Raw genomic sequence first — 54,561 nt, forward strand, 5'->3', positions numbered from 1 at the left:
GCATCGCCCGCCTGCACAACCTCGCCCTGGCCGGGTAACGGAGAGACGGGCTGATCAACCAGCACACCGTAGATCATTTACGGGACAGCCCTTAGCCACGGTGTTCCGGCGCGCCTGGAACCCCTTCCGAACCCACAGCCTTCTTGCGAATGGAGATAGCTACTACAAGCTCTCCTGATGACCATCCCAACGGTGCTCTAGAGTTACGGGCTCTCCTGTTAAGGAGCATCCCCGGAATGGCAGACCCATTTCGGCGTCACTCCAGCCGAATGCTGGTCGCATCGGCAGCGCCTGCTTCCCCTACCGGGACACCACCTGGTCCATGAACAGCTCGTAGGTTGTTCGGTTGTGTTTGCGTGCTGCCACTACCTGCGAGCGGAAGTTGCGAAGCGCCGCGTCCACCGCCTGCCGGTTACGCAGAGTCGACGTCACCAGGGGGTCCCGAAGTTGACCCGGGGCGAAGGCCAACAGGGACTCCACGATGGGCTCCCACGCTGCGGCTGCCTCGGACATGGTCACGTTCTTCTTGAACCGCATGACGTAGGCGTCGCTGACAGCTTCTCCGACGAGCGTCTCTCTCGTGGCTCCGATGGCCTCCGCAGCAAGCATGATCGACCCCCGCAGGCCGAACCACTCAAACAGCTCGATCTCGTCCTCAGTCCGTGCCCCTGCCTCGATGCGCCCGAGTCTCGCCTTCTCTAGCTCAACAGCGCGCAGCAGGCTCGCGACGAACACGATGTGTTCGGCGGTGACGCGTTCCGGGAAGACCCGGCTGTAGATGGCATCCTGCTCCCAGATCTTGCTCTTCTCGTGGTAGGCCACGCCAGATTCGCCGTGAAAGGCGGCGAGGGCCTGTGCCGCGACCTCTGCGGAGAGATGGTTTTCTCCCGGGCGGCGGATGACATCCTCCGCACCCCCGCGCCGACCGCCGTTGTAGCCGACGACCCCCAACTTCTGAAACTCTCGGACAAGCCGCCTCTGCACACCGTCGTTGCTACGGAAGTCCGATGCTTGCGTGGGGTTCTGCCGGTTGTTGTAGCGGACGATGCTCTTGACGGTCTCGGGGTCGTTGCAGCGGATGAACCGAGTAAGGACATGGCTCTTCTTACCAATATCCCCCGCCGGGACCGAGCCGATCGCTCCGGTCGTCTGGGCGCCGTTGACGATACCCAGCCCCGTGATCTCAACCGTGCCGTCGATGAAGCTGAAGTCGTGCACGAGAGCGGTGATGCCGTTGTTGTAGGCCCACAGGTTCGCCGGCTCGTTCAGGACCGTTTCCTGGATGCCGTTGTTGATGTTGCTCTGCGACCGACGGCTCCCCAGGTAGTCACGAACGTTCGAAGAGAAGAGACCTGCACCGTGCTGCTCGAACCGCTCATGCAGCCAGCTCACCGGCACGCTCGTACACAAAGCAGTCCACTTGTCACCGCGTTCCTCGAACGCCCCCGGAACCTCAATCGTGAACGTGTCTGACACCAGGATCGGGGTTTGCGAGTTTTCATAGTGCTCAGACAGCCTTTTGCGCCCCAACTCTTCGCAAGAGACCTCAATTTCATTGCCCGGGTAGCCGTGCCTCAACTGGGCGTAGGCGGCGTCGCGAGCCGCTTCGAGCTCTCCGACGACCTGCCGTGATTCTGGAAGGTTGTGGACGTACCAGATCGCTACATGCCCGATGACGTCGTCTGCCAGTGCATCGTGAAGCTCGCGCCAAGCAACGCGAAGGGTATCCGGCACCCCGTCGGGCTCGCTCTTACTGAACAACCAGTTGACCGCCTGGTGAAGGGAAGCGGCCTTCCTGGCAGGCGCTTGCAACTTCGCGGTGTTCTCGGACTCGTAGCCCTGGGCGAGAACAACGCGGCCAGCACCACGGTCAATGTAGAGCAGATCGCACGACTTATCGTTGGGATGATCAGTCAGCGACGAGGCGGCGACCGTGCCGATGTCCTCGATGTCGAGCATGAGTTGCAGCGCGAGCAGCAACCGCTTGTTGGAGCCGTACCGATCAAGATCAGCACGCTTCTGAAGGGCTGTTTCGAGGCCATCTGTCACCGCACCAGACTACATGTTCACTCATTTTCTGTTGATGTTTCTAGCTGCGCGGCAGAGGCTCCCGGCCCCAGGAGCGCCCCCGACTCAGCTCGATGATCAACTGAGTTCGTCAGGCGTAGCCAGTGCCGCACATCTGCTGTTGGGGCTCACGAGAGCCGGGCACCTCAACCTTCCCAAAATGCAAGGTTGATCTGCACAACTAAGCAGCCCCCTGTGCAGATAACTCTTCATCCTGCAGGTCACGACCACTGTCTGGTGCAGCCTTCGGCCGCACCAGACACGCGCACTCCGAGGAGGTGGCGCCGTGGCTCACCGAGGGGTGGACGATCCCCGACGATCCCGGCTTCATGATGGTCAAGCGGCTGGATCCCGGCGTCCGCCCCGCGCCCCCGAGGGGTACGCCCGGACCGTCGAGGCCCGGGACGGCGTCGTCCGGGTCCGGGTCCACGCCCCGGACGGCACCCTCGCCGCCCGGGGGCAGATCGCCCCGACCGGGGCCACCGCCGTCGCCGACCAGATCGAGACGGACGCGGCGCACCGGCGCCGGGGCCTCGGCGCGAACGTCGTGCGCACCCTGGAGGCCGCCGCCGCCCGGGCGGGCGCCGTGACCGGCGTCCTCTCCGCGACCAGGGACGGCCGACAGCTCTACGGCGCGCTGGGCTGGGAGCACCAGGGGGCCGCTGACCGGGATCGTGCGGGGCGGGGTCTGAGCCCCGGGCACACCGGGCGGTGGCGGAATCCGGTCGTCCGGCTGCGCCGGGGCGCCCCGGCGGGCATGCTCCTCCCATGAGGAGAGGCGCGTGGGGAAAGCGATGCGGGGCCGTGCTGCTCGCGGCGGCCCTGGCCGGCGGTACGGCCGGCTGCGGGGCGGACGCGGAGACCGGGGCCCCTCCGGCACCGGGCGCGCCGGGGACCACGGCCGGGCCGGACTCCCCCGGCGCCACGACCGGGACGGTCACGCCGGGCACCCCCGGCCCCACCGCCACCCCGGGCATCCCCGGCTCCCCCACCGCGCCCGACGCTCCCCGGCAGGACCCCCGGCCGGGCGAGGTCCTCGTCCAGGTGGTCGTCACCGGTGGCTTCGCCGGGGTGCGGAACCGGCTCGTCGTGCACCGGGACGGGGAGTGGACGGTCCATACGGGCGACAAGCCGCCCCGGACCGGCCGGCAGACCGCCGCCGAGGCCGCCGAGCTGCGCGCGGCCCTGGAGGACCCCGCCTTCGCCCTCGTCCCGGCGCGGCCCACCGGACGGCCGATCGCCGACGGGTTCCAGTACGAGGTGACCCACCGCCACCGCGTGGTCGTCGCGGGCGACGGCGACCGCCCGCCCGCACTCCAGCGCGTCTTCGACGCCCTCCCCGAGGGCGGCCCGCCGACGAGCCCCTGAGACCGCCCCGGCCGGCGGTTTCCCCGGGGCCTGTCCGGCAGAGGTGGGCCCGGTCTGCGACCCCGATCCGCCGGACGGATCCCAGCCGTGAACCGGACCGGGGCCCGGCCGGCCGGCGGAGTTCGGCGCGTCGGCGGCCGTCCGGAACACCCTCGGCCCGGTGGGCCTCGCGGCGGCCTCCGCCGTCCTCCTCGGCGCCCGCCCGAGCCGGCTCCCGCCCGCCCTCTACGCGGGCGCGGTCCCCCTCCCGCCGGGACGGGCGGCGCGGCGGACCGGTGGGCCCGGGTGACGCGGCCGGGTCCGCAGGGCGGGGCGTGGGCGACGGCGGTGGGCGTCTTCGCGGCGGGTACGGCCCTGTACGCGTGGCGGGGCGCCCGGGGCGGGTCCGGCGGGCGCCGAAAGGCCGGAACGGGGTGCCGGGCGGGCCCGTGGGCGGTGCCTCCCGGGCGCCCGGCGCGTGACCTCCCGGGGTCGGGGCGGGGTCGGGGTGGGCCGGGGTGGGGGGTGCGGGAGGGGGCCTCCCGGGAGAGGGGGTGGGCCACGACTGCCCGTTCCCGTAACGCGTTTGTCGTCGTCACCGCCGTTCGACGAGGATGGCGGGCACCATCCGACGAGACGACGAGAGCGGAGCGACCGACGATGTCAGGACCCGTGACCCTCGACCGACGCGAAGGACCCCACGGAGAGGTCGTCCTGCGGCGCCGCGACGAGCACTACGAGATCATCGCCAACGGCACCTTCCTGATGGACACCTCCGACGGGCGCTCCGAACGGCTCCTGATCGACGCGGCCCTCGCCGCGCTCCCCGAGGAGCGCCGGGCCGGCGCCTCCGTCCTCGTCGGCGGGCTCGGCGTCGGCTTCTCCCTCGCCCACGCCGCCGCCGACCCCCGCTGGGGCCGGATCGTGGTCGTCGAGCGCGAGGGGGCGATCATCGACTGGCACCGGCAGGGTCCGCTCGCCGCGATCTCCGGGGCCGCGCTCGCCGATCCCCGGACCGTGATCCTGCACACGGACCTCGTCGAGCACGTCCACACCTCCGCCGACACCTACGACGCCCTCTGCCTCGACATCGACAACGGCCCCGACTGGACCGTCACCGAGGACAACGAATCCCTTTACTCCGCCCGGGGGTTGGCGGCCTGCGCCGCCCGTCTGAACCCCGGCGGGATCCTCGCCGTGTGGTCCGCGCGGCCCTCCGCGGATTTCGAAGCAACCTTGCGGAATGCCGGATTCAGCGGGGTACGGACGGAAGAGGTGCCCGTTGCCCGGGGCGTCCCGGACGCGGTCCACCTCGCGGTCCGTCCCGGCTGACTCCTGGATAGCCGGGACACCACCGGTACCTCTAGGCTGCTGCACCGACATCGGCGACGCGAGGCGGGGCAATGGAGCAGACACACACCACTCACCACGGTGCGGCGGCCACTCCGGGGGCCCAGCGGCGCGTCCTGGTGGTCGAGGACGACGCCACGATCGTCGAGGCGATCTCCGCCCGGCTGCGCGCCGAGGGCTTCCTCGTGCAGACCGCGACCGACGGCCCCGCCGCCGTGGACGCGGCCGAGGCCTGGCAGCCCGACCTGATGGTCCTGGACATCATGCTGCCCGGTTTCGACGGCCTGGAGGTGTGCCGCAGGGTCCAGGCCCAGCGGCCCGTCCCGGTCCTCATGCTGACCGCCCGCGACGACGAGACCGACATGCTGGTCGGCCTCGGCGTCGGCGCCGACGACTACATGACGAAGCCGTTCTCGATGCGCGAGCTGGCCGCCCGGGTGCACGTGCTGCTCCGCCGGGTCGAGCGGGCCGCGCTCGCGGCGGTCACCCCGCGCAGCGGCATCCTGCGCCTGGGCGAGCTGGAGATCGACCACGCCCAGCGGCGGGTCCGGGTCCGCACCGAGGACGTGCACCTGACCCCGACCGAGTTCGACCTGCTCGTCTGCCTGGCGAGCACCCCCCGCGCGGTCCTCTCCCGCGAGCAGCTCCTCGCCGAGGTGTGGGACTGGGCGGACGCCTCGGGCACCCGGACCGTGGACAGCCACATCAAGGCGCTGCGCCGGAAGATCGGGGCCGAGCGGATCCGCACGGTCCACGGCGTCGGCTACGCGCTGGAGACCCCGGCGCCATGAGCCCCCGCGGGCCCGGAGGGCCGGAGGAGCCGGGAGGGGCGCGGGAGACGGACGGGTCCGGCACGTTCCGTGGCGGGCAGCGGCGCCGCCGGATCGTGATCTCCATCAAGACCAAGCTGGGCGCCCTCGTCGTCGGGGCGGTCCTGCTGACCTCCTGCCTCGCCCTGGTGGCGATCCGCACGTCCACCGAGTTCCGGTACATCACGATCTTCGCGATGATCGCGACCCTGCTCATCACCCAGTTCGTGGCGCAGTCCCTGACCGCCCCGCTGGACGAGATGACCACGGTGGCCGGGACGATCTCGCGCGGCGACTTCAGCCGCCGGGTGCGGGGCGCGGACCGGCGGGACGAGCTGGGCGACCTCGCCTCGACGATCAACCGCATGGCGGACGACCTGGAGGCCGTGGACCGGCACCGCAAGGAGCTGGTGGCGAACGTCTCGCACGAGCTGCGGACCCCGATCGCCGCGCTGCGGGCCGTCCTGGAGAACGTCGTGGACGGGGTGTCCGAGGCCGATCCCGAGACCATGCGGTCGGCCCTGAAGCAGACCGAGCGCCTGGGCCGGCTCGTGGAGACGCTCCTCGACCTGTCACGCCTCGACAACGGTGTCGTGGCCCTGCGGGGGAGCCGCTTCGAGGTCTGGCCGTACCTCTCGGGGGTCCTGCGGGAGGCGAACCTCGCCGCGTCCCAGCGCGGCCTGTCGTCCACCTCGGGCCTGCACAACCGTACGGACGTGCACCTGCACCTGGACGTGTCGCCGCCCGAGTTGGCCGCCCACGCGGACGCGGAGCGGCTGCACCAGGTGATGGCGAACCTGATCGACAACGCGGTGAAGCACTCCCCGCCGCACGGCCGGGTCACCGTGCGGGCCCGGCGCGGCCCGTATCCGGACTCCCTGGAGCTGGAGGTCGAGGACGAGGGCCCCGGCATCCCGGAGTCGGAACGGCACAAGGTCTTCCAGCGGTTCAACCGGGGCTCGGCCTCGCGCCGGCAGGGTCCGGGCAGCGACGGCGGGACGGGTCTCGGGCTCGCGATCGCCCGCTGGGCGGTCGATCTGCACGGCGGCGAGATCGGTGTGGCCGAATCATCACGCGGCTGCCGCATCAGAGTCACTCTTCCGGGCAGTCGTCCACCGACGGATTGACGTAGGGTTCGAACCGGAAGAACACGTTCTGCGTGTACGTGGGCAGGACCTGCGCGCACGTGAACGGGGTGCGATCAGGGGTGCGGCCGAAGAGGGCCGTGCCGATGCTTTTCCGTACCCTCACACCAGCGGAACCACGCTTGTTTCCCGCCATTCACGGCTCCGAAACACCCCGTCAAGTGTGACTTGCGCGACGTTGGAGTGCCCGGCCTGCACCTCCCGGCCGGACAGGCGTAGCCTTTATTTCCGCTGTCCATCACCTTGTGAAGCGGAAGAGGGCGGTTGCCGCCGTGTCGTCTCAGTCCCCCAGTACCCCGAGCTCCCCGACCGACCAAGACGGGCAGGGCCAGAACCCTGCGACCGCCTTCGGTGCCAATGAGTGGCTCGTCGACGAGATCTACCAGCAGTACCTCCAGGACCCGAATTCGGTCGATCGTGCCTGGTGGGACTTCTTCGCCGACTACAAGCCCGGAGCGTCGGAGACCCCGGCCGCCCAGGCGCCCACCCAGAGCCCGCAGGGCACGCCGAGCGCTCCCGCCGCGCCGCAGACGGGCCCCGCACAGGCCGCGTCTGCCGCTCCGGCCTCCGTGCCCGCCCCTGCTCCGGCTCCCGCCGCCCAGAAGCCGGCTCCGGCCGCCGCCGCCCCGGCCGCGGTGAAGGCGGCCCCCGCGGCCGCTCCGGCCGCCGAGCCGGCCGCCGCCCAGGCCGCGCCGGCCGCCGCGAAGCCCGCCGCCGCGAAGGCCGCTCCGGCCTCCGAGGCCCCGGCCGGTCCCGAGCTGATCACGCTGCGCGGCCCCGCCGCCGCGGTCGCGAAGAACATGAACGCCTCCCTGGAGGTGCCGACGGCCACGTCCGTCCGCGCCGTCCCGGTGAAGCTGCTCTTCGACAACCGGATCGTGATCAACAACCACCTGAAGCGCGCCCGGGGCGGGAAGATCTCCTTCACCCACCTCATCGGCTACGCGATGGTGCAGGCCATCAAGGCCATGCCGGCCATGAACCACTCCTTCGCGGAGAAGGACGGCAAGCCGACCCTGGTCAAGCCGGAGCACGTGAACTTCGGCCTCGCGATCGACCTGGTGAAGCCCAACGGCGACCGCCAGCTCGTCGTCGCGGGCATCAAGAAGGCCGAGACGCTCAACTTCTTCGAGTTCTGGCAGGCGTACGAGGACATCGTCAAGCGCGCCCGCGTGGGCAAGCTGACGATGGAGGACTTCTCCGGCGTCACCGTCTCCCTGACCAACCCCGGCGGCCTCGGCACGGTCCACTCCGTGCCGCGTCTGATGCCCGGTCAGTCGGTCATCATGGGCGTCGGTTCGATGGACTACCCGGCCGAGTTCCAGGGCACCTCCCAGGACACCCTGAACAAGCTGGGCATCTCGAAGGTCATGACCCTGACCTCGACGTACGACCACCGGGTCATCCAGGGCGCCGCCTCCGGCGAGTTCCTGCGGATCGTCGCGAACCTGCTCCTCGGCGAGGAGGGCTTCTACGACGAGATCTTCAAGGCCCTGCGCATCCCCTACGAGCCGGTCCGCTGGCTCCGCGACATCGACGCCTCCCACGACGACGACGTCACCAAGGCCGCGCGCGTCTTCGAGCTGATCCACTCCTACCGGGTCCGCGGCCACGTCATGGCCGACACCGACCCGCTGGAGTACAAGCAGCGCAAGCACCCCGACCTGGACATCACCGAGCACGGCCTCACCCTGTGGGACCTGGAGCGCGAGTTCGCGGTCGGCGGCTTCGCCGGCAAGTCGATGATGAAGCTCCGCGACATCCTCGGCGTGCTCCGCGACTCGTACTGCCGCACCACCGGCGTCGAGTTCATGCACATCCAGGACCCGAAGCAGCGCAAGTGGATCCAGGACCGCGTCGAGCGCCCGCACTCCCGCGTGGAGCGCGAGGAGCAGCTGCGGATCCTGCGCCGGCTGAACGCCGCCGAGGCCTTCGAGACCTTCCTGCAGACGAAGTACGTCGGCCAGAAGCGCTTCTCCCTGGAGGGCGGCGAGTCCGTCATCCCGCTGCTCGACGCGGTCATCGACTCGGCCGCCGAGTCGCGCCTGGACGAGGTCGTCATCGGCATGGCCCACCGCGGCCGGCTGAACGTCCTGGCGAACATCGTCGGCAAGTCGTACGCCCAGATCTTCCGCGAGTTCGAGGGCAACCTCGACCCGAAGTCGATGCACGGCTCCGGCGACGTCAAGTACCACCTGGGCGCCGAGGGCACCTTCACGGGCCTGGACGGCGAGCAGATCAAGGTCTCGCTCACCGCCAACCCCTCGCACCTGGAGGCGGTCGACCCGGTCCTGGAGGGTGTCGTCCGCGCCAAGCAGGACGTCATCAACAAGGGCGGCACGGACTTCACCGTCCTGCCGATCGCCCTCCACGGTGACGCGGCCTTCGCCGGCCAGGGCGTCGTCGCCGAGACGCTGAACATGTCGCAGCTGCGGGGCTACCGCACCGGCGGCACGGTCCACATCGTCATCAACAACCAGGTCGGCTTCACCGCCGCCCCGGAGTCCTCGCGTTCCTCGATGTACGCGACCGACGTGGCCCGCATGATCGAGGCGCCGATCTTCCACGTGAACGGCGACGACCCGGAGGCCGTGGTCCGCGTCGCGCGGCTCGCCTTCGAGTTCCGCCAGACGTTCAACAAGGACGTCGTGATCGACCTCATCTGCTACCGCCGCCGCGGCCACAACGAGGGTGACAACCCCTCGTTCACCAACCCGCAGATGTACAACCTGATCGACAAGAAGCGCTCGGTGCGCAAGCTGTACACCGAGTCGCTCATCGGTCGCGGGGACATCACCCTGGAGGAGGCGGAGCAGTCGCTCCAGGACTTCCAGGGCCAGCTGGAGAAGGTGTTCGCGGAGGTCCGCGAGGCCACCACCGCCGCGCCGTCCTCGGTGCACGTCCCGGACGCCCAGGCCGAGTTCCCGGTCGCCGTCACCACCGCGGTCTCCCAGGAGGTCGTGAAGCGGATCGCCGAGTCCCAGGTCAACGTCCCGGAGCGGATCACGGTCCACCCGCGTCTGCTGCCGCAGATGCAGCGCCGCGCCGCGTCCATCGACGACGGCACCATCGACTGGGGCTTCGGCGAGACCCTCGCCATCGGCTCCCTGCTGATGGAGGGCACCCCTGTCCGGCTCTCCGGCCAGGACTCCCGCCGCGGCACCTTCGGCCAGCGCCACGCGGTCCTGGTGGACCAGGAGACCGGCGAGGACTACACCCCGCTGCTCTACCTGACCGAGGACCAGGCCCACTACAACGTCTACGACTCGCTGCTCAGCGAGTACGCGGCGATGGGCTTCGAGTACGGCTACTCGCTGGCCCGCCCGGACTCCCTGGTCGTCTGGGAGGCCCAGTTCGGCGACTTCGTCAACGGCGCGCAGACCGTCGTCGACGAGTTCATCTCCTCGGCCGAGCAGAAGTGGGGCCAGACCTCCGGCGTCACGCTGCTCCTGCCGCACGGCTACGAGGGCCAGGGCCCGGACCACTCGTCCGCGCGCCCGGAGCGCTTCCTCCAGATGTGCGCCCAGGACAACATGACGGTCGCCATGCCGACGCTGCCGTCGAACTACTTCCACCTCCTGCGCTGGCAGGTGCACAACCCGCACCACAAGCCGCTCATCGTCTTCACCCCGAAGTCGATGCTGCGCCTGAAGGCCGCGGCGTCCAAGGTGGAGGAGTTCACCACCGGCGGCTTCCGCCCCGTGATCGGCGACGAGACGGTCAGCCCGGCCGACGTCCGCAAGGTCGTCTTCTGCGCGGGCAAGGTCTACTACGACCTGGAGGCCGAGCGCCAGAAGCGCGGCGTCACGGACACGGCGATCATCCGTGTGGAGCGCCTGTACCCGCTGCCGGGTGCCGAGCTCCAGGCCGAGATCGCCAAGTACCCGAACGCCGAGAAGTACCTGTGGGCCCAGGAGGAGCCGGCGAACCAGGGTGCCTGGCCGTTCATCGCGCTCAACCTGATCGACCACCTCGACCTGGCGGTCGGCGCGGACATCCCGGCGGGCGAGCGCCTGCGCCGGATCTCGCGTCCGCACTCCTCCTCCCCGGCGGTCGGCTCGGCCAAGCGCCACCAGGCGGAGCAGCAGCAGCTCGTCAACGAGGTCTTCGACGCCTGATCCCGTACCGCTCGCGCGTGACGGGCGGAGGCCCGGCACCCCACCAGGGGTGCCGGGCCTCCGGCGTTCCCCGGGCCCGGGCGGGCGACAGGGGCGCGGGAGACACGGCCTATCCTGAGCGCATGTACTTCACCGACCGTGGCATCGAGGAACTGGAGAAGCGGCGCGGCGAGGAGGAGGTCACCTTCGAGTGGCTCGCCGAGCAGCTGCGGACGTTCGTCGACCTCAACCCCGACTTCGAGGTGCCGGTCGAGCGCCTCGCGACCTGGCTGGCCCGTCTGGACGACGAGGACGAGGACGAGGAGTAGGGCGCTGCCGCGCCCCCGGACGCCGTACGGTCACCGCTCCCGCAGCCGGTCGTAGGCGAGTCCGAGCGCGCCGTGCGCGACGAGCAGGGCCCCGGCCGTCGCCCAGCCGCCGCTGCGCCGGCCGGCGCCCCAGAGCAGCAGCGGCACTCCCGCGGCGAGCTGCGCCCCGCCCAGGACACGCGCGCGCGTGCCACGCAGGTACGGGCCGAGGGGCCCCTCCTCCACCACGTCGAGCTCGGCGCGGACGGCGTCCTTCCAGCCGGGCCGTTCGAGCTGTTCGGCGCCCTGCGCGAGGGCGACGGAGCGGAGCCGGTCGGCGTGGTCGCCGGGGGCGAGACCGGTGGGCAGGGCGAGGCCGGCGCGGGCGAGGACCGCGACGATCCCGACGAGCCGGCTGTGGGCGTCGGCCTCCGGGTCGGGCCCGGTGAGCGGTTCGAGGGCCTGCACGTCGAGGACGGGGTCGAGGGCGAGCCGGGCGGCGAAGGTGCGCATGGCCTCGTCCTCGCCGACGGGGGTGCCGTCCGCGAGCCAGGTGTAGCCGACCGTGCGGCGGAAGCCGGCGGCGAGGATGAGTCCGGCCCGGTCGCGGTCCCACCACAGCGCGACGACGGGCCAGGTGGCGGCCGAGACGGCGAGGGCGGTGGCCCAGCCGGTGACGACCTGTTCGACGGGCTCCCCGCCGTGGAGCCAGGGCTTCCCCTCCGGTACGAGCACGCTCCAGCCGGTGCCGGCGGGGGCGAGGAGCAGGCGCTCTCCGAGCAGCAGGGCGGGCGGCCGGACCGCCGGGGACTCGGCGCGGCAGAGCAGCAGCGCGCCGACGGGGTGCGGTCCGGATGTCGCGTTCATGCCCCTACGCTAGGCCAATTTGTCCGCGTAACGAGGTAATTGCGCCCCACCCTAAGGGAAGAGTCAGGGTTGACTTCATCGAGCCGCGATATATCGTGTTGTTCGAAGGACGCGATATGTTGCGTTGCCGATGCGGGAGGTCAGCACCATGACAGAGTGGTCCGTCGCCGAGCCGACGAAACTGGCACCGGCCGACCCCGTGACGCGCCTGCGGATCCGCGTCGTCAACGGCACGGTGAACGTGGTGGGGACGGAAGAGAGTTCCGCCCGCGTGGAGATCTCCGAGATCGACGGCCCGCCGCTGATCGTGTCGCAGGACGGCTCCACCCTGACCGTGGGCTACGAGGACCTCCAGTGGAAGCACGTCCTCAAGCTGTTCGACCGCAAGGAGTACCGGCGCCGGGCCGTCGTCTCCGTCGCCGTCCCCGCGGGGGCCGACGTCGAGGTGGGCGTGGTCGGCGCCGAGGCCGTCGTCTCCGGCATCAGGGGACGTACGGAGGTGCGCGGCGTCAGCGGCGACACCACCCTCCTGGGGCTCTCCGGCCCGGTCCGCGCCGAGAGCGTCTCGGGGAGCCTGGAGGCCCAGTCGGTCACGGGCGCCCTGCGGGTCAACTCGATGACCGGGGACGTGACGGTGATCGAGGGCGCCGGCGTCTCCGTGCAGGCCGAGACGGTCAGCGGCGACATGGTCGTCGACCTCGCCCCGGCCGGGCCCGACGGCCCGCCCGCCGACATCCGGCTCACCAGCGTCTCCGGCGAGGTCGCCATCCGGCTCCCGCACCCGGCCGACGCCCGGGTCGAGGCGAGCACCACGAGCGGCTCCGTGTCGAACGCCTTCGAGGACCTGCGGGTCGGGGGCCAGTGGGGCGCCCGGACCGTCACCGGCACCCTCGGTCCGGGCCGCGGCACCCTCAGGGCCACCACCGTCTCCGGCTCCATCGCCCTGCTCCGCCGCCCCGAGGCGGACGAGGACACCGGCGCCGGCCCCTCCTCCGCCCCCTCCGCGACCGGAAAGGTGCTCTGACATGCCGCCCGTCTTCGCCCACGGCCGCCTGCGCCTCTATCTGCTCAAACTGCTCGACGAGGCCCCGCGCCACGGCTACGAGGTGATCAGACTCCTGGAGGAGCGCTTCCAGGGCCTCTACGCGCCCTCGGCCGGCACGGTCTACCCCCGCCTGGCCAAGCTGGAGGCCGAAGGACTCGTCACCCACGCCAGCGAGGGGGGCCGGAAGGTCTACTCGATCACCGACGCGGGCCGCGCCGAGCTGGCCGGGCGCGGCGCCGAACTGGACGACCTGGAGCGGGAGATCCGCGAGTCGGTGTCGGAGCTGGCGGCGGAGATCCGCGACGACGTGCGCGGCGCGGCCGGCCGGGTCCGCAGCGAGATGCGCGCGGCGGCGGGCCGGGCCAGGACGGCGGACGCCTCCTCGTTCGCCGACGCCAAGGAGGAGCTGCGCCGGGTCGGGCAGGAGTGGAAGCAGCAGGCCCGCGAGGCCCGCGCGGAGGCCCGGTCGGCGCGCCGCCAGGCGAAGGAGTTCCAGCGGATCGCCCAGCAGGTCCAGGAGGAGGTCCAGGACCACTTCGCGCGGGGCGACTGGCCCAAGGGGGTCTGGGAGGGGATCTCCGGCATCACGGCCCAGCTCGGGGACCTGGTGACGGGCACGACCCACCCGAAGGCCGGTGCCGCCGGCCAGGAGCCGCCGTTCGCGGCGGCCCCGGCCGGCGAGGCCCCGGAGTGGGCGCGGGACGTGGAGGGTTCGGGCGATCCGGCCCGTGACCTCGACCGGCTCCTCGACCGCTTCCGCGACGAGATCCGGGACGCCGCCCGCGACCACGGGGTGACCCGGGACCAGCTGGCCGAGACCCGCCACCACCTGGCGACGGCGGCCCACCGCATCACGGGCCTGCTGCACCCCGACAGGAAGGGGTGAACGGCCGGGAACGAAGGGCCGCGGGGCGAACGGCCGGATACGGCGAACGGCCGGCGCGGGGCGAACGGTCGGCGCGGGGCGAGCGGCCGGCGCGGGGCGAACGGCCGGCGCGGCCCCGGTGTCAGCGGCGGGTGGCCGTGACCGTCACCCGGGCGTCCGGGGCCGCGAGGATCCAGGCCCTGCCCCGGTCCTTGCGGAGGGCGAGGGCCGCGCCCCGGGCCGTCACCCGCCAGTCGCCCGGCGGCAGGGAGAGCTCGGTGACCCGGGAGCCCCTGCGCCCGGCGGCGTCGTACGAGAGGCGGTAGACCCCGGTCCCGGGGTCGTACGCGGCGGAGCGGACCCGGCCCGCGACCGCCTCCGCGTACGGCTCGGCGGTCAGCTCCTTGTTGGTGCGGAAGGCGCCGGTGCCGTCGACCGCGCAGTAGCCGCCGCCGTAGCACCACACGTAACCGGCCCAGCCGGAGCCGTAGCGGCCTAGGGAGGACATCGCGTCACGGTAGAAGCGGTTCATGTTCGGCAGGGAGTTGTTGAGCGGCCCCCACTCCCCCACCACCACGGGCACGCCGTACTGCTCGGGGTAGCGGGTGACGGCCCGCTCGTAGTCCTCGATCCAGCCGGCGGCGGGGTCGTAGTCGGCGCCCGCCTCCATGCCGGTGTTGTAGAAGTGCGGGGCGTAGACGACCTTCGGGTCGTGGATCCGCCCGAGCCCGGTGGGCACCCCTTCGCCCACGACGGGGGTGGGCTCGACGAAGATCCAGGCGTCCCGGTCGACCGCGCGGACGGCGTCGGCGAGCCGGTTGTAGAGCGGGGTGAGCTGGTCCCGTTCGATGCGCCGGGCCGCCGTCGCCAGGTCCTCGCCCTCCCGGACCTCCCCCATCGGCTCGTTGATCAGGTCGTAGCCGAGGACGGCCGGGTGGTCGTCGAAGCGGTCGGCGAGCACCCGCCACATGCGGGCCTGGGCGCGCCTCAGGTCCTCGTCCTCGTACAGGTGGGTGAAGGCCCGCTGGACGGCGGGTTCGAAGTACTCGGAGAACCAGTCGTCCGGGCGCGGGGTGAAGGGCAGCCCGTCGGTCCTGGTCGCCCACGCGGGAATGCCCCGGTGACCGAAGGCGGGCCCGAAGACGTCCTGGTGGGCGTCGAGGAGGACCTTGACGTCGTACGTCTCCGCCCAGTCCAGGATCCGTTCGATCTTCCGCAGATAGGCCTGGCTGTACTGGCCGGGCCGGGGCTCCAGGTCGTCCCAGAAGACCAGGAGGCGGGCGAAATTGAAACCCTTGGCCCGCATGTCGCGGAAGTGCTTCTCGGTGACGGCGGAGAGGGCGGCGTCGCCCCGGTTCGCCTTGTCCTCGACGTTCCAGCCGCGCAGGGTGAGGACGCGGCCGTGCTCGTCGGTGAGGGCGGGGATGCCGCTGCCCGCGCCCACGGCCCCGGCGCGTGGCTCCGCGCGGGCGGCGGTCGGGGCGAGCAGCGCGGCGACGGCGGCGCTCACGAGCAGGGTGGTTCGCCAGGTGGTTCGCGGCATGGAAGACCTCCGGCACGACGGTGTGTTCGGGGTGCGCGTGCCGGAGATCCCATCAGCATTACTGACGAGTCATCAAGAGGTCGTCAGGACGACCTTTCCGAAGAGGTCGCCGGCGGCCATCTTCTCGAAGCCCTCGCGCGCCCGGTCGAGCGGCAGGACGTCGTCGATGACCGGGCGGACGCCGGTGGCCGCGCAGAAGGACAGCAGGTCCTCCAGCTCGTCCTTGGAGCCCATCGTGGAGCCGACGACCTTCAGCTCCAGGAAGAAGATCCGGGTCAGCTCGGCGTGCGAGGGGCGGTCGCCGCTGGTGGCGCCCGAGATGACGAGCGTGCCGCCCGGTCGCAGCGACTTGATCGAGTGGGACCAGGTCGCGGCGCCGACGGTCTCGATGACCGCGTCCACGCGCCCCGGGAGCCGCGCGCCCGGCTCGTACGCCTCGACGGCGCCCAGCTCGACGGCCCGCTTGCGCTTCTCCTCGTCGCGGCTGGTGGCGAAGACCCGCAGGCCGGCCGCCTTGCCGAGGGCGATCGCGGCAGTGGCCACGCCGCCGCCGGCGCCCTGCACGAGGACCGAGTCCCCGGGGCGCACACCGGCGTTGGTGAAGAGCATGCGGTACGCGGTCAGCCAGGCGGTGGGCAGGCAGGCGGCCTCCTCGAAGGAGAGCTCCTTCGGCTTGGGCAGCACGTTCCAGCGGGGGACGGCGACCCGCTCGGCGAAGGTGCCCTGGTAGCGCTCGGTGAGGATGGAGCGGGGCTCGTCCGGGCCGACCCCGTGACCCGTCTGGCCGATCACGGAGTGCAGGACGACCTCGTTGCCGTCCTCGTCGATCCCGGCGGCGTCGCAGCCGAGGATCATCGGCAGCTTCTCCTCGGGCAGGCCCACCCCGCGCAGCGACCACAGGTCGTGGTGGTTGAGGGAGGCGGCCTTGACGGTCACGGTGGTCCATCCGGCCCGCGCCTCGGGTTCGGGGCGTTCGCCCAACTCGAGGCCGCTCAGCGGCTGGTCACGGTCGATTCGGGCGGCGTAGGCAGCGAACATGGCCCCGACCCTAGGGCTCGCGGGCGGGCGGGGGAACCACACCCCGGTGTGACCCGTGTCGCCCGGCGGACCCCGGACACCGGGACCGCTCCGGTACGAGCGCCCGGCCATCGCTCCCGTACAGGCCCCGTCCGTACACCCGTACGCCGAAGGGCCCCGTCCCGGCGTGCGGAACGGGGCCCTTCGGGCGTACCCGTCGAGCAGGCGCGTCAGCGGCGGGCGACGCCCTCGGCGCGGGCGGCGGCGGCGACCGCGGCCGTGACGGCCGGGGCGACCCGCTCGTCGAACGGCGACGGGATCACGTAGTCGGCGGCGAGCTGGTCGCCGACCACGTCCGCGAGCGCGTTCGCCGCGGCGATCTTCATGCCCTCGGTGATCCGGGAGGCCCGGACCTGGAGCGCGCCGGCGAAGATGCCGGGGAACGCGAGGACGTTGTTGATCTGGTTCGGGTAGTCCGAACGGCCGGTCGCCACGACGGCCGCGTACTTGTGCGCGACGTCGGGGTGGACCTCGGGGTTCGGGTTGGCCATCGCGAACACGAAGGCGTTCGGGGCCATGGCGGCGACGGCCTCCTCGGGGACCGTACCGCCGGAGACGCCGATGAAGACGTCGGCGCCGGCGAGGGCGTCCTCCAGGGAGCCGGTCAGACCGGCCTTGTTCGTGATCTCGGCCAGCTCGCGCTTGACGTCCGTGAGGTCCTCGCGGTCGCGGCTGACGATGCCCTTGCGGTCGGCGACGGCGACGTCGCCGAGGCCGGCCTCCAGGAGGAACTTCGCGATCGCGACCCCGGCCGCACCGGCGCCGGAGATGACCGCGCGCAGGTTGCCGAGGTTCCGGTCGGTCAGCTTCGCCGCGTTGCGCAGGGCCGCGAGCGTGACGATCGCGGTGCCGTGCTGGTCGTCGTGGAAGACCGGGATGTCGAGGCGCTCCTGGAGCTTGCGCTCGATCTCGAAGCACCGCGGGGCCGAGATGTCCTCCAGGTTCACGCCGCCGAAGGAGGGGGCGAGCCGGACGACGGTCTCGACGATCTCGTCGGTGTCGGTGGTGGCGAGGGCGATCGGGACCGCGTCCACGCCGCCGAACTGCTTGAAGAGGATGGCCTTCCCCTCCATGACCGGGAGGGAGGCCTCCGGGCCGATGTCGCCGAGGCCGAGCACCGCGGTGCCGTCGGTCACGACCGCGACGACCTGGGACTTCCAGGTGTAGTCGTTGACCAGCTCGGGCTGCTCGGCGATCGCGGTGCACACCTTGGCGACGCCGGGCGTGTACGCGAGGGACAGGTCGTCCTTGTCCCGGACGGGGACGGTGGCCTGCACGGCCATCTTGCCGCCCCGGTGGAGGGCGAAGACAGGATCGAAGGGCTCCTCGGGAGCTTCCGTACCGCTGTCGTTGCGAGGGTTGACGATCTCCGCTGCCATTGGGTTGACCCCTTGAGTCTGTTTCATTTGAGGGTGGCCGCTCCCGGTTGGGGAGGGGTGGGAGGCACCGCGGCCGCCTTGTCTGGCAGCCGCTCGGGCGCGCCGCACAACGCGCCCTGAGCCCCGGATGAGGGGTGTAAGGATCCTTCTTACCGGACGGACGGCACCGCAGACGAGTCCATACCCGCTCGGTGACACGACTCATACCGAGAGCATCCGGGCACGTATGGGTGATGACACGTCACACGATGTCCGCATAGATGCCCAGGGCACCCGATTGGCGGCCTTCCCGTCGTCCGAATGGCGAGATCAACCGGAGATTTTTCGGTGTCGGGGAAGGGATTCCGCAGAAGGTCCGGCCTTGATGGAGCGGTCTGTCGTGATTCGGGGGTCACCCGTTACCCGATTTTGACATCCGTGGCCGTCGGTTTGAGGCAGTCCGAATGGCAAGATGCCGTAATCACACGAGGCCGCGACACTCGAAGATGCGTACGTGGCCACCTGGCATCTCCCTGATACGCCGGAGGAACCCGACCATGACCGCACGCTCCACGCGCTGTACGACCGCCGCCAAGACCCGCACCTCCCGTCTTGCCGCGGTCGCCGCCATCGCGGTCGCCGGCTCCATGCTGATGACCGCCTGCGGCGACCAGACCGAGGGCGGCTCGGCGGAGGGCACCTCGTCCTCCCAGAAGCCCGCCTCCACCGCGCCGCTCTTCTCGAAGCTCCCGGCCGACATCCAGAAGTCCGGCGTCATCAAGGTCGGCACGGACGCCTCGTACGCCCCCATGGAGTTCACCGAGGGCGGCAAGATCGTCGGCGTCGACCCCGACGTCGCGCAGGCCCTCAGCAAGCAGCTCGGCGTCAAGCTGGAGTTCGTCTCGGGCACCTTCGACGGCCTGATCACCTCGATCTACAGCGGTCGCCAGGACCTGATCATGTCCTCGATGACGGACAACAAGAAGCGCCAGGAGGGCCTGGACGACAGCGGGAAGAAGATCGGCAAGGGCATCGACTTCGTCGACTACTTCAGCTCCGGCGTCTCCCTCCTGGTCAAGAAGGGCAACCCGCAGGGCATCAACTCCCTCGACGACCTCTGCGGCAAGACCGTGGCCGTCCAGCGCGGCACGATCTACGAGGACACCTTCAAGGCGCAGGCCACCAAGTGCGGCGACAAGAAGCTGACCATCCAGGCCTTCGACACCGACGCCGAGGCCCAGACCCGCGTCAAGGCCGGCGGCGCGGTCGCCGACCTGAACGACTACCCGGTGGCCGCGTACATCGCGAAGACCTCGGGCGGCGGCAACGACTTCGAGGTCGTCGGCAGCCAGAGCGACGTCGGCCTCTTCGGCATCGGCGTCTCCAAGGACAAGCCCCAGCTCCGCGACGCCGTCAAGGAGGCGCTCGACGCCATCATCAAGGACGGCTCCTACGCCGAGGTCCTGAAGAAGTGGGACGTCGAGGACAGCGCGGTCACGTCGGCCACCGTCAACGCCGGCAAGTGACCTCGTCGCACCACTGAAGGGCAGTCGTCATGACTGACAAGATCCACAAGGACCCGGCCGCCGCTCCGGCCGGGTCCGGCCCCTCGGGGTCCGCCCCGTACGAGGCGATCAAGGCCGTCCCCGTGCGGCACTACGGCCGCTGGGTCAGCGCCGTGGTGGTCGTGGTCCTCCTCGGCTGGCTGGCCTACGCCTTCTCCCAGGGCAACATCATCTGGGACACGGTGCGGGACAAGGTGTTCGATCCGTCGATCATCAGCGGCCTGTGGAACACCATCCTCATCAGCGTCGCCTCGATGGCGCTCGGCCTCGTCCTCGGCATCCTCTTCGCCGTGATGCGGCTCTCCAAGAACCCGGTCACCGGCGCGGTGGCCTGGCTCTACATCTGGTTCTTCCGCGGCACGCCGGTCTACGTGCAGCTGCTCGTCTGGTTCAACCTGTCGCTGATCTTCCAGTACATCGACCTCGGGCCGATCTACAAGAACGAGACCGTGGACGTCATGACGCCGTTCATGGTGGCCCTGCTCGGCCTCGGCCTGAACGAGGGCGCCTACATGGCGGAGATCGTCCGGGCGGGCATCCAGTCGGTCGACGAGGGCCAGACCGAGGCGGCGCACGCGCTCGGCATGTCCCAGACGAAGACCATGGGGCGGATCGTCCTTCCGCAGGCCATGCGGGTGATCGTGCCGCCGACGGGCAACGAGTTCATCAACATGTTGAAGACCTCGTCGCTGGTCTCGGCCGTGCAGTACACCGAGCTGCTGCGGGCCTCGTCGAACATCGGCAACACGGCCGGTGCCGTGATGGAGATGCTGTTCGTCGCCTCCATCTGGTACCTGGCGCTGACCAGCGTGTTCAGCGTCGGCCAGTACTACCTGGAGCGTCGCTTCTCCCGCGGTTCGACCCGCAACCTGCCGCCCACCCCCTGGCAGCGGATCAAGGCGAACCTGAGCACGTTCAAGCGCCCGGAGGTGTCCCGATGACCGGCGAGCCCATGGTCAAGGCCGAAGGCGTCCACAAGTCCTACGGCGCCGCCCACATCCTCCGGGGCATCGACCTGGAGGTCCGCAACGGCGAGGTCTTCTGCCTGGTCGGTCCGTCCGGCTCCGGCAAGTCGACCTTCCTGCGCTGCATCAACCACCTGGAGCGCATCGACGCCGGCCGGCTCTCGGTCGACGGGCACCTGGTGGGGTACCGCCAGAAGGGCGACAAGCTCTACGAGCTGAAGGACAGCGAGGTCGCGCTCCAGCGCCGCGACATCGGCATGGTCTTCCAGCGCTTCAACCTCTTCCCGCACATGACGGCCCTGGCCAACGTCATGGAGGCGCCCGTCCAGGTGAAGGGCGAGACGAAGGCGGTGGCGCGCGAGCGCGCCGAGCGCCTGCTCGACCGGGTCGGCCTGCGGGACAAGATGGGGAACTACCCCTCGCAGCTCTCCGGCGGCCAGCAGCAGCGCGTGGCGATCGCCCGCGCGCTGGCGATGGAGCCGAAGCTGATGCTCTTCGACGAGCCGACCTCGGCGCTCGACCCGGAGCTGGTCGGTGACGTCCTCGACGTCATGCGGGACCTGGCCGAGTCGGGCATGACGATGGTCGTCGTCACGCACGAGATGGGCTTCGCCCGCGAGGTCGGCGACTCGCTGGTCTTCATGGACGGCGGCGTGGTGGTCGAGTCGGGCAACCCGCGCGACGTCCTGGGCAACCCGCAGCACGACCGGACGAAGGCGTTCCTGTCCAAGGTGCTGTAGGGCGCACGGGAAGGGGCGGTACGGGATCTCCCGTACCGCCCCTTCGTCCGTCTTCGGCCCGGCTACTTCACGGCGAGGAGCAGGGTGTCGGAGGGCGAGGCCCAGACGGTCCGGGCCTCGCCGAAGCCGGCGGCGCGCAGGGTGTCGGCGTGCCAGCGCGGGGAGGGCATGTCGCCGTCGGCGTGCTCGCCGTAGATCTCGAAGCGGCGGGCGGTGGGCCCGGCGAGGACGGGGTCCCTGCCGGCGAGGGCCCACCAGTCGGCCCAGTCGAGGACCCCGGCGGCCTTCTCGCGGTCCATGCGCGCGTGCCGCTGCGCCCGCTCGGCGGCGTTGATGCGGGGCGTGGCCCCGTCGATCATGTGGTCGGCGTTCATGAGGACGCCGCCGTCCCGGACGAGCCCGGCGAGCTGCCCGTAGAGGGCGGCGAGGGGCTCGCTGTGGAGCCAGTGCAGGGCGGTGGCGGCCAGGAACACCCTCTAAACACACACTCTAGCCACAGGGTGTGTCCAGGCACAGGGAAACCCCGCCCATGCGCACGGGGTACGGCGCACAGGCGGGGCAGTCTTGCGGGTCAGCCAGTCACGGGAACACGCTGATCGGGGGTGCCCAGCCATGCGGATTCGCCCGTTGCGGTCACGGTCAGACCGAACCGTTCCGGGCCGGGACGGTCGTGCAGCGCCCACCAGTCGTGAGCCGCTTCCGCTTCGTTCCAGAGTCGGCGCGGACCGTGCTGCCAGACCGTGAACCGGTCGTCCGACTTCCCGTCCCAGTCCACGGCCGCCCAAGACATGGCGTCGGTCGTCGCGACCCACAGTCGGGACGCGACCCCTTCCACGTCGGGGTTGTCGTGCCACGTCCACCACACGTCACGGAGCTGTAGCCCCATGGCGAACTGCGCGGCGAGATCACCACCGGCCACCCGCCACGGCGGAAGGCTGGTGGTCGACTCGTCGGGCTGGTGGTCGTCGCGCACCACGTCACGGAAGATCCGCAGGTCCGTGCGCTGGTTCCTCATGAGCATGAACGCGGAGTGCGGCGAGAAAGGGCCCGACGCGCTTCCGGTCTCGTCCACGGTCATGCGGAGCAGCCCGTAGCAGACCCACGGACTTTCCCATGGGGTGAGGATGACGCCCCCGGACTTCACCTGGTCGACCCACGGACGCGGGACGGACCTTACGGAGCACGTCGCCACGAGCCGGTCATACGGCGCGTTGTCCGGGTACCCCTCGGCCCCGTCCCCGGTCACGACGGCAGCAGTGACCCCCTCCTTCCGCAGACGCTCCCCGGCTTCCCCAGCCAACACGGGGTCGACTTCCATGGTCGTCACGTTCCCCGGGCCGGCGACATGGGCCAGGAGACCCGCGTTCCATCCGGTTCCGGTGCCGATCTCCAGGACCCTGTGCCCTTCGTGCACGTCGAGCATGTGCAGCATCCGGAACACGATGCTCGGGGCGCTCGCGGACGATGACGCCCACCGCTCGCCGTCGCCGGGGTCCTCGCCGTCGTTGATCTGCGTCACGACGGAATCGTTGGCGTAGACCACGCGAAGCCACGTTTCCGGAGCGTCCGCCCGGTTGCACGGCTCCAGGCCCTCACCCAGAAAGACGCGCTCGGGGACGAAGGCGGACCGGGGAACATTCCATGCCGCACGCTCCCACTCGGGCGTCACCGGCGCGTCCATGTCGTCGTTCACCGCGCCGAGCAGACCGCGCAGGGCGATTCGCTCGGACGCGGCGAATTTCGGTGTCGTCACCTGCGTCAGTCTTCCTTCTTGTGCTTCGGCGGATCCTTCGGCTTGGCCGTGTCCGACGACGGCTTGGACGTGCCCGGGTCCTTCCCTCCGGAGTGCTGCCCACTGCCCCCGCTGCCGCCCTTACCCGTTCCCCATCCCATGCTGTTCCCCTCTCTCGGTCACGTACGGCTTTTCGGAACCCGCCCGGCGGTCTCACGTCCCCACATGGGCCCCACCGAGCGGGCGTAATGCCCCCGAGCCCACCGGCGTGGATCGCGCAAAGTGGGCTCGGGGAGTCTTGGGGGCTACTCGTCGCCGCCGGAGAACTTCGGCAGCGTGGTGCCCGGCGGAAAGTACACAACGCCGGAACGGGGATCTTGGGCCCCGCCGTACTCGGTCCACCACCCCTCGGGAGAGCCCCTGTATGGGCTGTCAGGGCTTTCGAGGAGGCTCACCAGCTCGGGGGCCGGTAACGGCCGCACAGGGCGTCTCTGGAGCCGCACAGGGGTCACCGAACGCGCCGGAACGGCTTGGCGCACTTGCTGTGCCGGTAGACCACGGCGGGCGGTCCAGACTGCCGCTCCACCGATCCCCGACGGCAGGGCTCAAGCGTCCCGATCGGCTGGTTGCACTCGGGGCAGGTCACTCCCTCGGGCGCGTACGTTGCGTACTCGTCCCTGCGGGCGTCCGTGTCTCTGGTCGTACTCGCCATCGCTGGTGTCCCCTCACGTGGTCCGACGACGACCAAGCTAGGGAGATAGGAACCCCAACTCCCATGCAATTGCACGAGATTGCACGCGAGTTATCCGAGAGCACCCAGCGCGGATGTGATCAACGCGCGAGCGGCAGCCCCGTAGACGGCCAACGCAGCCAGTTCCGCGAACGTCTCGGCGTACATGGTCACCTCGCTGGGCTGCGTGATCGTGAGGTAGCCGGAGACCAATTCGACGTTGACTTGGGCCATGTCGTAGATCCAGAACCCCTCAGCCGGCCAGCGCTCCCGATCGGGCCGCATGGGCACAATGCCCAAGCTGACATTGGGAAGGGAGGCAACCGAAATCAGGTGCCCAAGCTGCCCGGACATGACCTCGGCGCCACCGATTCCGGCGCGCAACACCGACTCTTCGACGAGGAACGCAAACCGCCGGTCACCTTCGTACAGCACGCGCTGACGTTCCATGCGGGCGGCTACGGCTTCGGCCACATCGTCCACCAGACCGCGCCGCCGCTGGATCGCTTGGAGCGCTGCCGTGGTGTACGGCTGCGTCTGAATCATGCCGGGTACGAGCCACGACGAGTAGGACCGGAAACGACGGGTCCGTTGATACAGCGGCAAGCGCGCTTCCTGTGCCTGCTTGAGTCCCGCCCTCTCCATACGACGCCAGTTGACCCACATGCCTTCTGCGGTCCGCAGCGAGGCAATCAGGTCCTCGGTCTGGTCCTCAGCACCGCACGCCTGACACCAGGCCCGAATGTCGTCAGCGGACGGGGGCGTCTTGGCGTTCATGATCCGGGACGACTTGGACCGGCTCCACCCGCAGCGCTCGGCAAGGTCAAGACCGGTCAGCCCGGCATCCCGGCAGAGATCCGCGAGACGTTTCGCGAGAGCCTGCCGGGCTTGCTGGGCGCTGGAAGATGCAGAGACAGCCATGGGTACGTGATCAGGCGGGCCGGTACTCCGCGTGAGGAATCGCGCGCTCCCACGCTGCCTCATACGCGCTGACGTACTGCGCGGCCAATGCCGGATCGCGCGCGACTTCCATGCGCGGACCGGTCCACTGACCCTCGCCGCTGAAATGGTGGAGGATCACGGTTTCCTCATCCATGACCCACCCGTCCAGCGCGGGGAGCAGCAGGTCACGCGCCCGCGAGCGAGGTAGCCAACGGACGTCCTCGCCGGCTGCAACGTTCGTAAAGGTGCCGTCGTACTCGTACCGGACGTAGTCGCTCAGCGGCTCGGAGACAACCCGCAGACGGCGCATGACGACACCCCGGGCGGTCGTCTCGGCCACCACGTCCAGCCACGACCGCCACCACGACTCACGGTCTACGGGGTCGTACCGGTGCCCTTCCTGCCATCGGATGAACTCCGGGTCATCCCGCATGTAGCTGTCCCGCATCTCAAGGTGCATCGCCGAGCGCTGCGCCTTGGCGAGGCATTCACGTACCGCTGTTGCCACCGTTGCCCTCACTGTCCGGACGGGGAATGAACTGGAGCATGTTCGCAGGGAGCCGGATCACGGTCTCGTGGTCCGGAACGTCCGTCGAGTGCCCCGGCACCGAGCCGACTTCCTGTGCCTGCCGGATGGTCTCCTCGTCCGCCTTCCATGACTGGATGATCAGGTCTCCCGTCTCCTCCTCCACCCAGATCGTGGGCGAGCCGTCGTCGGGGGTGTTAGGCCAAATCCCCAGGAACTTTAGGGCCATTGGGCAGTCTCCTAGCGAGTCGGTTGCACGGACGTGCACGAGCCTCACCCTCGCGCGTGACCAACGTCAAGGGCGCATCGAGCCACCCGCAGCGGCAGGACTCCCAGTCACGGAACCGAACGCAGAAATGCCCCGTACGCGCCATCCCACTTGGGATAGCGAGCACGGGGCTCGTTGGTGTGCGTGCGTTAGCCGTTCAGTACGCCGGTGAGGCGAGCGGCTGCCTTACCGCCGAAGAGTGCGATGCCGCAGTAGAAATCGATACGAGTGCGGTAGACCGGCTTGTCGTGCGACTCGCCCAGATCGGTGACCTGAACACCACCGTTGGTGAGTCCGGAGACACCGGCGTCCGCCTCGGTCGCGCCGAAGCGGACGGCGTAGATGTCGCCGGTCTCCGCACCCCCGGTCCCGGTCGTCAGCGGCAGCACGTCCGTGCCGTCGAGACGCTGGCCGGCGTCCAGCAGCGGAATGCCGTTCCACATGACCGTGGGCTTACCGGCTATGTCCACGGTCAGCAGTTCACTGCCGCCGAGCCGCCGGAAACCGGAGGCGATCTTGGCACGAAGCGCGGTGTTCATATAAAGCGCGCCGTTCTTACCGTTTATGCCACGCACCTGGTTCGTCAGGGTGTCGAGCAGATCGAAGAAGTCATGGCCGTGGGCGACGGCGCCCTTGCCCTTGGCATCAATGACCTGGCGCCCGACCAGCCGCTTGCGCAGGCCGTCGAACCCCTTCGGATTGACCTCGACGTCGCCGTTGAAGAACTGGTCGGCAAAGTGGATCGAGGCGGCCTTAACCTTCATGTGCGTCTGAATCGCACGCTGATCGTTGAGGTTTCCACGCGTCTGGACGATGAACTTGTCGACGTCGGCGTCACCTCCCAGGATGGCCAGAGTCTCGACGCGCTGGTTCAGCGTGCCGGTGCTCTCCGGGTACGCCTCGTTGATCGCCCGGAAGGCCACACCGGGCAGGCTGGACTCCTCGTTGTACTTGAACGCGCTTCCCTCCACCTGAACAAGGGGAAGCCGATCGAGAATCGGCGACTCCTGAACAAAGGTCTCGATTACGCCGCGCTGAAGCTGGTCAAGGGTGAGCTTTGCCGATTCGGCAAGAGTGAGAGTCAAAGGAATACCTTCCATAGTTGGTTAGTTAATCAGCGCATGGCTCTCCACAGAAACGCTCAAATGAGCCATGCGAGGAAATCACCTCCCTGCCGTGCAATCTCGGGAGGGGTTGGGGGTCACCCCCTGGTCATTACGGCGGACGCTCCGCCTCACGCTGAGAGCGATGCTCGGCAGCGAACCCGCCGGGCTGGTGCTTCGCGGTCTCCCGCGAGTGGCACGACGTGCACAGCGGACGCAGACGCGACTTCCCGGCACCGGGCATTCACCGGGCCCTGATCTCCGGGCACGTCCGCGAACGTGTCCGTCCAGTCCGGTTCGGACAGCTCGGCGGGCGGCACCCGCACCCCCTCGGAAACGAGGCGCTTGCCGGGGTTGCCCTCGCGGATCACCGTCAACGGCGGCGTTTTACGCGTCGGGTCTGCCATTCCCTCACCCCTTCCACGGGTCGTGAGTCGGTCGTGTGGGCAGCGCGGAGCCCCGCGCAAAGGGCGGTAGCTGCGGCGCTAGCTTTTTGCCTCCCTGCCGCTCAATCTCGGGAGGAGAGGGGAGTACCCCCCTGGTCAGAACGGCGGGCGTTCGTTCGCCTCGCGCCGTGACCGTGCTTCCGCAGCGAATCCGCCCGGCTGATTGCGTGCCGTCTCGCGGTTGTGGCACGCGACGCACAAGGGGCGAAGGTGCTTCGCAGCGTCAGGGTTCAACTCGCCCCGAGCGATCAACTCTCGGCGGGGCAGCGGGAAATGGTCGGCGACGTTGGCCAGCCGACCGCAGAGCACGCACCACGGGTTCGCGTACAGATACGCCCGGCGGATGCGCTGCCACCGTGTGGTGTAGATGGCTCCACCGCGCGACGCACGGTCGGCGTTCGCTTCCCTGGTGTGCTTCGGGCAGCGACCACCACGGGCGGTCAGTTCGGGGCACCCGGGTACCGAGCACGGGGGGCGGGGTCGTCGGGGCATGAGACCTTCCTGACGAGCGAGGGGGTGTCAACGGGTCTGCCGGGTTCGCTAGGGCACGCGACTATTCGCCAGGGTTCGCCAGGGTGCGCCCGCTGTTCCGCCTCTAACGTCCGGGTGTCACTTAGTGCGAGACCTACAGGAGGAAACGTGCCCCGCAGCAAGGACCCGACCGATGCCCCGCCGCACTTCGAACTTCGATGCGGATCACTGCACTTGACCATTCAGCGCGTGCCGGGGTGGCTCATCGCCATAACGACCACGGTCGGCGGGGTGGCCGGGACGTGGTGGTCACAGCGCTAACACCCGGTGCTGTGTTGTCGGCGCATGGGAGACCGCCTCCAGCGGGGGAACATGGGAGTTGACTCGCCCTCCGGGATGCTGTGTCCTGCCACCATGTCTGAACTCACCGGTTCCGATGACGCGGAGCCCACGACCACAAGCAAGTTCGAACTCTCTTCGGGAAAGTTCAACTTGCGGATGGAGAACGTGTCCGAGCGGGTGCAACTGCTAGCTGTCCAAGGGGTGATTGCAATCGGACTTGCCCTGACTGGGGTCTACGCGCTGTCTGTAGCCAAGCGTCCATCATCGAACGATGAGAACCTCCCGGAAGACAGTTAGGCCGTCCCGAACTCCGTCGCCGTCTTGAGCCGGTGACACCCCCGGCACAGCACTTGAACGTTCCCGTCCGTGTCGGTCCCTCCCATCGAGAGGGGCCGCACGTGGTCCACGTCCACGTCCACCGTGGGGAAGTCGTTCAGGCACCAGTCACACCACGCGGTCCCCTTCCGCTCGATGACCCGGCGGAGCCGTGCAGCAGCGTCGTTGCGGGCCGCTCGACGTCGTCCCCGTGCTCGACGCTGCCGGACGGCCGGACGACCCTCGTACGCGGCGTGGTGGGTCTTGCAGCGGCCCCGATGGGTCGCGGGTTCCTGGCAGTCGATACAGCGCACGTGCGCCCCCTCGGTGTCGTCGTCCTGGCGCTCGTTGTGCCCACCCCCGGACTTGAACCGGGGAACTCTGCGGGTTTCCTCCGGGTCTCCCTCGCGGGGCCGGTACCGCGCACCTCTAGCCGTTGGGTCAGTGGGCGTGCTCGTCCTCGCCGGCTCGGGCCGGTCCGGACACGATGGGGGACCACACGGGCTTGCGACCCCGTTCGGCGACTCGCGGACGAGCCGGTTACTGGTGGGCGGTGTGGTCCCCCGCGCTCTGCCTCACGACCACTGCGGCCACCCCGTGAGGGTGCGTGCTGCACGGGCAGAGCATCGGAGAGGGCCGGGCACTCGGACCGCCCGTTCCGGGTCGGTGGGGTGCGCGGTAGTCCCGGCGTCCTCTTCTGGGAGTAGTAGGGACGGAAGGTTTCCCGCGCCCCTCGGGGTCGTCGGGTTCCGCTCGTCCTCCTGCTTCCGGAAGTAGTAGGGACGGAGAGATTCCCGGACGGTCGACCATGACGGCATGGCGTTCTGGTGGCTCTTTCGGTATCCCTCTTATTTTTCTATGTCCGTACGAAAAACACTCTGAATCGTCATACCGTCATGGCTCCGCCCGCTGGTCGGCCCGCTGCGGACAGCAAAGCCCCGGCGGTCCGCGAGGGACTACCGGGGCTTCGTGAGGTAGGAACGTCAGAGGTCAGAGTGCTTCCTCAGCATCCTCCAAGTCAGCCAATGCAGCCGTCTCGGCGTGGTCGCGCGCCGTGTTCTGTTCTGCCGCCCTCTGCTCCGGGTCGAGTCCGGTCACACGCACTCGGTGCTTGGCACCGCGCGGGTGCAGCGTCACCCGAACGTCGTACTCGTTCAGGATCTCCCTACGGGCGACGTCGTCCGGGGCGGTCTTCCAGTCATCAGCGATCGTCCGCCCCAGGGGCATCCACCGCATCCCCGCTGGCCGCTCGGGGAGCCGCTTGAGATCTTCGATTTCCCGCGTCATCCGGGCGTACTCGGTGCGGTACCACTCCGTGTCGCTATCAGACTCGTACAGACCCGCCTGGCGGTCTCCACGGAGCCGCGTACGGTCCGCTTCGATCTCGGCGATTCGAGCGGCGTAGCCGGTGCCGGGGTCGAACTCCTTGCGCATCACCTGGTGGTCGCCGTACTCGGCCAGGAACCACGTCGACACGTGCTCGTCCAGCATGGGGACAGACATGGTGGGGGCGGGCTTGCACCCGACGGACGACGGGACGCCGCGTGTGCGCGCCGTGCAGCCGTATGACGGGTTCTGGCCCGTCCGGGCCACCATGTAGAGCCGTTGGCCGCACCCGCCACAGAACGCGATACCCGAGAGCAGACGCACCCCCTTCGGCGCACGGGTCCCGGTCCACTTCGGGGCGGTCTTCTTGATCAGCGCGTCACGGGTGGCGTGGTCCCAGAGCGGATCGGCGATGCGCACCGCGTGCCCGTCCGGGCCGATCACGGGGCGCTCGTCGTGCATGAGGTACCCCAAGGACGCTTCGCTGGTGAGCATCCGCTTGAGAGCCTTGGCGTTCCACAAGGTCCCCTTGGACTTGCGTCCGTACATGACGGCGCGGTGGTCGGCAGGCGACAGCACGCCCGCGCGGTTCAGGCGAGCGGCCTCGGTGTGGACGGTCACCGTTCCGGTCTCGTCGGCGAGGATGCGTTCCGCGACGTCTCGGAGGATGAGGGAGGCCACGGGGTCCAGCTCCACCCGGTCGACGTTGCCGGTGGGGATGAGCCGTACGAACTGGTACCCGTACCGGTTCTTCTGCTTCGGTTGTCCAGCGCTGCGCGCCCGCTTCGTCTCGTCCCGGTTGCGCTTCTGGATGGCGCGTAGCTCCATCTGCGCGCCGAAGGACTCCATGGAGAGCCGCATCTCATCGGCGGGGTCTTCCAGGTTCCACGGTCCGTCGTGGCCGTAGGTGATCAGTAGGCGGCCCGATTCGTGGACCATGTACGCCGTGTTCAGTACGTCCCGCTGGTTGCGTCCGATCCGGTCGACCGCCGAGCCGGCGATCCCGTCGTACGGGCCCATCTCGTCGCGGAGCCACGGGCCGAGCTTCGGACGCGTCACGGGATCGGTCGCACCGGACACCTCCCAGTCGTCCGCCCACGCGATGACGTGCCCGCCGACCGCTTCCACGGCGCTGAGCACCTGGCCGAGCTGCTTTTCCGGGCTGTTGGTGGAGTCAGACTTGCGAGAGAGGCGACGTACCCCTACCAGGCACTTACCGCACCCGTCGTACTCCGTCGTAATCATGCGATCCATCTTGCGCGAACTCCGCTTCCGCACGCATGTGCGTTTTGCGGGCGCTCCCGGTGAGGACGGCGTCGTACGCGTCGTACGGCAGGTCCGCGGCCCACGCGGGGTCCTTGAGGTCGGCGGTCACGAAGGTGACGCGCTCGTCCCCGGCGAAGTACCCCTCGGCGATGGCGAGGAGGGCGGGGTCGAGGTCGACGCCGGTGCTGGTCGCCTCCGGGAACCTCTTGAGGAGCCGATCCGTGATACTTCCCGTACCGCACGCGAGGTCGAGGACGCGGGGCTTCGGCCCGACCAGCGCCTCGACCATGTCGAGCATCACGCGGAACCGCTCCTCGCGGTCCGGCATGTACCACTCCTGCTGACGGTCCCAGCTCTGCTGCCAGCCCGCCCAGTCGGTTCCGGTCATCGTCGCACCCTCCCCACTTCGTAATACCCTCGAAGGGGAAACAGCCGTTACCCCCTTCGACCGAGACACTAGCCCGCCGAAGTAAGGACTACAAGTGGAACTGGCCCATTACTCGGATTTCGCCGTGCGTCTGGTCAACACCGAGGAGCCGACCCGCGGCAAGGACTCCCTCGCCTCGGTCGAGGTGGTGCGGGACCTCTTCGGCTCGGCCTCCCAGATGGCCCGGCGGGTCACCGAGGCGGACGTGCCCCGCTTCCGCGCGATCCGGACCCGGCTGCGGGCGGTCTTCACGGCGGCCGACGAGGGCGACCACACGGGGGCCGTGGACCTGCTGAACTCCCTGCTCCTGGAGTTCCCGGTCAGCCCTCAGATCTCGGGCCACGACATCCTCGACGAGGAGGGCCGGCCGCGCTGGCACATGCACCTCGCCGACCACTCCTCGAACGCGACGACGGGGTACGCGGCCATCTGCGCGATGGGGCTCGCCTTCCACCTCACCGAGTTCGGCGCGGACCGGCTGGGCCTGTGCCAGGCGCCGCCCTGCCGCAACGCCTACCTCGACACCTCGACCAACCGCTCCCGCCGCTACTGCTCGGACCGCTGCGCGACCCGCGCCAACGTGGCGGCCTACCGGGCCCGCAAGCGCCTGGAGGCCGGGCGCACGGACCACACGGGCCTGACGCACGAGACGAGCCAGGAGAACACCACCCCGGCCGAGCGCTGACGCCCCGGCGTCACCGGCCGGTACCGCGCCCGCACCCGCCCGAGCACGAGTTCGGGCGGTACGGCCCCGAAGACCCGGCTGTCCCCCTCGGCGTCCGGGTTGTCGCCGAGCACCCACCAGCCGCCGTCGCGTCGCTCAACCAGCCGCTTCACGACGAGCAGGTCCTGCTGGAGCGGATGGCGCAGCACGGCCACGCTCCCGGGCCGCAGCCGCCCGCCGTAGTGCACGAGCAGCCGGTCCCCGTGCAGCAGCGTGGGCACCATCGACACGCCCGTCACCTCGGCGATCCCGAACGGAGCCCCGGCCTCCCCCGCCCGCTCCGGCCCCGACCCGCTCATCCGGCACCTCCCGATCCACTCGTCCACTCGTACACGAGTCCCATGGTGACCCTGGACTTTTGACCTAAGCCCCAGGGGGCGCCCGAGAAAACGCCCTTCTCACCGAGTAATGTCCCACCTGAGAAGACGATCACGAGGAAGGACGGCTCAATGCTCTCCCGCCTGTTTGCCCCCAAGGTGAAGGTCAGCGCCCACTGCGACCTCCCGTGCGGCGTGTACGACCCGGCCCAGGCCCGCATCGAGGCCGAGTCCGTCAAGGCTGTCCAGGAGAAGTACCAGGCCAACGAGGACCCGCACTTCCGGGCCCGCGCCACGGTCATCAAGGAGCAGCGCGCGGAGCTCGCCAAGCACCACGTCTCGGTGCTCTGGAGCGACTACTTCAAGGCCCCGCACTTCGAGAAGTACCCCGAGCTCAACCAGCTGGTCAACGACACCCTGAAGGCCCTCTCGGCCGCCAAGGCGTCGACGGACCCGAAGACGGGCGAGAAGGCGCTGGAACTCATCGCCGAGATCGACCGCATCTTCTGGGAGACGAAGAAGGCCTGATCTCTGGTCAAGTCGTCTGACCTGCGATTTCGCCGGTCAAGTCGCCTACCTGTCCGCACCCGGTCCGCAGGCCGCCGAGCACGGCGTCCATGACGGCCCGGGTGCGGTCTTCTTCCCCGGGCCACAGGTGCACGCAAAAGTGGCGCAGGTCGTGGGTGGGCCGTGTGCGGCAGCCCGACGGCCCCGCCCTCGGCAGCATCGCCCGCTCCCTGTCCACCCCGGCCGGACGAGGTGGAACGACAAGGGCAGTCGTCCACGCCTCCTCGCAGTCCCCACTCGTCGAGGCCGGAGTCGATCACCGCGATGCGGCCCCGGGAGAAGTCGAGTGACGTGGCCTCCCCGCCGTAGAGGGCCACCAGCGAGTCGGTCCCTCTCCACCAGGTGTCGGTCAGGCCCCGCACCTCGCGCACCGGCGGGAGCAGACCGCCCCACCGCTCCTGATAGGCCGCCATCCGATCGATCACCGCGGCTGGGACGTCCCGTTCCAGCCACCACTGCCTGTACCCCTCGACGGGGCGAACGTCGACCTTGACGCCGTGCGTGCCGACAAAGGATCGCGCTCGTCGAGTCAGCCCGTCGGGCACATCGTTGATGAGGTGAAGATTCGTCCGAGGGACGCCACCCAGTAGCCGTGGGGAGGGGGTGCCCGGACCAGCCGCACTCCGAAGCCCTCATGCGCAAGCCCGCCCTGTCCGCCGCCGCGGTCGTCATCGTCTTCGCGGCCGTGACGGCATGCGGGACGGGGAGCGACCAGAAGAACGACCGGCCGAAGAACACTGCTGCTGCTACTGCTACTGCAACGGCTGGCGTCCCGGCCGGGCCGGCAGCGGCCGTTACCCCTACCCTCGGGTAGGAACCCTCGCGCCGGCAACCTGCCGATCGCTCCCCTCCGGGCGGACGCTACAGGGAGCCCGAACGGCGCCGAGGTCGTCGCAGCGCATACGTGGTGAGGTAGCGGGCCACGACAACCTCCTGTCACATGCGGCCGTACCACTCCCTACGCTGGCAGGCGTGAACACGCCGTCGCCCCCACGACTGACCCTGGAAGCCGCCCGTGCCCTGCAAGGGATGCTTCGAAGCGAGATCGGTCCGGGCCTCACCGAGCGAGAGCTCGACGCGGTCGAGACACGGTTCGGCTTCACCTTCGCGGCGGATCACCGGGTCTTCCTTACCGCCGGGCTTCCGCAGGGCTCCTCGGGGTGGCCCGACTGGCGCGACGGTGACCCTCAGGACTTGGCCGGGCGGCTGGCGTGGCCGGTGGAGGGGGTCCTCTTCGACGTGGAGCACAACGGGTTCTGGCATCCTGCCTGGCCGTCGAGGCCGGCGGAGACATCCCAGGCACTGCGCGTCGCGAGGACCGAGCTGGAGAGCGTGCCGCAGCTGGTCCCGGTCTACGGGCACCGCTACCTGCCCGGCACGGCGGGCGAGCACGGTCATCCCGTGCTGTCCGTCCACCAGACCGACATCATCCTCTACGGGAACGACCTCACCGACTACGTCCACCACGAGTTCACCGGCCGGTCGAACGGTCTCCTCGCCCACGCGACCATCGACTTCTGGTCGTACTTCGTGGAGGGCGGGCCAGGTGTCGACGTCACCGCGCCCACGCCGTTCACACCGTACGCCATGACCGCGAGGGAGGCCGTCGACTGCATCCGGATGCTGGCCCTGGAACGCCTGATCGGCCGCCGGCACCGCCCGGAGCAGCTCATTGAAGCCGGCCTCACGGCCCTGGTCCTCGACGTCGAGACGGAGTCCCTTCCCCTCCTCGCCGGCCTGTCACGCTCCGAGCACGAGCAGGCCGACGCCCTTTTCGACCAGGTGCTGGACGAACTCGGCCTGCTCCGGGACCTCCCGGCCGACACCACCGGCCTCCCGTGGGAAGCGGCCCGCTGGGAGCTCGTCCGCTGGTGGCTCCGTCTGATCGTGAACGGCAGCCTGGACCCCGGCGCCGGCGGTGACCTGATCACGTACGAAGGGTGGGGCGCACTGGCCCGCCCGCAGCGGCTCACGCCACTGATCGAGAAGACCGACGCCTACAACGACCGGGCGGCGATCCGACAGGGAGACCGGGAACACCTGGCGGAACAGATCGTCGAGGAGGCGGGCCGCCTGCTGGACGGGCCCTGGCCGCCGCTGGACTGATCTCAGCAGCGGCAGACGAGGATCCCTCCGAGGCAGGTGACCTCGTACGCGCCGTAGCGGGCGATGTGGTCGGCGACGAGTGTGCAGGCGCGGTCGATGGTCGCGTCGTGCTGGTCCGCCCAGGCGTGGTACGAAGCCATGGGGGCGATGTCGAGGCCGAGCAGGGACAGGCCGAGGCGGTCCTGGCGAAGCCGTTGGACGGACCTGCCGTTGACACAGCCGATGTCGACGACGCGTCCGCGTACATCATCGAGTCGCTTGGCGACGAGACCGGCCAGGTCGTACCGAGGCGTCTGCCACTGGTAGAGCGACTGCCGGGCGGCCGGGTCTCGGTCTCCGTCGTAGGCGCTGCCGACCAGGACTTGTCCGGTCGATCACCGTGCCGTCCGTTCCGGATGAGTCGCCTCGTCCTGCCATCGCTTGCTGACCAGCGGATGGCAGGTCTTACGATCGGTCCGTGATGGACAAGCCGGCGCATTGGACCGTGCGCCACTTCTCGCAGGCCAACCCCGCCGGCCCCGGCTGCGACAGTGTTCCGGCACTCTTGCGGCGGCTGGCCGATTCCATCGAGGCTCTGGGCCCGGCCGAGATCCAGGACGTGGTCATCGCGTCGGAGATGACCGAGCACGGCCCTTGGCGGTCGGGGACCGTCTACTTCCACCTGCCTGAGGATGAGGACTGATTCCGGCCCTCACGAACGGAGCCGGGTGACGAGGGTTGCGGCAGGCGTTCCCAGGTTCCGTCGGCCGACCACAGACGGTGGCGTTCATAGACCGTCTTCCACGGGCCGAACCGTTCGGTCAGGTCACGCCACTGAACGCCGGTCCGCGCCCGGTGCGGAATCCCGTCGATCACCTGCCGATGATCCCGCCACCTGCCACACCGCCCATCGCTGACCGGAAGGAACGGCCGCAGCCGTTCCCACTCGGCATCCGTCGGATCACCCCGCCCCATGCGCACATCAGCGACACGGCTGCGTAGTAGTCACATGATCGGCCGGACAATTCCGAGGACGAAGAAGGCCTGGTCGGAGAAGGCCCGGTCTTCTTCCGGTCGGGTCGGCCCGTCCCGCACGTGTGCGGGACGGGCCGACCGGCTTTCCGCGCCCGGTTCACGCGCGCGTGGAGCAGGGTGACCCCTCAGGGGTGGTTCCACTCGTCGGCGGGCAGTGCGTGCCACAGGTCGAGCCAGTCGTGGAGCAGGAAGAGGGGCCGGGTCAGGACGGCGTCGCCGGCCCGCTGGGACCGGATCGCCAGGCCGAGGTCGGCGAAGACCGGATCGGCGGCGGGGCTGTACGTCAGGCTGCCGGGCCGCGGTGCCGTGCGGTGGACGAGCCAGTCCTCCACGCGGGAGGGCGCGCAGCCGGTCAGCGGAGCCGCGTCCAGCCGCACCTGGGGGCCGGTGAGGGCGTCTGCTGCGACGCACCCCAGGCGGCCTTCGTGGAAGAGGGCCCTGATCCCGCTCTCGGTGAAGTCGGCGTAATCGAGCTGCTGATGGTCTTCGCCGCGGTGGGAGTAGGACGAGAGAGTCGGTCCTTCGCCGAGGACGCGGGTGATCTGCTCCGAGGTCATCCCGAAGTGCAGGGGGCCGACTCCTACGTACGGCGTGAACGTCCACTCAGCGCGCTCCTCCTCCCGGGCGATCCGCCACGGGCCGCGGTACCCCGCCCCGCTCCCCGGGGCGGCCACAGGCGGCTCGGGGGCCGGCTCGTGCGGGGCGGCCGGACTGGGCGCGGTCAGGTCCTTGCGTCGGCGGCCGAGTCGTTCCGGAGCCGCGGTGTCCTCGGGTTGCTCTTCCAGCCAGCGGATCGCCTGCCCCTGCCCCTCCGCGAACGGGTCGTCCGCCAGCTCGCGTGCCTGGTCCAGGGCCGCGCGGCGCTCCTCCTCGGCGGTGACGAGACCGGTGACGTCCTCCCCCCAGGCAGCCAGCCGTTCCCGGGCGATCCACCGGTAGGACGAGTCCGCGCTCACGGCAAGGACCTGGCGAACGGCGGGCGCGTACCGGGGCGCGGACGAGGCGAGGGCGGGGTCGGCCAGGAGCAGGGCGGTGGCCGCGAGCGCGGCCTCCCTCACCAATGGGTCGTCGTCGTCGCAGAAATCCGCGACGCGGTCATGGAGTACGGGCCTTGCCGCACGAGCGGCAGCCGGATCCCGCGCCGTGCCGACACCGTCCTCGACATCCTCGACGTCCAGGCGGGCGATGTCGGCGAACGAAGCCAGCCAGTTCAGCAGTTCGGCGCGAAGCGACCGCCGACCGGCCCTGCGCTCCCACCGGTCTTCGACGAGGGTGCGCGGGTCGTCGAGGAGACGGGCGACGACCAGGGCCGCCGGGGCGGTCGCCGGAAACACCCGCTCCTGGTGGAGGAGCAACCGGTACAGGTCCCCCACCGCCCGCGCCCGCCGGCCCGGGTCGGCCGCGAGCAGGTCGCCGAGGACGTCCGGGGTGTCGGGCACCCCGTGCCGACCCATGCAGACGTGCGGCAACTCCTCCCAGGCGGTGCCGTCGAGTTGCATTCGCGCCGCGGGCGGCAGGAGGTCGAAGGGAGCGTCGGGAGCGTCCTGGGGTGCTTCGTCGTTCACGGTCGCAGTGTTCCAGCCTGCTCCGACAACGATCACCGTGTTCCGACCTGCTTCGACAACGGCCACAGCGTTCCGGCCTGCTCCGACAACAGCCACAGCGTTCCGACCTGCTCCGACGACGGCCGCACCGGGCAGCAGAGCCGCCCGATCCACCGGTCGCCCTCTCCGTCCGAGTTGGTGGAAACCCTCCAAGCCCCGCAGCCCATCGTTGTGCCGCTCAAGATCACCACGCTCGTCGGCGCGGCCGCAGACTTGCGGGGCGGGGCGGCCGAGACTCCGCCGCGTCCATGTCCGTGACGACACCGGGGGCACCCCACCATGAGCGAACGCGTCATCGCGCCCAAGAGCCGGGGCTTCCTGTTCCTCGACTCCCACCCCGGCGGCTGCCGCCGGTTGGTGGACGACATGTGGGAAGCCGTGCCCGCCCCCGTCGCCACCGGAGGCGAAGGGCCGGTGGCCCTGATCATCGGCTCGTCCGCCGGGTACGGCCTGGCCGCCACGGTCGCGGGCCTGGCCCGCGTCGGCATCCGCGGCATCGGCGTCTGCTTCGAGAAGGCGCCCGCGCGGCGCACCGGCACGGCCGGCTGGTACCGCACCGCCGCCACCGCCCGGCTCGCCCGGCAGCACGGGCGGGACATGGTCTTCGTCAACGGCGACGCGTTCGGCGACACGGTGAAGGAACAGGTCGCCGACCTCCTCGTCGAGCGGTTCGGGGGACGGCTCGACTTCCTGGTCTACTCGGTGGCCGCGCCCCGCCGCACCGATCCGGACACCGGCGAGGTGTACGCCTCGGCCCTCAAGCCGATCGGCTCGCCGTACACCACCAAGACGCTCGTCTTCGACGAGCACGGCGGCCCGGAGGTGAAGGAGGTCACCACCGCGCCGGCCGAGGGCGACGACGTCGAGCAGACCGTGGCGGTGATGGGCGGCGACGACTGGGAACGGTGGGTCGGCTTCCTGGCCGACCGGTCCCTGCTCGCCGACGGCTTCACCACCGCCGCCCTGTCCTACATCGGCTCGCCGCTCACCGCGGCGATCTACCGGCAGGGCACCATCGGCGCCGCGAAGACCCATCTGGAGGCCACCGCGCGCACGCTGGACGAGCGCCTCGGCAAGACCGTGGGCGGCCGGGCCGTGACCTCGGTCAACGCCGCCGCCGTCACCCAGTCCTCCACCGCCATCCCCGGCATCGCCCTGTACGTCGGGTTGCTGCGCGGCGTCCTCGGCGACGCCATGGTGGCCCCGGTCGGTCAACTGGTGGAGCTGTGGGACCGGCTGACCGGCGCGCGCCCCCTCGACCTCGACGACGAGGGCCGGGTCCGCCTCGACACCTGGGAACTCGACCCCGCCGTGCAGCACGCCGTCGCCGAGCGCTGGAACACCGCGACCGGCGACACCGTCACCGAACTCGCCGACCTGGACTGGTTCGGCGACGAGGTCCGCCGCCTCTACGGCTTCTCCGTCCCCGGCGTCGACTACACCGCCGCCGTCGAGACGGACGTCCCCTGGCCCACTCCCACCGGCTGGTCCGGGACGTCGACGAGTCGGCGGTGACCACCCGTCGGACACGCCCCTCCGGGCGTTCCGGAAGGGGTGGGGAGATCAGCCGGAGCGCCGGGCAACCGTCCGCAGGTACTCGTGGATCGAAGGATCGTCGAGACGCGTGTCGGTGACGCGGTCGCGCACTTCGGTGAGGAGCCAGCCCAGCAGTTCGGGGGCGGCGGCGTATTCGTCGTAGAAGCCCATGCGCAGGTCGGTCACGTCGGCCTCGGACATCACGTCGTCGACGAGGTCTGCCAAGTGCGCGTCGGCGGACGAGGTGCGGGTCGCGGCCCAGGTGTCCAGCCAGGGACGCAGGCTGTCGGTGGCCACGGTGACGGAACCGAGGGTCGCCCGGATGTGTACGGGGGCGGGGTGGGTGTGGAGCGTGCTCTGCCACCAGGCGGACCAGACGTCACGCAGGGCCTCGGTCAAGGATGCGTCCCAGGTGGTCCAGCCCGCCTGGACCAGGCGCGAGGCGATGAGCTCCTCGTCGACGTGGAGCCGGCCGGTGACGAGCGGGCGGACGATGCGCGGGACCAGGCGGCGGTAGAGCCGGGGAAAGGCGTCCCAGTGGTCGGGTACCTCCCCGGCGACCGAGGACACCAGGTCGTCGGGGACGAGGTCCAGCGGCCCGGAAAGAAGGGCGAAGTGCTGGTCGCCGTAACAGTACGTGCAGCCCGTGACGGGGAAGGGCTCTTCCCGGGCGAAGGCGCGATCCAGGGTTTCGAGGGCTGCCGTGAGCCGTTCGGAACGAGACATGAAGACCTGCCGGATACTCCGTCCGGGCGACCGGCGAAGAGCGCAGGCTATCAGGCCGTGTCCGGTCGGCGTTCTTCCTTTCGATGCGGCCTCTTCTTCGCCACGGGTTTCCGACGCACGGCGCCGGGCGGCCCGTCGTCCGACCCACTGCCCGTGCTTCACCGCACGCCGAGCGAGCCGGCATCACGTCACGGTGACGCCGGCCCGACGCGGTCACCGGTGGACGACCGTACGCCCGGTGCACCTTCCCCATCTGGACCCCGGGTGTCCTCTCCCCCACGGGCGCCCCTGAGGACCCGTGCCATACGGCCTCCGGCTCCGCCGGGGGATCAGCCGCGGTCGGGCAGGCCAAGGGTGCGAGCAAGGGCCTCCCGGAGCCGGGGCGCGTGGGCGGGCAGGTGGTCGGTCGTCCAGGTGGTGGTCAGGTGCAGGAAGGCCGTCAGGTCGCGTTCCGCGGTGGTGAGGAGGTCGCGGAGGTCGGTGAGGGGGAGGTCGATCACCGGGCTGTCCTCGCGGTCCGCGTCGACGGTGAGGCGGGCCCGGTCGCCGATCCGTTCGGCGAGCGGGGAGGGGTCGTGGCCGAAAGAGGCCCAGCCGTCGCCGTCGACGACCTCCGACCAGTCGCCGCGTTCCTCCAGGCCGTTGCAGCAGCCCGGTGACAGGACGGTGCCGGTCGCCGGGTCGGTCACCCGGAGGCCGCCGGGGACGAAGAGGTCGTCCAGGGTGAGCAGGCCGTGGAGGAGGGACCCCAGAGGGCCCGACGGCCTTCGCCGCCCGTCCTCCGGCTCGACGTCGTTGGCCTGCGCGATGCTCAGGACGGCGGTGCCGATCTCGGCCGGGGTCAGGGTGCCGTTCAGGGGCACGAAGCCGTACGGGGCGAGGGGCGCCACCGGCCACAGGTCGAAGCCGGCGGTGGAGCGGACCTCCAGGACGGGGTGCAGGGTGATCACCCGGAGAGTGTGCGTCGGCGTGCGGCGGTCGTGCCAGGGGCTTCCGGTCCCGTCGCTCACGCCGGTGTCAGGCACGGGCCCACCGACACCTCCGCCGCCGCCCCCTGGCCCCGTAACCACTCGCGGTACGGGGCCGCGCGCAGGGCCGCCTCGCGGTAGGCGGCGGCGAGTTCCGCGTACAGGGCGTCCAGCGGGGCGCCCGGGCGGGCGTACAGCAGGAGGCGGACCGCCAGGGGGTCGCCGCGCAGGGGGCGGACGGCCATGTCCTCGCGCGGGCCCGAGGTCGGCTGGCAGGGGGCGACGGCCTCGCCGAGGGCGATGAGCGAGGCGGCCGTGTGGTAGTCGCCGTGCAGCAGCGGCGGGTCGATGCCGGCGGCGTGCAGGACCCGGCGCAGCCCGTCCCACTCGCCGTCGACGGTCGGGTCGACCATCCAGTGGTCGTCGGCGAGGTCGGCGAGGTCCACGACGGGCCGGGCGGCGGCCGGGTGGTCGCGGGCCATGGAGACGAACTGCGGTTCGCGGGCGACCAGGACCCGCCCCGTGAGGCCCTCGGGGACCCGTAACGGACAGCCCTCCACCTCGTGCACGAAGGCCACGTCGAGCTGGCCGGCGGCGACCATGCGGAGCAGCGCGTGGGCGGAGACGTCCACCCGCAGGCCGACCTCGGTGCCGGGCAGCCGCTGGCGGAGCCGGCGCAGCCAGCCCGGGAGCGCCCGGCTCGCGGTGGAGCCGACGCGGAGCCCGGGGCCGCCGGCGCGGGCGGCCGCGGCCCGGGTCTCGGTGACGAGCGCGGCCATGTCCGCGACCAGGGGGCGGGCCCGGCTGAGCAGCGAGCGGCCGAGCGGGGTGGGGCGGCAGCCGGTGCGGCCGCGCGAGAAGAGCTCGGCGCCCAGGGAGTTCTCGATCCGGCGCAACTGGGTGGTCAACGAGGGTTGGCTCATGCCCAGTTGACGCGCCGCCTTGTGCAGGCTGCCCGCGTCCGCGATGGCGCAGAGCGCGCGCAGATGTCTCACCTCCAGCTCCATGCCCCGAGGGTAGGGCGGCTCCCTGGGACACACCAGATACCCGGAACCCCTCAATCACCTTTCATTCCAAGGCGGTTGACGGGACGAGGCGGGGTGATGCGGTGGGGCTATCGGGGGTTGGCATCATCCCCGTACGCCCCGGCTACCTCCAGACTCTCCCCAACCCCACACAGGAGGAGCCCCCCATGCGTCATCCCAAGGTCCTCACCGCCGCGTTGACCTCCGTCCTCGGCCTCGGTCTCGCCGCCTCCCTCGGCGCGGCCCCGGCCGCCGCCGCGCCCGACGACCGGGCCGTGTCCGCCGGCAACGCCACCGTGGCGTACGCCGGTTCGGCCGAGGAGGCCAAGGCCAACCAGGCCTTCTTCGAGGCCGTCGTGAAGTCGGTGGCGAAGAAGCGGGCCGCCGCTCCCGGCGCGGCCGCCGTCACCGTCGTCTACAGCGCCGCCAACGCGCCGAGCTTCCGCACCCAGATCGCCCGCTCGGCCCAGATATGGAACAGCTCGGTGGCGAACGTCCGTCTCGTCGAGGGCGGCAGCCCCGACTTCTCGTACTACGAGGGCAACGACTCCCGCGGCTCGTACGCCAGCACCAACGGCCACGGCAGCGGTTACATCTTCCTCGACTACCGGCAGAACCAGCAGTACGACTCGACCCGGGTGACCGCCCACGAGACCGGGCACGTCCTCGGCCTTCCGGACCACTACAGCGGTCCGTGCAGCGAGCTGATGTCGGGCGGCGGCCCCGGCACGTCCTGCCGGAACTCCCAGCCGAACGCGCAGGAGCGTTCGCGCGTCGACCAGTTGTGGCGCTACGGCCTCGCCTCGGCCCTCAAGAACTGACGGGACAGGAGTACGAGTACGGCGGCGGCGTCCCTCCCCGGGCGCCGCCGTCCCCGTTCCCCGGGGTCCCGCCCCCGGACCCTTCGTTCCGGGGCCTTCGTTCCGTCAGGCCGACTGGAGGAGGCCGCGGCCGAAGTCCGTCCCGGGCGGCAGCTGGCGCCGGACCCGGTCGAGCGCCCCCTCGAAGTCGCCGCCCGCGACGCACGCCTCGAAGGCGGCGCCGCCGTAGTGCAGCGTCAGGCTGAGGTCGGACCGCTCGCCGAGCGTCAACAGGCAGCTCAGCGTGGCCCGCTGGGAGGCGCCGTCCGCGACGACGGGGAGCGGGAGGTCCCACTCCAGGACGCAGCCGGTGAGGGCCCGCCCGTCGGCGGCGGTGAGCGCGGCGAAGCCCTCGCCCGCGTACTCGGTCCCCCTGATCCGGACGGCGACGTGCCGCCCGTCGGCCGTGATGACGATCGCTTCCGCGCCGCTGCGGTCCCGGTACCAGCCGGTCCAGACTTCCGTCGACTCCGATGACATGCGCGGACTGTAGCGGTATGACCGGCTCCACCGCGCGTCCGGTCACCCCGGGGCCGGACTTCTCCCGATCTCGTCGTCCTTGCCGGTCACGTGCGGTGTCGCGGCTTCCGCGCCTTCACCGCCCTCGCGCCCGTGCTCCTCGGAGCCCTCGCGCTCCTCGTGGAGCGGACACTCCGGGTTGCGGCAGGGCTGCACCTCCCACTCCGGCACCCAGGCCCCGAGGACCTTGTGCCGGGCGGCCAGTACGGTGCGCGGTCCGCCGCAGGCCGGGCAGGGGTGCTCGGCCAGCGGGTCCCGCGTCGTGCGAGACGTCTCGTCGCCCATGTCTTCAGGGTAGGACGCCCCGCCCGCACACGCCTCCGTACGCGAGTACGACTCCGCACAGGGGCGCACGGGCGCACTCGCGGGCGCTACCGCTTCCTGGAGTACCGGCGGACGAGCACGCCGTTGTCGAAGGCGCGGACGTCGTCCAGCTCGAAGTCCCGGGGCTCGAAGCCGGCGCCGAACATCGGCATGCCGGTGCCGTACACCTGCGGATAGGTCTTGATGATCAGCTCGTCGATCTCGTCGACGAGTTCGCCGGCGACGGTGGAGCCGCCGCAGAGCCAGATGTCCAGCGGGCCGTCCTCGGCCTTGAGTTCGCGGACGCGGCCGACGAGGTCGTCGCGGATCAGCTCGACGTTCGGGTGGGGCGACTCGGCCGGGGAGCGGGTGGCGACGAGTTCGCGCAGGTGGTTGTAGGGGCTGGTGACGCCGATGTCCAGGGCGAGCCGGTACGACCCCATCCCCTGGATCACGGTGTCGAAGCGCTCGTGGGGGCCGTCGATGCCGAGGGTCTCCCGGGCCTGGGTGGGGACCGTCTCCGGGTACGAGGCGTTCATCCACCGGAGGTACGCCTCGTCCACGTACTTGTACATGGAGGTGGCGTCACCCTCGGGGTCACCGATGAAGCCGTCGATGGTGCAGGCGATGTAGTAGGTCAGCTTGCGCAAACCGGTCCTCTTCTTTCGGGGGCTCGGACGTGGCCACTTCCGCAACCACGACAGTTATAGTGCTTCACTTGTAGTGGTTGCGCAAGCCCTATCGTCGGGGCGAACACGCTCAGCACGGATGGAGCCCCACATGGCGAGAAACCCGGAACGCCGTACGGCCCTGCTCGACGCGGCGATCGAGGTCCTGGCGGACGAAGGCGCCCGCGGGCTGACCTTCCGGGCGGTCGACGCCCGGGCCGGGGTCCCCACGGGCACCTCGTCCAACTACTTCACCGACCGGGACCAGCTGCTCTCCCAGGTCGGCGACCGGATCTTCGTACGGCTCACCCCGGAGCCCGGCGCCATCGACACCGCCATGCGGCCCGCGCCCGGCAGGGAGCTGATGGTCGAGCTGATGCGCTGGCTCGCCCGGCGCATGGCGGCCGAGCGCACCTGCTACCTGGGGCTCTTCGAACTGCGCCTGGAGGCCGTGCGCCGCCCGGAGCTGCGGACGCAGCTCACCAAGGTGCTCCGCTCCGACCTGGACGAGAACGTCCGGCTGCACCTGGACTCCGGGATGCCCGGGGACGCGGACACGGTCCGGCTGCTCTACTTCGCCCTCACCGGGCTGCTGCTCGACCACTTCACCGTCCCCGGCCTCCACGACGAGCGGGACCTGGACGACCTGATCGAGACCGTGGTCAACCGCGTCGTCCCCGAGACCTGACCGCCTCCGGGCCCGGAGCGGGGCCCGGCGCGAGTACGGGACTCGGCGCGAGTACGGGGCTCAGCGCGGTTACGGGGCTCAGCGCGTGCGCCGGGTGACGAACTCCGCCAGGGCGAGCAGGTCCCCCGCGGCCACCACGTCCGGGACCGCCTGCGCCAGGTGCTCGACGGCGCGCCCCATGCGCTCGGCCGCCTGGGCCTGCGCCCAGTCGCGCCCGCCGGCCCGCTCCACCGCGTCCGCCGCCGCCCGTACCCCCGCCACGTCGAGGGTCGGGCGGGAGTACAGCTCGGCCAGCTCCTCCCCCGCCGGGGTCCCGGAGGTGAGCGCCGCCACCACGGGCAGCGACTTCTTGCGGGCGGCCAGGTCGGCCCCGGCCGGCTTGCCCGTGCGCTCCGGATCCCCCCAGATGCCGATGAGGTCGTCGATCAGCTGGAAGGCGAGGCCCGCCTCCCGGCCGAAGGCGTCCATCGCCGCGACCTCCTCCTCGCCCGCGCCCGCGTAGAGCGCGCCGAGGGCGCAGGCGCAGCCGAGCAGCGCGCCGGTCTTGGCGGTGGCCATCGCCGTGCACTCGTCGAGGGAGACCTCGCGCGGACCGCGCTGCTCGAAGGCGCAGTCCGCCTGCTGTCCCGCGCAGAGCTCGATGATGCAGGCGGCGAGGCGCGCGGAGGCGGCCGCCGAGGCGGGGTGCGGGTCCTCGGCGAGCAGCCGCAGGGCGAGCGCGCTCATCGCGTCGCCCGCGATCAGCGCGTCCGGGATGCCGAAGACCGTCCAGGCGGTGGGCCGGTGGCGCCGGGTCGGGTCCCCGTCGACGATGTCGTCGTGGAGCAGGGTGAAGTTGTGCGCGAGCTCCACCGCGGCCGCCGCCTTCACGGCGCGGGCCTCCTCGGCGCCGAGCGCGCGGGCCGCGGCGAGGACGAGGGCGGGCCGGATGGCCTTGCCCGCCTGCTCGGCGGCCGGGGAGCCGTCGGCGTGCTCCCAGCCGAAGTGGTACATCGCCACCCGCCGTATGGAACCGGGCAGGGTCTCGACGGTCGAGCGGAGCTGGGGCTGGACGGCCGTCCGCGTCCGGTCCAGGAGCGCCGCGGCCCCCTGGCCGCCGGTGGCGGCGTCCGCGCTGGTCATGGTCACGGTCACTTCCTTCGCGTCCTTCGCGGCGGTCGTCCGCCGCGGCGGGCCGGGGGCGCCCGGGGGCGGGAGGGTCCACTCCCCCGCCCCCGGGCGCCGCGGGCTCAGCGCCAGCGGCTGACCTCGACGTTCTCCAGGACGCCGAGCGCGTCCGGGACGAGGACCGCCGCCGAGTAGTAGGCGGTGACCAGGTAGGAGATGATCGCCTGCTCGTCGATGCCCATGAAGCGGACGGAGAGGCTGGGCTCGATCTCGTCGGGGATGCCGGTCTGGTGCAGGCCGATCACGCCCTGGTCGGCCTCGCCGGTGCGCATGCAGATGATCGAGGTGGTGCGGGCGTCCGAGACCGGGATCTTGTTGCACGGGTAGATCGGCACGCCGCGCCAGGTCGGGATGCGGTTGCCGTTGACGTCGATGGTCTCGGGCACCAGACCGCGCTTGTTGAGCTCGCGGCCGAAGGCGGCGATGGCGCGCGGGTGGGCGAGGAACATCTTCGAGCCCCGGCGGCGGGAGAGCAGCTCGTCCATGTCGTCCGGACCGGGGGCGCCGTCGTGGGGCTGGATCCGCTGCTCGTAGTCGCAGTTGGAGAGGAGGCCGAACTCCTTGTTGTTGACGAGCTCGTACTCCTGGCGCTCGCGGAGCGCCTCGACCGTGAGCCGCAACTGCTGCTCGGTCTGGTTCATCGGCTGGTTGTAGAGGTCGGCGACGCGGCTGTGGACCTTCAGGACGGTCTGGGCGACGCTCAGTTCGTACTCGCGGGGCGAGGCGTCGTAGTCGACGTACGTGTGCGGGACGACGGCCTCGCCGACGTGGCCGGCGGAGAGGTCGATGGCGGCCTCGCCGTACTTGTTGGTGCGCTGCTCGGGCAGGGCGGCGACGGTCGCGAGGTGGGTGGCGAGGGAGCCGGCCCGGTCCGCGAGGTTGCGCACGTCGGCCCGGGTGAGCTCCAGGACCGTGCAGGCGGTGGCGGCCCGGGCGGTCCACTCCCAGGTGGCGTCCTCGCGGATCAGGGCGGTCTCGCCGAGGTAGGCGCCGTCGGCGAGGACGCCGAGGACGGCCTCGTCGCCGTACGGCCCCTCGCCGATCTGCTCGATCCGGCCGTGGGCGAGGAGGTACACCCGGTCGGTGGGGGTGCCCGCGACGGCGAGGGTCTCGCCCGCCGCGTACTCCCGCTGGGTGCAGCGGGAGGCGAGCTCGGACAGCGCGTCCTCGTCCTCGTAACCGCGCAGGGCGGGGAGTTCGCCGAGTTCGGCGGGGATCACCGCGACGTGCTCGCCCGTCTGGACGAAGGTGACGCGCCCGTCCCCCACGGAGTAGCTGAGCCTCCGGTTCACCCGGTACGTGCCGCCCTGCACCTGGACCCACGGCAGCGTCCGCAGCAGCCACCGGGAGGTGATCTCCTGCATCTGCGGGGCCGACTTGGTGGTCGTGGCGAGGTTCCGCGCGGCGGCGGTGCCGAGACTCTGCTGCGGCGCCTGCTGCTCCGCGAGGACCTCGTCGCCAACCGAACCTACGGACATGGAACTCCCTCTCGTATGACTGAGTTGCGGGAGAAGCCTTTCAGTACGCAGCGTGTCGGCGCCATTACACGATCGAGTGGGACTGTTCGAAGATCTTCGGGGCATGTCACCGGTTTTCCCGTCGGACGGTCGATCCCCGGCCGCCCCTTCGGCCCCGTGTCCGGATCGGCTCGCACACCGTCCGAACGGATGGCGGCGGAGCGGCGCGCTCCGGTACTCCGGAGGTCCGATCCGTCCCCCGGAAGGAGTCGTCATGGCTGCCCCCATGTCCGCGAACAGGTTCCTCACCGCGCTGCGCGACGAGGGCCTCACGGTCGTCCAGGTCGGCGACTGGGCCACCCACAACCGCAACCACAAGGGCCCCTGGGGCCCGGTGCACGGCGTGATGATCCACCACACCGTGACCCGAGGCACCGCCGGCACCGTCCGGATCTGCCGGGACGGCTACGCGGGCCTGCCGGGGCCGCTCTGCCACGGCGTGATCGCCAAGGACGGCACGGTCCACCTCGTCGGCTACGGGCGCGCCAACCACGCCGGGCTCGGCGACGACGAGGTGCTCCGGGCGGTCATCGCCGAACGGGGTCTGCCGCCCGACAACGAGGCCACCACGGACGGCAACCGGCACTTCTACGGCTTCGAGTGCGAGAACCTCGGGGACGGCGTGGACCCGTGGCCGAAGGTCCAGCTGGAGGCCATCGCGAAGGCGGCCGCGGCCGTGTGCCGGGTGCACGGCTGGACGCACCGGTCGGTCATCGGCCACCTGGAGTGGCAGCCGGGGAAATCGGACCCGAGAGGCTTCACGATGGCCTCCATGCGGGAACGGATCGCCGAGCGGATGCGGTAGCCGGGGCGGCGGAGACCGGGAGGGAACGGGCTTCCCGGCTCCCGGGCTTCCCAGCTCCCGGGCTCCCGAGCCCCCGGGCGACACAATGGTCCCGTGAACGCGTTCGACCTCTCCCGGCTGCGGCCCCGGCTCCCCTCTCCCCTGGCCCCGGTGGAGGACGAACGTTTCGCCCGGCGCGGCCTCACGCTGCTCCTGAAGCGCGAGGACCTCATCCACCCCGACCTGCCGGGCAACAAGTGGCGCAAGCTCGCGCTCAACCTGGAGGCGGCGGCCGGGCGGCCCGTGCTCACCTTCGGCGGGGCGTACTCCAACCACCTGCGGGCGACGGCGGCGGCCGGCCGCCTGCTCGGCTTCCCCACGGTCGGAGTGGTCCGGGGCGACGAGCTGGCCGGGCGCCCGCTCAACCCGTCCCTGGCGCGGTGCGCGGCGGACGGGATGCGCCTGGAGTTCGTGGACCGGACCACGTACCGCGCGAAGAGCGACCCCGCCGTCCTCGCGGCGCTCCTGGAGCGCGCCCCCGCGGGCGCGTACGTCGTCCCGGAGGGCGGCAGCAACGCGCTCGCCGTGCACGGCTGCGTGGAGCTGGGCCGGGAGCTCGCGGGGGCGGCGGACGCGGTCGCCGTCGCCTGCGGCACGGGCGGCACCCTGGCGGGCCTCGCGGCCGGTCTGGCCCCCGGGCAGCGGGCCCTCGGCTTCCCGGTCCTCAAGGGGGGCTTCCTGGGCGGGGAGGTCCGCGCCCTCCAGGAGGCGGCGTTCGGCGGCCCGCGCGGCGACTGGTCCCTGGACGAGCGCTTCCACGGCGGGGGCTACGCGCGCGTGTCCCCGGCTCTGGAGGCGTTCACACAGGATTTCGAAGAACGGCATGAACTCGCCATCGAGCGACTGTATGTGGCCAAAATGCTCCATGGGCTCGTGACCCTGGCGGAGGAGGGCGCGTTCCCCCCGGGCACCCGGATCGCGGCGGTGGTCACGGGCGCCCCGGACGGGGTTCAGCCGTCGGTCTCCTCGCGGTAGGCGGCCGCCTCCTCCAGGTCGAGGCGGCGGAGCAGGACGCGCATCATCTCGTCGTCGATCCGGCGCGCGTCGCGGAGGCTCACGAAGACCTCCCGTTCGGCGTCGATCATCTCGCGCGAGAGGCGGCGATAGGTGTCGTCGGCGGTCTCCCCGGTGACCTCGTTGACCGAGCCGAGCCGCTCCCAGACCGCGTTGCGGCGCCGTTCGAGCACGGTCCGCAGCCGGTCGGCGAGGGGCGGCGGCAGGGCGTTGCGCTCGTCCGCGAGGAGTTCGTCGAGGCGCTCCTCGGCGGCCCGCGAGGCCTCGCTCTGGGCCTGCGCCTCGGCGAGCGTCTCGGCGTACCGGTCGCGCCCGGGGAGCTTCAGGAGCCGGATGAGGGGCGGCAGGGTGAGGCCCTGCACCACCAGGGTGCCGATCACGGTGGTGAAGGTGAGGAAGAGGACGAGGTTGCGGGACGGGAACTCCTCGCCGTCGGCGACGACGGGGATGGAGAAGGCGATGGCGAGCGAGACCACTCCGCGCATGCCGGCCCAGCCGACGACGAGCGGCGCCTTCCAGTCCACCCCCGGCTCCCGCTCCCGGACGCGGGCGGAGAGCCACCGGGGCAGGAAGGTCGCCGGGTAGACCCAGAGGAAGCGGACGAGGACCACGGCGACGAAGACGCCGACCGCGTACCCGGCCGCCTCGCCGACGCCGTACCGGCCGAGGCCCTGGACGACATAAGGGAGTTGGAGGCCGATCAGGGCGAAGACGGCGGATTCCAGGACGAAGGCGACCATCTTCCAGACGGCCTCCTCCTGGAGCCGCGTCGCGAAGTCGACCTGCCAGGCGCGGTGGCCGAGGAAGAGGCCGACCACGACGACGGCGAGGACCCCGGAGGCGCCGACCTCCTCGGCGGCGGCGTAGGCGACGAAGGGGATGAGGAGGGAGAGGGTGTTCTGGAGCAGGGAGTCCCGCAGGTGGAGGCGGAGCCAGTGGATGGGGACCATCAGGACCAGGCCGACGCCGACGCCGCCGACGGCCGCGAGCGCGAACTCCCCCACCCCGCCGGCCCAGCTGACGCCCTCGCCGACGGCCGCCGCGAGGGCGACCTTGTAGGCGGTGATCGCGGTCGCGTCGTTCACCAGGGACTCGCCCTGGAGGATCGTGGTGATCCGGTTCGGCAGGCCCAGCTTGCGGGCGATGGCGGTGGCCGCGACCGCGTCCGGCGGGGCGATCACCGCGCCGAGCACGAGGGCGGCGGTGAGCGGCAGGTCGGGCACGAGGACGTACGCGAGCCAGCCGACGGCGACGGTGGCGAAGAGGACGTACCCGACGGAGAGCAGGGCGACGGGCCGGACGTTGGCCCGCAGGTCGAGGTAGGAGGAGTCGACGGCGGCCGTGTAGAGGAGCGGGGGCAGGATCAGCGGCAGCACGATGTGCGGGTCGAGCGTGTAGTCGGGGACGCCCGGGACGTACGAGGCGGCGAGGCCGGCGGCGACCAGGAGCAGGGGGGCGGGCACCGGGGTCCGGCGGGCCGCGCCCGCGATCGCGGCGCTCGCCGCCACCAGCCCCACCAGTTGCAGTGCGTCCATGCCGCCGCCCGCCCTCTCGTCCCGTACCGCAACGTAACCTGGCCATCATGAGCGAGTGCCTCCACCTTGCCGAACTGCCGCGCCCCGAACCGGCGCCGCTGGCCGACACCTGTCCCGACTGCCTGGCGGACGGCACGCATCCGGTCCAGCTGCGACTCTGCCTGACCTGCGGGCACGTGGGCTGCTGCGACTCCTCGGTGGGGCGCCACGCGACCGCGCACTTCTCCTCGACCGGGCACCCGGTGATGCGGACCTTCGAGCCGGGCGAACGGTGGCGCTGGTGCTTCGTGGACGGCGCGATCGTCTGACGGTTGCGCGGCGGGCGGTTCGACGGGCTCCCGCTTGGGTACGTCACCCCTCCGCCGGTCGCTCGGTTCCGTTGTCCACAGGCCTCCGTCCACCGTCCGCATCCATGGGCCTACCATGGGTGACGGGCCGTGACGGGGGCGGGGAACGCACGGCGACACGGCGGGAAGGATCGCGATAGCGTCACGGCGGACTGCGCAGTTCCCTGCGTACCGCCCGGTTCGGGGGCCTCTCCCCCGGGCCCCGAATGAGTTTGTGCCACCTTGGAGGTGAGGGTGTCCCAGATCGCAGGCGAGCCCGGGACCCAGGACTTCGTGGAAGTCCGGCTGCCCGCTGCGGGTGCCTATCTGTCCGTGCTGCGTACGGCCACGGCCGGCCTCGCGGCGCGCTTGGACTTCACCCTCGACGAGATCGAGGACTTGCGGATCGCGGTCGACGAGGCCTGCGCCATCCTGCTCCAGCAGGCCGTACCGGGATCCGTCCTCAGTTGCGTCTTCCGGCTGGTCGACGACTCGCTGGACGTGACGGTCTCCGCCCCGACGACGGACGGCCGCGCTCCCGAGCGGGACACCTTCGCCTGGACCGTGCTGTCGGCGCTGGCCGGGAAGGTGGAGTCGTCGGTGGCCGACGACCGTACGGTCTCGATCAGCCTGTACAAACAGCGCGGCGCGGGGCCAGGCCCGGCGTGAGGAGCGGGGACGCAACGGCCGGCATCCCCGGGCAGAAGGCGCGGCCGCATGAGGTCGCTACGGAGCGGGCGGACCAGATGAGCGAGCACGAGCAGCAGCACGAGGGTGCCGGGGCGCCGGGCGTCCCCGAGGACCCCGCGAAGGCTCCTGGGGCCCGGGAGCCCGGTGCCGGCGGGGTCAACGGGGTCAACGGGGCGGGCAAGGCCGACGGGTCCGGGGCCGCCGGGACGGCGACGGAGGCCGGTGCCGGTGCCGGGACCGGGGACGAGGCCGGGTCCGAGGACGAGAACAAGGGCGGGGCCGACGAGGCTCCGGAGATCCACCCCGTCCCGGTCCCGCACGACCGGAACGGCGCCCGCGCCCTCTTCGTCGAGCTGCGCGAGCTGCCGGAGGGCTCCCCCGAGAAGGCGGAGCTGCGCAACCGGCTGGTGCGGATGCACCTGCCGCTGGTGGAGCACCTGGCCCGGCGCTTCCGCAACCGCGGCGAGCCGCTGGACGACCTGACGCAGGTGGCGACGATCGGCCTGATCAAGTCGGTGGACCGGTTCGACCCGGAGCGCGGGGTCGAGTTCTCGACGTACGCGACCCCCACGGTGGTCGGCGAGATCAAGCGCCACTTCCGGGACAAGGGCTGGGCGGTACGGGTGCCCCGCCGGCTCCAGGAGCTGCGGCTCTCGCTGACCACGGCGACGGCGGAGCTCTCCCAGCAGCACGGCCGCTCCCCGACCGTGCACGAGCTGGCCGAGCGGCTCGGGATCTCGGAGGAGGAGGTCCTGGAGGGCCTGGAGTCGGCGAACGCCTACTCGACGCTCTCCCTGGACGTCCCGGACACCGACGACGAGTCGCCGGCGGTGGCGGACACGCTGGGCGCGGAGGACGAGGCCCTGGAGGGGGTCGAGTACCGCGAGTCGCTCAAGCCGCTCCTGGAGGACCTGCCGCCCCGGGAGAAGCGGATCCTGCTGCTCCGCTTCTTCGGGAACATGACCCAGTCGCAGATCGCGCAGGAGGTGGGCATCTCGCAGATGCACGTCTCCCGGCTGCTCGCCCGGACGCTGGCGCAGTTGCGGGAGAAGCTCCTGGTGGAGGAGTAGGGCCCGGCCCTATCTGTTCACAGGACGCCGTTCACGTGATGCCGCCCACGGGGCGCCGTTCACGGGGTGTCCTGGCCGGGGCGCCGGATGCCGAGCGCCTCGGTCGTGGCCGGGTTCACCAGGAGGACGAGTCCGGTGACGGCCAGGACGCCGAGGACGACGCCCGCCGGGATCAGCGCGCTGTTCGCCTGGAGCATCTGCCAGGCGACCGGCAGGGCCAGGATCTGGGTGATGACGGCCGGGCCGCGGCTCCAGGACCGGCGCAGCCACAGGCCGCGGGCGGCGGCCAGCGGGATCAGGCCGAGCACGACGAGCGTCACGGCGCCCGTCACCGCGCCGGTGAGGTCGCCGGGCGTCCCGGTCAGGGCGTTCACCAGCATGTACACACCCCCGGCGACGAGTCCGAGCGCCTCGGCGCCGGCCACGGCCGCCGCGGCGGCGAGACGGGTGGGCCGGGGGGTCTGCTCCGCACCGCTGACGGGGGTCTGCTCCGCACTGCTCATGGAAGGCAGGGTAACGGGACCGCTCCCGGGACCGCCGGGGCCGGGTGCGGTCGGACGGGCCGGAGCGACGCCGAAGTGACGCCGGGGGCGGGATCGGGGCCGGGTCCCGCGGAACGGACCGGACTGGGCCCGGTACCGCCGGGTAGGTACGCTGGCGACCATGCGCGCACTTCTCGTGGTCAACCCGGCAGCCACCACCACCAGTGCCCGCACCCGTGACGTCCTCATCCACGCCCTTGCCAGCGAGATGAAGCTGGAGGCGGTCACCACCGAGTACCGCGGACACGCGCGCGACCTGGGCCGACGGGCCGCCGAGTCCGGGAACGTCGACCTGGTCGTGGCCCTCGGCGGGGACGGCACGGTCAACGAGGTGGTCAACGGTCTGCTGCACGGCGGGCCCGATCCGGACCGGCTGCCGGACCTCGCGGTCGTCCCCGGCGGGTCGACCAACGTCTTCGCCCGCGCGCTCGGACTGCCGAACGACGCCGTGGAGGCGACCGGCGCCCTGCTCGACGCACTGCGTGAGGAGCGGACACGCACGGTGAGCCTCGGGCTCGCGTCCGGGACGCCGGGCACGGAGGACGAGTCGGTGCCGTCCCGCTGGTTCACCTTCTGCGCCGGCCTCGGTTTCGACGCGAGCGTCATCGGCCGGGTCGAACAGCAGCGGGAGCGCGGGAAGAGGTCCACGCACGCCCTCTATCTGCGCCAGGTGGTGCGCCAGTTCCTGGGCGAGACGAACCGCCGGCACGGCACGATCACCCTGGAGCGCCCCGGCGAGGAGCCGGTGGAGGACCTGGTCCTCTCCATAATCTGCAACACCTCTCCCTGGACCTACCTGGGCAGTCGTCCGGTGTACGCGTCACCGGAGGCCTCCTTCGAGACCGCCCTGGACGTGCTCGGGCTGAGGCGTCTCTCTACCCCCGCCGTCGCCCGGTATGCCACCCAGTTGCTCACTTCGTCCCCGGAGCGCGGCCCGCGCGGCAAGCACGCGGTGTCCCTGCACGATCTGACCGACTTCACCTTGCATTCCAAGGTCCCCCTCCCCCTCCAGATGGACGGAGACCACCTCGGACTGCGTACGAGCGTGACGTTCACAGGCGTTCGCCGTGCACTGCGTGTGATTGTGTGAGTGGAAGGGCCCAAAGTCCTTTCACTCGAACGTTTAGGCGCGCATCCACCCCTAAGAAGTACGGCTGTGACCTAGCCGACACCGAGGAATCAAAAAAAA

The 54,561-nt window shown here is 70.9% G+C and carries 51 protein-coding genes and 4 pseudogenes; 26 read left to right on the plus strand and 29 right to left on the minus strand.

Annotation, left to right across the window (positions count from 1 at the left end; translation table 11 throughout):
• Positions 1-300: 300 nt before the first annotated feature.
• Entirely contained in the window at positions 301-2,049 is a 1,749-nt protein-coding gene (locus ACIP5O_RS28895; protein WP_401298279.1) for an AIPR family protein, read from the minus strand.
• 304 nt (positions 2,050-2,353) lie between these two features.
• Between ACIP5O_RS28895 and ACIP5O_RS28900 the strand changes: the two genes are divergently transcribed.
• The 7 genes from ACIP5O_RS28900 (at position 2,354) to ACIP5O_RS28930 (ending at position 11,144) form a co-directional block, all read left to right on the plus strand.
• Positions 2,354-2,839: a GNAT family N-acetyltransferase gene (locus ACIP5O_RS28900; protein WP_401298281.1), complete on the plus strand. Its 486-nt coding sequence runs from the start codon at positions 2,354-2,356 to the stop codon at positions 2,837-2,839.
• On the plus strand, positions 2,836-3,435 hold the full coding sequence (locus tag ACIP5O_RS28905) for a hypothetical protein (RefSeq protein WP_401298284.1): 600 nt from the start codon (positions 2,836-2,838) through the stop codon (positions 3,433-3,435). Before ACIP5O_RS28900 ends, ACIP5O_RS28905 begins: the two co-directional genes overlap by 4 nt.
• Positions 3,436-4,074: 639 nt before the next feature.
• The gene (locus tag ACIP5O_RS28910; protein ID WP_401298286.1) at positions 4,075-4,746 is read left to right on the plus strand and encodes a spermidine synthase; all 672 of its coding nucleotides are present in this window, start codon (positions 4,075-4,077) and stop codon (positions 4,744-4,746) included.
• Between the two features lie 71 nt (positions 4,747-4,817).
• Positions 4,818-5,555, plus strand: a complete 738-nt coding sequence (locus ACIP5O_RS28915; protein WP_062752240.1) for a response regulator transcription factor — start codon at positions 4,818-4,820, stop codon at positions 5,553-5,555.
• Positions 5,552-6,700, plus strand: a complete 1,149-nt coding sequence (locus ACIP5O_RS28920; protein ID WP_401298288.1) for an ATP-binding protein — start codon at positions 5,552-5,554, stop codon at positions 6,698-6,700. Before ACIP5O_RS28915 ends, ACIP5O_RS28920 begins: the two co-directional genes overlap by 4 nt.
• A 290-nt stretch (positions 6,701-6,990) precedes the next feature.
• A complete protein-coding gene (locus tag ACIP5O_RS28925) occupies positions 6,991-10,836 on the plus strand; it encodes a multifunctional oxoglutarate decarboxylase/oxoglutarate dehydrogenase thiamine pyrophosphate-binding subunit/dihydrolipoyllysine-residue succinyltransferase subunit (RefSeq protein ID WP_401298291.1) in 3,846 nt (1,281 codons plus the stop codon).
• A gap of 122 nt (positions 10,837-10,958) precedes the next feature.
• Entirely contained in the window at positions 10,959-11,144 is a 186-nt protein-coding gene (locus tag ACIP5O_RS28930) for a DUF6104 family protein (RefSeq protein ID WP_030190019.1), read from the plus strand.
• 30 nt (positions 11,145-11,174) lie between these two features.
• Here ACIP5O_RS28930 and ACIP5O_RS28935 read toward each other — a convergent pair whose 3' ends face one another.
• Positions 11,175-11,990, minus strand: coding sequence for a hypothetical protein (locus tag ACIP5O_RS28935; protein WP_401298294.1), 816 nt, complete (start codon positions 11,988-11,990; stop codon positions 11,175-11,177).
• A gap of 148 nt (positions 11,991-12,138) precedes the next feature.
• Here ACIP5O_RS28935 and ACIP5O_RS28940 point away from each other — a divergent pair, with 148 nt between their 5' ends.
• Complete coding sequence (locus ACIP5O_RS28940; protein ID WP_401298297.1) at positions 12,139-13,014, plus strand: DUF4097 family beta strand repeat-containing protein; 876 nt, start codon at positions 12,139-12,141, stop codon at positions 13,012-13,014.
• Between the two features lies 1 nt (position 13,015).
• Positions 13,016-13,921: a PadR family transcriptional regulator gene (locus ACIP5O_RS28945; RefSeq protein ID WP_401298300.1), complete on the plus strand. Its 906-nt coding sequence runs from the start codon at positions 13,016-13,018 to the stop codon at positions 13,919-13,921.
• 121 nt (positions 13,922-14,042) lie between these two features.
• Here ACIP5O_RS28945 and ACIP5O_RS28950 read toward each other — a convergent pair whose 3' ends face one another.
• The 3 genes from ACIP5O_RS28950 to ACIP5O_RS28960 form a co-directional block, all read right to left on the minus strand.
• The gene (locus ACIP5O_RS28950) at positions 14,043-15,443 is read right to left on the minus strand and encodes a cellulase family glycosylhydrolase (protein ID WP_401298303.1); all 1,401 of its coding nucleotides are present in this window, start codon (positions 15,441-15,443) and stop codon (positions 14,043-14,045) included.
• A 72-nt stretch (positions 15,444-15,515) separates the two neighbouring features.
• On the minus strand, positions 15,516-16,481 hold the full coding sequence (locus ACIP5O_RS28955) for a zinc-binding dehydrogenase (RefSeq protein WP_401298306.1): 966 nt from the start codon (positions 16,479-16,481) through the stop codon (positions 15,516-15,518).
• 209 nt (positions 16,482-16,690) lie between these two features.
• Positions 16,691-17,899 carry an NADP-dependent malic enzyme gene (locus ACIP5O_RS28960; RefSeq protein WP_401298309.1) on the minus strand — a complete coding sequence of 403 codons (1,209 nt, stop codon included), beginning with the start codon at positions 17,897-17,899 and terminating at the stop codon, positions 16,691-16,693.
• A gap of 536 nt (positions 17,900-18,435) precedes the next feature.
• Here ACIP5O_RS28960 and ACIP5O_RS28965 point away from each other — a divergent pair.
• Genes ACIP5O_RS28965 through ACIP5O_RS28975 form a run of 3 tightly spaced genes read left to right on the plus strand, consistent with a single transcriptional unit; the run spans position 18,436 to position 21,148 of the window.
• Positions 18,436-19,404 (plus strand): ABC transporter substrate-binding protein, encoded by a 969-nt coding sequence (locus ACIP5O_RS28965; protein ID WP_401298311.1) that lies wholly within the window; start codon positions 18,436-18,438, stop codon positions 19,402-19,404.
• A 29-nt stretch (positions 19,405-19,433) separates the two neighbouring features.
• Positions 19,434-20,384, plus strand: a complete 951-nt coding sequence (locus ACIP5O_RS28970) for an amino acid ABC transporter permease (protein WP_401298314.1) — start codon at positions 19,434-19,436, stop codon at positions 20,382-20,384.
• Complete coding sequence (locus tag ACIP5O_RS28975) at positions 20,381-21,148, plus strand: amino acid ABC transporter ATP-binding protein (RefSeq protein ID WP_125662824.1); 768 nt, start codon at positions 20,381-20,383, stop codon at positions 21,146-21,148. The genes ACIP5O_RS28970 and ACIP5O_RS28975 overlap by 4 nt, the downstream gene beginning before the upstream one ends.
• A 62-nt stretch (positions 21,149-21,210) precedes the next feature.
• Here the strand turns inward: ACIP5O_RS28975 and ACIP5O_RS28980 are convergent.
• The 6 genes and pseudogenes from ACIP5O_RS28980 to ACIP5O_RS29005 form a co-directional block, all read right to left on the minus strand.
• A pseudogene (locus ACIP5O_RS28980) lies at positions 21,211-21,615 on the minus strand (SAM-dependent methyltransferase); the annotation flags it as partial.
• A gap of 104 nt (positions 21,616-21,719) precedes the next feature.
• On the minus strand, positions 21,720-22,829 hold the full coding sequence (locus tag ACIP5O_RS28985) for a methyltransferase domain-containing protein (protein ID WP_401298317.1): 1,110 nt from the start codon (positions 22,827-22,829) through the stop codon (positions 21,720-21,722).
• 853 nt (positions 22,830-23,682) lie between these two features.
• On the minus strand, positions 23,683-24,531 hold the full coding sequence (locus tag ACIP5O_RS28990) for a helix-turn-helix domain-containing protein (RefSeq protein ID WP_401298320.1): 849 nt from the start codon (positions 24,529-24,531) through the stop codon (positions 23,683-23,685).
• Between the two features lie 10 nt (positions 24,532-24,541).
• Entirely contained in the window at positions 24,542-25,060 is a 519-nt protein-coding gene (locus ACIP5O_RS28995; RefSeq protein ID WP_401298323.1) for a DUF6879 family protein, read from the minus strand.
• Positions 25,041-25,307, minus strand: coding sequence for a hypothetical protein (locus ACIP5O_RS29000; RefSeq protein WP_401298326.1), 267 nt, complete (start codon positions 25,305-25,307; stop codon positions 25,041-25,043). The genes ACIP5O_RS28995 and ACIP5O_RS29000 overlap by 20 nt, the downstream gene beginning before the upstream one ends.
• A gap of 188 nt (positions 25,308-25,495) precedes the next feature.
• Positions 25,496-26,446, minus strand: a complete 951-nt coding sequence (locus ACIP5O_RS29005) for a major capsid protein (RefSeq protein WP_401298328.1) — start codon at positions 26,444-26,446, stop codon at positions 25,496-25,498.
• Between the two features lie 1,334 nt (positions 26,447-27,780).
• Between ACIP5O_RS29005 and ACIP5O_RS29010 the strand changes: the two genes are divergently transcribed.
• Positions 27,781-28,005 carry a hypothetical protein gene (locus ACIP5O_RS29010; RefSeq protein ID WP_401298331.1) on the plus strand — a complete coding sequence of 75 codons (225 nt, stop codon included), beginning with the start codon at positions 27,781-27,783 and terminating at the stop codon, positions 28,003-28,005.
• Here the strand turns inward: ACIP5O_RS29010 and ACIP5O_RS29015 are convergent.
• The 3 genes and pseudogenes from ACIP5O_RS29015 to ACIP5O_RS29025 all read right to left on the minus strand — a co-directional run.
• Positions 28,002-28,337: an HNH endonuclease gene (locus ACIP5O_RS29015; protein ID WP_401298334.1), complete on the minus strand. Its 336-nt coding sequence runs from the start codon at positions 28,335-28,337 to the stop codon at positions 28,002-28,004. The genes ACIP5O_RS29010 and ACIP5O_RS29015 overlap by 4 nt on opposite strands.
• Positions 28,338-29,013: 676 nt before the next feature.
• Positions 29,014-30,594, minus strand: a complete 1,581-nt coding sequence (locus ACIP5O_RS29020) for a recombinase family protein (RefSeq protein WP_401298336.1) — start codon at positions 30,592-30,594, stop codon at positions 29,014-29,016.
• 49 nt (positions 30,595-30,643) lie between these two features.
• Positions 30,644-31,003: pseudogene (locus ACIP5O_RS29025) on the minus strand (class I SAM-dependent methyltransferase); the annotation flags it as partial.
• 94 nt (positions 31,004-31,097) lie between these two features.
• Between ACIP5O_RS29025 and ACIP5O_RS29030 the strand changes: the two are divergent.
• The gene (locus tag ACIP5O_RS29030) at positions 31,098-31,727 is read left to right on the plus strand and encodes a CGNR zinc finger domain-containing protein (protein WP_401298339.1); all 630 of its coding nucleotides are present in this window, start codon (positions 31,098-31,100) and stop codon (positions 31,725-31,727) included.
• Here ACIP5O_RS29030 and sodX read toward each other — a convergent pair.
• Positions 31,631-32,065 carry a nickel-type superoxide dismutase maturation protease gene (gene sodX, locus ACIP5O_RS29035; protein WP_401298341.1) on the minus strand — a complete coding sequence of 145 codons (435 nt, stop codon included), beginning with the start codon at positions 32,063-32,065 and terminating at the stop codon, positions 31,631-31,633. The genes ACIP5O_RS29030 and sodX overlap by 97 nt on opposite strands.
• 150 nt (positions 32,066-32,215) lie before the next feature.
• Between sodX and sodN the strand changes: the two genes are divergently transcribed.
• The gene (gene sodN, locus ACIP5O_RS29040) at positions 32,216-32,611 is read left to right on the plus strand and encodes a superoxide dismutase, Ni (protein ID WP_030207400.1); all 396 of its coding nucleotides are present in this window, start codon (positions 32,216-32,218) and stop codon (positions 32,609-32,611) included.
• Positions 32,612-32,618: 7 nt separating this feature from the next.
• Here the strand turns inward: sodN and ACIP5O_RS29045 are convergent.
• A pseudogene (locus ACIP5O_RS29045) lies at positions 32,619-32,741 on the minus strand (site-specific integrase); the annotation flags it as partial.
• Between the two features lie 938 nt (positions 32,742-33,679).
• Here ACIP5O_RS29045 and ACIP5O_RS29050 point away from each other — a divergent pair.
• Positions 33,680-34,756: a hypothetical protein gene (locus ACIP5O_RS29050; protein WP_401298344.1), complete on the plus strand. Its 1,077-nt coding sequence runs from the start codon at positions 33,680-33,682 to the stop codon at positions 34,754-34,756.
• A 2-nt stretch (positions 34,757-34,758) separates the two neighbouring features.
• Here the strand turns inward: ACIP5O_RS29050 and ACIP5O_RS29055 are convergent, their stop codons facing one another.
• Entirely contained in the window at positions 34,759-34,896 is a 138-nt protein-coding gene (locus ACIP5O_RS29055) for a hypothetical protein (protein WP_401298346.1), read from the minus strand.
• Between the two features lie 320 nt (positions 34,897-35,216).
• On the opposite strand from ACIP5O_RS29055, the gene ACIP5O_RS29060 reads away from it, so the two are divergent.
• The gene (locus ACIP5O_RS29060) at positions 35,217-35,438 is read left to right on the plus strand and encodes a hypothetical protein (RefSeq protein WP_401298715.1); all 222 of its coding nucleotides are present in this window, start codon (positions 35,217-35,219) and stop codon (positions 35,436-35,438) included.
• 41 nt (positions 35,439-35,479) lie between these two features.
• On the opposite strand, the pseudogene ACIP5O_RS29065 reads toward ACIP5O_RS29060, so the two are convergent.
• Positions 35,480-35,710: pseudogene (locus tag ACIP5O_RS29065) on the minus strand (transposase); the annotation flags it as partial.
• A 185-nt stretch (positions 35,711-35,895) separates the two neighbouring features.
• Entirely contained in the window at positions 35,896-37,335 is a 1,440-nt protein-coding gene (locus tag ACIP5O_RS29070) for a hypothetical protein (protein ID WP_401298349.1), read from the minus strand.
• Between the two features lie 318 nt (positions 37,336-37,653).
• Between ACIP5O_RS29070 and fabV the strand changes: the two genes are divergently transcribed.
• Complete coding sequence (gene fabV, locus ACIP5O_RS29075) at positions 37,654-38,889, plus strand: enoyl-[acyl-carrier-protein] reductase FabV (protein ID WP_401298351.1); 1,236 nt, start codon at positions 37,654-37,656, stop codon at positions 38,887-38,889.
• A 48-nt stretch (positions 38,890-38,937) separates the two neighbouring features.
• Here fabV and ACIP5O_RS29080 read toward each other — a convergent pair whose 3' ends face one another.
• The 3 genes from ACIP5O_RS29080 to ACIP5O_RS29090 form a co-directional block, all read right to left on the minus strand.
• Positions 38,938-39,636 carry a hypothetical protein gene (locus ACIP5O_RS29080; protein ID WP_401298354.1) on the minus strand — a complete coding sequence of 233 codons (699 nt, stop codon included), beginning with the start codon at positions 39,634-39,636 and terminating at the stop codon, positions 38,938-38,940.
• 329 nt (positions 39,637-39,965) lie between these two features.
• A complete protein-coding gene (locus tag ACIP5O_RS29085; RefSeq protein ID WP_401298357.1) occupies positions 39,966-40,586 on the minus strand; it encodes a hypothetical protein in 621 nt (206 codons plus the stop codon).
• Positions 40,587-40,642: 56 nt separating this feature from the next.
• Positions 40,643-41,611: a LysR family transcriptional regulator gene (locus ACIP5O_RS29090; RefSeq protein WP_401298360.1), complete on the minus strand. Its 969-nt coding sequence runs from the start codon at positions 41,609-41,611 to the stop codon at positions 40,643-40,645.
• A 185-nt stretch (positions 41,612-41,796) separates the two neighbouring features.
• Here ACIP5O_RS29090 and snpA point away from each other — a divergent pair, with 185 nt between their 5' ends.
• A complete protein-coding gene (gene snpA / locus ACIP5O_RS29095) occupies positions 41,797-42,450 on the plus strand; it encodes a snapalysin (protein WP_401298363.1) in 654 nt (217 codons plus the stop codon).
• A gap of 105 nt (positions 42,451-42,555) precedes the next feature.
• Here the strand turns inward: snpA and ACIP5O_RS29100 are convergent, their stop codons facing one another.
• From ACIP5O_RS29100 to ACIP5O_RS29110, 3 genes are all read right to left on the minus strand, one after another.
• A complete protein-coding gene (locus tag ACIP5O_RS29100; RefSeq protein WP_401298366.1) occupies positions 42,556-42,969 on the minus strand; it encodes a DUF6304 family protein in 414 nt (137 codons plus the stop codon).
• 42 nt (positions 42,970-43,011) lie between these two features.
• Positions 43,012-43,293, minus strand: a complete 282-nt coding sequence (locus ACIP5O_RS29105; RefSeq protein ID WP_401298369.1) for a hypothetical protein — start codon at positions 43,291-43,293, stop codon at positions 43,012-43,014.
• A gap of 86 nt (positions 43,294-43,379) precedes the next feature.
• Positions 43,380-43,961, minus strand: a complete 582-nt coding sequence (locus tag ACIP5O_RS29110; RefSeq protein WP_401298372.1) for a dihydrofolate reductase family protein — start codon at positions 43,959-43,961, stop codon at positions 43,380-43,382.
• 130 nt (positions 43,962-44,091) lie between these two features.
• Between ACIP5O_RS29110 and ACIP5O_RS29115 the strand changes: the two genes are divergently transcribed.
• Positions 44,092-44,667 carry a TetR/AcrR family transcriptional regulator gene (locus ACIP5O_RS29115; protein WP_401298374.1) on the plus strand — a complete coding sequence of 192 codons (576 nt, stop codon included), beginning with the start codon at positions 44,092-44,094 and terminating at the stop codon, positions 44,665-44,667.
• 78 nt (positions 44,668-44,745) lie between these two features.
• Here the strand turns inward: ACIP5O_RS29115 and ACIP5O_RS29120 are convergent, their stop codons facing one another.
• Both ACIP5O_RS29120 and ACIP5O_RS29125 read right to left on the minus strand, forming a co-directional pair.
• Positions 44,746-45,789 carry a family 2 encapsulin nanocompartment cargo protein polyprenyl transferase gene (locus tag ACIP5O_RS29120; RefSeq protein ID WP_401298718.1) on the minus strand — a complete coding sequence of 348 codons (1,044 nt, stop codon included), beginning with the start codon at positions 45,787-45,789 and terminating at the stop codon, positions 44,746-44,748.
• A 107-nt stretch (positions 45,790-45,896) separates the two neighbouring features.
• The gene (locus ACIP5O_RS29125; protein ID WP_401298377.1) at positions 45,897-47,312 is read right to left on the minus strand and encodes a family 2B encapsulin nanocompartment shell protein; all 1,416 of its coding nucleotides are present in this window, start codon (positions 47,310-47,312) and stop codon (positions 45,897-45,899) included.
• Positions 47,313-47,565: 253 nt separating this feature from the next.
• On the opposite strand from ACIP5O_RS29125, the gene ACIP5O_RS29130 reads away from it, so the two are divergent.
• Together ACIP5O_RS29130 and ACIP5O_RS29135 are read left to right on the plus strand one after the other, a co-directional pair.
• Positions 47,566-48,156, plus strand: coding sequence for an N-acetylmuramoyl-L-alanine amidase (locus ACIP5O_RS29130; protein WP_401298379.1), 591 nt, complete (start codon positions 47,566-47,568; stop codon positions 48,154-48,156).
• Between the two features lie 93 nt (positions 48,157-48,249).
• The gene (locus ACIP5O_RS29135; RefSeq protein ID WP_401298382.1) at positions 48,250-49,170 is read left to right on the plus strand and encodes a 1-aminocyclopropane-1-carboxylate deaminase/D-cysteine desulfhydrase; all 921 of its coding nucleotides are present in this window, start codon (positions 48,250-48,252) and stop codon (positions 49,168-49,170) included.
• On the opposite strand, the gene ACIP5O_RS29140 is transcribed toward ACIP5O_RS29135, so the two are convergent.
• Entirely contained in the window at positions 49,146-50,744 is a 1,599-nt protein-coding gene (locus ACIP5O_RS29140) for a Na+/H+ antiporter (RefSeq protein ID WP_356542579.1), read from the minus strand. The two genes, ACIP5O_RS29135 and ACIP5O_RS29140, sit on opposite strands and share 25 nt — an antisense overlap.
• Positions 50,745-50,791: 47 nt before the next feature.
• Here ACIP5O_RS29140 and ACIP5O_RS29145 point away from each other — a divergent pair, with 47 nt between their 5' ends.
• The 3 genes from ACIP5O_RS29145 to ACIP5O_RS29155 all read left to right on the plus strand — a co-directional run bounded on the left by ACIP5O_RS29145 (position 50,792) and on the right by ACIP5O_RS29155 (position 52,830).
• Entirely contained in the window at positions 50,792-51,052 is a 261-nt protein-coding gene (locus tag ACIP5O_RS29145) for a UBP-type zinc finger domain-containing protein (RefSeq protein WP_401298386.1), read from the plus strand.
• A gap of 273 nt (positions 51,053-51,325) precedes the next feature.
• Positions 51,326-51,739: an anti-sigma regulatory factor gene (locus ACIP5O_RS29150; protein WP_019889334.1), complete on the plus strand. Its 414-nt coding sequence runs from the start codon at positions 51,326-51,328 to the stop codon at positions 51,737-51,739.
• A complete protein-coding gene (locus ACIP5O_RS29155) occupies positions 51,736-52,830 on the plus strand; it encodes an RNA polymerase sigma factor SigF (protein WP_401298389.1) in 1,095 nt (364 codons plus the stop codon). Before ACIP5O_RS29150 ends, ACIP5O_RS29155 begins: the two co-directional genes overlap by 4 nt.
• 59 nt (positions 52,831-52,889) lie before the next feature.
• On the opposite strand, the gene ACIP5O_RS29160 is transcribed toward ACIP5O_RS29155, so the two are convergent.
• Positions 52,890-53,333, minus strand: a complete 444-nt coding sequence (locus tag ACIP5O_RS29160; RefSeq protein ID WP_401298392.1) for a hypothetical protein — start codon at positions 53,331-53,333, stop codon at positions 52,890-52,892.
• A gap of 160 nt (positions 53,334-53,493) precedes the next feature.
• Here ACIP5O_RS29160 and ACIP5O_RS29165 point away from each other — a divergent pair, with 160 nt between their 5' ends.
• Complete coding sequence (locus ACIP5O_RS29165) at positions 53,494-54,462, plus strand: diacylglycerol/lipid kinase family protein (RefSeq protein ID WP_401298395.1); 969 nt, start codon at positions 53,494-53,496, stop codon at positions 54,460-54,462.
• The last annotated feature ends 99 nt before the right edge of the window (positions 54,463-54,561 follow it).

It is taken from the genome of Streptomyces sp. NPDC088915 (genome assembly GCF_044749825.1).
Lineage (GTDB): Bacteria > Actinomycetota > Actinomycetes > Streptomycetales > Streptomycetaceae > Streptomyces.

What these genes read in the sequence shown, in the direction of transcription:
- ACIP5O_RS28905 (WP_401298284.1), top strand. Translation starts at nt 2,836, where the DNA reads ATGAGGAGAGGCGCGTGGGGAAAGCGATGCGGGGCCGTGCTGCTCGCG.
- ACIP5O_RS28910 (WP_401298286.1), top strand. Translation starts at nt 4,075, where the DNA reads ATGTCAGGACCCGTGACCCTCGACCGACGCGAAGGACCCCACGGAGAG.
- ACIP5O_RS28915 (WP_062752240.1), top strand. Translation starts at nt 4,818, where the DNA reads ATGGAGCAGACACACACCACTCACCACGGTGCGGCGGCCACTCCGGGG.
- ACIP5O_RS28920 (WP_401298288.1), top strand. Translation starts at nt 5,552, where the DNA reads ATGAGCCCCCGCGGGCCCGGAGGGCCGGAGGAGCCGGGAGGGGCGCGG.
- ACIP5O_RS28930 (WP_030190019.1), top strand. Translation starts at nt 10,959, where the DNA reads ATGTACTTCACCGACCGTGGCATCGAGGAACTGGAGAAGCGGCGCGGC.
- ACIP5O_RS28935 (WP_401298294.1), bottom strand. Translation starts at nt 11,990, where the DNA reads ATGAACGCGACATCCGGACCGCACCCCGTCGGCGCGCTGCTGCTCTGC.
- ACIP5O_RS28940 (WP_401298297.1), top strand. Translation starts at nt 12,139, where the DNA reads ATGACAGAGTGGTCCGTCGCCGAGCCGACGAAACTGGCACCGGCCGAC.
- ACIP5O_RS28945 (WP_401298300.1), top strand. Translation starts at nt 13,016, where the DNA reads ATGCCGCCCGTCTTCGCCCACGGCCGCCTGCGCCTCTATCTGCTCAAA.
- ACIP5O_RS28950 (WP_401298303.1), bottom strand. Translation starts at nt 15,443, where the DNA reads ATGCCGCGAACCACCTGGCGAACCACCCTGCTCGTGAGCGCCGCCGTC.
- ACIP5O_RS28955 (WP_401298306.1), bottom strand. Translation starts at nt 16,481, where the DNA reads ATGTTCGCTGCCTACGCCGCCCGAATCGACCGTGACCAGCCGCTGAGC.
- ACIP5O_RS28960 (WP_401298309.1), bottom strand. Translation starts at nt 17,899, where the DNA reads ATGGCAGCGGAGATCGTCAACCCTCGCAACGACAGCGGTACGGAAGCT.
- ACIP5O_RS28965 (WP_401298311.1), top strand. Translation starts at nt 18,436, where the DNA reads ATGACCGCACGCTCCACGCGCTGTACGACCGCCGCCAAGACCCGCACC.
- ACIP5O_RS28970 (WP_401298314.1), top strand. Translation starts at nt 19,434, where the DNA reads ATGACTGACAAGATCCACAAGGACCCGGCCGCCGCTCCGGCCGGGTCC.
- ACIP5O_RS28975 (WP_125662824.1), top strand. Translation starts at nt 20,381, where the DNA reads ATGACCGGCGAGCCCATGGTCAAGGCCGAAGGCGTCCACAAGTCCTAC.
- ACIP5O_RS28985 (WP_401298317.1), bottom strand. Translation starts at nt 22,829, where the DNA reads ATGGACGCGCCGGTGACGCCCGAGTGGGAGCGTGCGGCATGGAATGTT.
- ACIP5O_RS28990 (WP_401298320.1), bottom strand. Translation starts at nt 24,531, where the DNA reads ATGGCTGTCTCTGCATCTTCCAGCGCCCAGCAAGCCCGGCAGGCTCTC.
- ACIP5O_RS29000 (WP_401298326.1), bottom strand. Translation starts at nt 25,307, where the DNA reads ATGGCCCTAAAGTTCCTGGGGATTTGGCCTAACACCCCCGACGACGGC.
- ACIP5O_RS29005 (WP_401298328.1), bottom strand. Translation starts at nt 26,446, where the DNA reads ATGGAAGGTATTCCTTTGACTCTCACTCTTGCCGAATCGGCAAAGCTC.
- ACIP5O_RS29010 (WP_401298331.1), top strand. Translation starts at nt 27,781, where the DNA reads ATGTCTGAACTCACCGGTTCCGATGACGCGGAGCCCACGACCACAAGC.
- ACIP5O_RS29020 (WP_401298336.1), bottom strand. Translation starts at nt 30,594, where the DNA reads ATGATTACGACGGAGTACGACGGGTGCGGTAAGTGCCTGGTAGGGGTA.
- sodX (WP_401298341.1), bottom strand. Translation starts at nt 32,065, where the DNA reads ATGAGCGGGTCGGGGCCGGAGCGGGCGGGGGAGGCCGGGGCTCCGTTC.
- sodN (WP_030207400.1), top strand. Translation starts at nt 32,216, where the DNA reads ATGCTCTCCCGCCTGTTTGCCCCCAAGGTGAAGGTCAGCGCCCACTGC.
- ACIP5O_RS29050 (WP_401298344.1), top strand. Translation starts at nt 33,680, where the DNA reads ATGCTTCGAAGCGAGATCGGTCCGGGCCTCACCGAGCGAGAGCTCGAC.
- ACIP5O_RS29055 (WP_401298346.1), bottom strand. Translation starts at nt 34,896, where the DNA reads ATGGCTTCGTACCACGCCTGGGCGGACCAGCACGACGCGACCATCGAC.
- ACIP5O_RS29060 (WP_401298715.1), top strand. Translation starts at nt 35,217, where the DNA reads ATGGACAAGCCGGCGCATTGGACCGTGCGCCACTTCTCGCAGGCCAAC.
- fabV (WP_401298351.1), top strand. Translation starts at nt 37,654, where the DNA reads ATGAGCGAACGCGTCATCGCGCCCAAGAGCCGGGGCTTCCTGTTCCTC.
- ACIP5O_RS29080 (WP_401298354.1), bottom strand. Translation starts at nt 39,636, where the DNA reads ATGTCTCGTTCCGAACGGCTCACGGCAGCCCTCGAAACCCTGGATCGC.
- ACIP5O_RS29090 (WP_401298360.1), bottom strand. Translation starts at nt 41,611, where the DNA reads ATGGAGCTGGAGGTGAGACATCTGCGCGCGCTCTGCGCCATCGCGGAC.
- snpA (WP_401298363.1), top strand. Translation starts at nt 41,797, where the DNA reads ATGCGTCATCCCAAGGTCCTCACCGCCGCGTTGACCTCCGTCCTCGGC.
- ACIP5O_RS29100 (WP_401298366.1), bottom strand. Translation starts at nt 42,969, where the DNA reads ATGTCATCGGAGTCGACGGAAGTCTGGACCGGCTGGTACCGGGACCGC.
- ACIP5O_RS29105 (WP_401298369.1), bottom strand. Translation starts at nt 43,293, where the DNA reads ATGGGCGACGAGACGTCTCGCACGACGCGGGACCCGCTGGCCGAGCAC.
- ACIP5O_RS29115 (WP_401298374.1), top strand. Translation starts at nt 44,092, where the DNA reads ATGGCGAGAAACCCGGAACGCCGTACGGCCCTGCTCGACGCGGCGATC.
- ACIP5O_RS29120 (WP_401298718.1), bottom strand. Translation starts at nt 45,789, where the DNA reads ATGACCAGCGCGGACGCCGCCACCGGCGGCCAGGGGGCCGCGGCGCTC.
- ACIP5O_RS29125 (WP_401298377.1), bottom strand. Translation starts at nt 47,312, where the DNA reads ATGTCCGTAGGTTCGGTTGGCGACGAGGTCCTCGCGGAGCAGCAGGCG.
- ACIP5O_RS29130 (WP_401298379.1), top strand. Translation starts at nt 47,566, where the DNA reads ATGGCTGCCCCCATGTCCGCGAACAGGTTCCTCACCGCGCTGCGCGAC.
- ACIP5O_RS29140 (WP_356542579.1), bottom strand. Translation starts at nt 50,744, where the DNA reads ATGGACGCACTGCAACTGGTGGGGCTGGTGGCGGCGAGCGCCGCGATC.
- ACIP5O_RS29145 (WP_401298386.1), top strand. Translation starts at nt 50,792, where the DNA reads ATGAGCGAGTGCCTCCACCTTGCCGAACTGCCGCGCCCCGAACCGGCG.
- ACIP5O_RS29160 (WP_401298392.1), bottom strand. Translation starts at nt 53,333, where the DNA reads ATGAGCAGTGCGGAGCAGACCCCCGTCAGCGGTGCGGAGCAGACCCCC.
- ACIP5O_RS29165 (WP_401298395.1), top strand. Translation starts at nt 53,494, where the DNA reads ATGCGCGCACTTCTCGTGGTCAACCCGGCAGCCACCACCACCAGTGCC.